Source organism: Paenibacillus taichungensis (assembly GCF_013359905.1).
GTDB lineage: Bacteria > Bacillota > Bacilli > Paenibacillales > Paenibacillaceae > Paenibacillus > Paenibacillus taichungensis.
This window is the reverse complement of sequence record NZ_JABMCC010000101.1, coordinates 230686-288356: the sequence shown is the minus strand read 5'-3', so window position 1 is coordinate 288356 and position 57671 is coordinate 230686. Positions and strand designations below refer to the sequence as shown.

General features: G+C 45.7%; 59 protein-coding genes (2 of these 59 only partly in view). All 59 read left to right on the top strand.

The genetic code is table 11. The features are described 5' to 3' along the window. On the top strand, positions 1 to 828 hold the 3' portion of the coding sequence (fliI, locus tag HP548_RS08060; protein WP_076289505.1) for a flagellar protein export ATPase FliI. 492 nt of this gene lie to the left of the window's left edge; the window shows 828 of its 1320 coding nt (coding positions 493–1320); the start codon falls outside the window, past its left edge; its stop codon occupies positions 826 to 828. A gap of 11 nt (positions 829 to 839) precedes the next feature. Continuing rightward, positions 840 to 1292 (top strand): flagellar export protein FliJ, encoded by a 453-nt coding sequence (gene fliJ / locus HP548_RS08055; protein WP_072732398.1) that lies wholly within the window; start codon positions 840 to 842, stop codon positions 1290 to 1292. 42 nt (positions 1293 to 1334) lie between these two features. Next, positions 1335 to 2270, top strand: coding sequence for a MotE family protein (locus tag HP548_RS08050; RefSeq protein ID WP_175381354.1), 936 nt, complete (start codon positions 1335 to 1337; stop codon positions 2268 to 2270). A gap of 41 nt (positions 2271 to 2311) precedes the next feature. After that, entirely contained in the window at positions 2312 to 3688 is a 1377-nt protein-coding gene (locus tag HP548_RS08045) for a flagellar hook-length control protein FliK (RefSeq protein ID WP_175381353.1), read from the top strand. Between the two features lie 19 nt (positions 3689 to 3707). Next, positions 3708 to 4253: a flagellar hook capping FlgD N-terminal domain-containing protein gene (locus HP548_RS08040; RefSeq protein WP_175381352.1), complete on the top strand. Its 546-nt coding sequence runs from the start codon at positions 3708 to 3710 to the stop codon at positions 4251 to 4253. Next, on the top strand, positions 4250 to 4633 hold the full coding sequence (locus HP548_RS08035; RefSeq protein WP_099853303.1) for a TIGR02530 family flagellar biosynthesis protein: 384 nt from the start codon (positions 4250 to 4252) through the stop codon (positions 4631 to 4633). Before HP548_RS08040 ends, HP548_RS08035 begins: the two co-directional genes overlap by 4 nt. 82 nt (positions 4634 to 4715) lie before the next feature. After that, positions 4716 to 5531, top strand: a complete 816-nt coding sequence (gene flgG, locus HP548_RS08030) for a flagellar basal body rod protein FlgG (protein WP_072732401.1) — start codon at positions 4716 to 4718, stop codon at positions 5529 to 5531. A gap of 66 nt (positions 5532 to 5597) precedes the next feature. Next, a complete protein-coding gene (locus tag HP548_RS08025) occupies positions 5598 to 5819 on the top strand; it encodes a flagellar FlbD family protein (RefSeq protein ID WP_024630220.1) in 222 nt (73 codons plus the stop codon). Further along, on the top strand, positions 5819 to 6277 hold the full coding sequence (locus HP548_RS08020) for a flagellar basal body-associated FliL family protein (protein WP_175381351.1): 459 nt from the start codon (positions 5819 to 5821) through the stop codon (positions 6275 to 6277). Before HP548_RS08025 ends, HP548_RS08020 begins: the two co-directional genes overlap by 1 nt. Before the next feature lie 39 nt (positions 6278 to 6316). After that, a complete protein-coding gene (fliM, locus tag HP548_RS08015) occupies positions 6317 to 7315 on the top strand; it encodes a flagellar motor switch protein FliM (RefSeq protein WP_099853295.1) in 999 nt (332 codons plus the stop codon). After that, positions 7305 to 8573, top strand: a complete 1269-nt coding sequence (fliY, locus tag HP548_RS08010) for a flagellar motor switch phosphatase FliY (protein WP_175381350.1) — start codon at positions 7305 to 7307, stop codon at positions 8571 to 8573. Before fliM ends, fliY begins: the two co-directional genes overlap by 11 nt. 28 nt (positions 8574 to 8601) lie before the next feature. After that, positions 8602 to 8967, top strand: coding sequence for a response regulator (locus HP548_RS08005; protein WP_017689175.1), 366 nt, complete (start codon positions 8602 to 8604; stop codon positions 8965 to 8967). An 8-nt stretch (positions 8968 to 8975) separates the two neighbouring features. Then, complete coding sequence (locus tag HP548_RS08000) at positions 8976 to 9515, top strand: flagellar biosynthetic protein FliO (RefSeq protein WP_371121409.1); 540 nt, start codon at positions 8976 to 8978, stop codon at positions 9513 to 9515. Beyond that, positions 9512 to 10267, top strand: coding sequence for a flagellar type III secretion system pore protein FliP (gene fliP / locus HP548_RS07995; protein WP_063566400.1), 756 nt, complete (start codon positions 9512 to 9514; stop codon positions 10265 to 10267). The genes HP548_RS08000 and fliP overlap by 4 nt, the downstream gene beginning before the upstream one ends. A gap of 25 nt (positions 10268 to 10292) precedes the next feature. Further along, the gene (gene fliQ, locus HP548_RS07990) at positions 10293 to 10562 is read left to right on the top strand and encodes a flagellar biosynthesis protein FliQ (protein WP_024630226.1); all 270 of its coding nucleotides are present in this window, start codon (positions 10293 to 10295) and stop codon (positions 10560 to 10562) included. A gap of 10 nt (positions 10563 to 10572) precedes the next feature. Further along, positions 10573 to 11361 carry a flagellar biosynthetic protein FliR gene (gene fliR, locus HP548_RS07985; RefSeq protein WP_099853289.1) on the top strand — a complete coding sequence of 263 codons (789 nt, stop codon included), beginning with the start codon at positions 10573 to 10575 and terminating at the stop codon, positions 11359 to 11361. A 23-nt stretch (positions 11362 to 11384) separates the two neighbouring features. Further along, positions 11385 to 12467 (top strand): flagellar biosynthesis protein FlhB, encoded by a 1083-nt coding sequence (gene flhB / locus HP548_RS07980; RefSeq protein ID WP_099853286.1) that lies wholly within the window; start codon positions 11385 to 11387, stop codon positions 12465 to 12467. Positions 12468 to 12492: 25 nt separating this feature from the next. Further along, positions 12493 to 14526, top strand: a complete 2034-nt coding sequence (flhA, locus tag HP548_RS07975; RefSeq protein ID WP_099853283.1) for a flagellar biosynthesis protein FlhA — start codon at positions 12493 to 12495, stop codon at positions 14524 to 14526. Next, positions 14523 to 15878: a flagellar biosynthesis protein FlhF gene (gene flhF, locus HP548_RS07970; protein ID WP_099853281.1), complete on the top strand. Its 1356-nt coding sequence runs from the start codon at positions 14523 to 14525 to the stop codon at positions 15876 to 15878. The genes flhA and flhF overlap by 4 nt, the downstream gene beginning before the upstream one ends. Beyond that, entirely contained in the window at positions 15875 to 16762 is an 888-nt protein-coding gene (locus HP548_RS07965) for a MinD/ParA family protein (RefSeq protein ID WP_099853278.1), read from the top strand. The genes flhF and HP548_RS07965 overlap by 4 nt, the downstream gene beginning before the upstream one ends. A gap of 33 nt (positions 16763 to 16795) precedes the next feature. Beyond that, positions 16796 to 18232 (top strand): protein-glutamate methylesterase/protein-glutamine glutaminase, encoded by a 1437-nt coding sequence (locus HP548_RS07960; protein WP_099853276.1) that lies wholly within the window; start codon positions 16796 to 16798, stop codon positions 18230 to 18232. A 32-nt stretch (positions 18233 to 18264) separates the two neighbouring features. Further along, the gene (locus HP548_RS07955) at positions 18265 to 20337 is read left to right on the top strand and encodes a chemotaxis protein CheA (protein WP_175381349.1); all 2073 of its coding nucleotides are present in this window, start codon (positions 18265 to 18267) and stop codon (positions 20335 to 20337) included. Between the two features lie 42 nt (positions 20338 to 20379). Next, positions 20380 to 20841, top strand: coding sequence for a chemotaxis protein CheW (locus HP548_RS07950; RefSeq protein WP_063566392.1), 462 nt, complete (start codon positions 20380 to 20382; stop codon positions 20839 to 20841). A 37-nt stretch (positions 20842 to 20878) separates the two neighbouring features. Beyond that, positions 20879 to 21472, top strand: coding sequence for a chemotaxis protein CheC (locus HP548_RS07945; protein ID WP_090807429.1), 594 nt, complete (start codon positions 20879 to 20881; stop codon positions 21470 to 21472). Then, positions 21465 to 21962: a chemotaxis protein CheD gene (locus HP548_RS07940; RefSeq protein ID WP_063566391.1), complete on the top strand. Its 498-nt coding sequence runs from the start codon at positions 21465 to 21467 to the stop codon at positions 21960 to 21962. The genes HP548_RS07945 and HP548_RS07940 overlap by 8 nt, the downstream gene beginning before the upstream one ends. A 3-nt stretch (positions 21963 to 21965) precedes the next feature. Continuing rightward, a complete protein-coding gene (locus tag HP548_RS07935; RefSeq protein WP_076289519.1) occupies positions 21966 to 22409 on the top strand; it encodes a hypothetical protein in 444 nt (147 codons plus the stop codon). A gap of 15 nt (positions 22410 to 22424) precedes the next feature. Then, a complete protein-coding gene (locus HP548_RS07930; protein WP_072732409.1) occupies positions 22425 to 23213 on the top strand; it encodes a FliA/WhiG family RNA polymerase sigma factor in 789 nt (262 codons plus the stop codon). 74 nt (positions 23214 to 23287) lie between these two features. After that, positions 23288 to 24697 carry a DUF342 domain-containing protein gene (locus tag HP548_RS07925; RefSeq protein ID WP_099853270.1) on the top strand — a complete coding sequence of 470 codons (1410 nt, stop codon included), beginning with the start codon at positions 23288 to 23290 and terminating at the stop codon, positions 24695 to 24697. A 52-nt stretch (positions 24698 to 24749) separates the two neighbouring features. Then, on the top strand, positions 24750 to 25064 hold the full coding sequence (locus HP548_RS07920; RefSeq protein ID WP_076289521.1) for a hypothetical protein: 315 nt from the start codon (positions 24750 to 24752) through the stop codon (positions 25062 to 25064). A gap of 66 nt (positions 25065 to 25130) precedes the next feature. Then, on the top strand, positions 25131 to 25703 hold the full coding sequence (locus HP548_RS07915; RefSeq protein WP_175381348.1) for a hypothetical protein: 573 nt from the start codon (positions 25131 to 25133) through the stop codon (positions 25701 to 25703). Between the two features lie 3 nt (positions 25704 to 25706). Then, entirely contained in the window at positions 25707 to 26339 is a 633-nt protein-coding gene (locus HP548_RS07910) for an endolytic transglycosylase MltG (protein WP_175381347.1), read from the top strand. Between the two features lie 240 nt (positions 26340 to 26579). Next, positions 26580 to 27278 carry a 30S ribosomal protein S2 gene (rpsB, locus tag HP548_RS07905; RefSeq protein WP_024630243.1) on the top strand — a complete coding sequence of 233 codons (699 nt, stop codon included), beginning with the start codon at positions 26580 to 26582 and terminating at the stop codon, positions 27276 to 27278. A gap of 116 nt (positions 27279 to 27394) precedes the next feature. After that, positions 27395 to 28045 (top strand): translation elongation factor Ts, encoded by a 651-nt coding sequence (tsf, locus tag HP548_RS07900; RefSeq protein WP_062326078.1) that lies wholly within the window; start codon positions 27395 to 27397, stop codon positions 28043 to 28045. Between the two features lie 229 nt (positions 28046 to 28274). Beyond that, positions 28275 to 29003: a UMP kinase gene (gene pyrH / locus HP548_RS07895; RefSeq protein ID WP_024630245.1), complete on the top strand. Its 729-nt coding sequence runs from the start codon at positions 28275 to 28277 to the stop codon at positions 29001 to 29003. Then, on the top strand, positions 29003 to 29557 hold the full coding sequence (frr, locus tag HP548_RS07890; protein ID WP_024630246.1) for a ribosome recycling factor: 555 nt from the start codon (positions 29003 to 29005) through the stop codon (positions 29555 to 29557). Before pyrH ends, frr begins: the two co-directional genes overlap by 1 nt. An 89-nt stretch (positions 29558 to 29646) precedes the next feature. After that, the gene (locus tag HP548_RS07885; protein WP_063566384.1) at positions 29647 to 30414 is read left to right on the top strand and encodes an isoprenyl transferase; all 768 of its coding nucleotides are present in this window, start codon (positions 29647 to 29649) and stop codon (positions 30412 to 30414) included. A 16-nt stretch (positions 30415 to 30430) separates the two neighbouring features. After that, positions 30431 to 31225, top strand: a complete 795-nt coding sequence (locus tag HP548_RS07880) for a phosphatidate cytidylyltransferase (protein ID WP_175381346.1) — start codon at positions 30431 to 30433, stop codon at positions 31223 to 31225. A 67-nt stretch (positions 31226 to 31292) separates the two neighbouring features. After that, positions 31293 to 32432, top strand: coding sequence for a 1-deoxy-D-xylulose-5-phosphate reductoisomerase (locus HP548_RS07875; protein ID WP_175381345.1), 1140 nt, complete (start codon positions 31293 to 31295; stop codon positions 32430 to 32432). 113 nt (positions 32433 to 32545) lie between these two features. Further along, the gene (gene rseP, locus HP548_RS07870; RefSeq protein ID WP_076289526.1) at positions 32546 to 33817 is read left to right on the top strand and encodes an RIP metalloprotease RseP; all 1272 of its coding nucleotides are present in this window, start codon (positions 32546 to 32548) and stop codon (positions 33815 to 33817) included. A 62-nt stretch (positions 33818 to 33879) separates the two neighbouring features. Further along, positions 33880 to 35334 (top strand): proline--tRNA ligase, encoded by a 1455-nt coding sequence (gene proS, locus HP548_RS07865; protein WP_076289527.1) that lies wholly within the window; start codon positions 33880 to 33882, stop codon positions 35332 to 35334. Between the two features lie 152 nt (positions 35335 to 35486). Beyond that, positions 35487 to 39806 carry a PolC-type DNA polymerase III gene (locus HP548_RS07860; RefSeq protein WP_175381344.1) on the top strand — a complete coding sequence of 1440 codons (4320 nt, stop codon included), beginning with the start codon at positions 35487 to 35489 and terminating at the stop codon, positions 39804 to 39806. Positions 39807 to 40065: 259 nt separating this feature from the next. Beyond that, positions 40066 to 40527: a ribosome maturation factor RimP gene (rimP, locus tag HP548_RS07855; protein ID WP_062326086.1), complete on the top strand. Its 462-nt coding sequence runs from the start codon at positions 40066 to 40068 to the stop codon at positions 40525 to 40527. A gap of 123 nt (positions 40528 to 40650) precedes the next feature. Continuing rightward, positions 40651 to 41748 carry a transcription termination factor NusA gene (gene nusA / locus HP548_RS07850; protein ID WP_062326087.1) on the top strand — a complete coding sequence of 366 codons (1098 nt, stop codon included), beginning with the start codon at positions 40651 to 40653 and terminating at the stop codon, positions 41746 to 41748. Positions 41749 to 41774: 26 nt separating this feature from the next. Then, positions 41775 to 42083: an RNase P modulator RnpM gene (rnpM, locus tag HP548_RS07845; RefSeq protein WP_053783828.1), complete on the top strand. Its 309-nt coding sequence runs from the start codon at positions 41775 to 41777 to the stop codon at positions 42081 to 42083. Next, positions 42073 to 42402, top strand: coding sequence for a YlxQ family RNA-binding protein (locus tag HP548_RS07840; protein WP_029880929.1), 330 nt, complete (start codon positions 42073 to 42075; stop codon positions 42400 to 42402). Before rnpM ends, HP548_RS07840 begins: the two co-directional genes overlap by 11 nt. Then, positions 42395 to 44977, top strand: coding sequence for a translation initiation factor IF-2 (gene infB, locus HP548_RS07835; RefSeq protein WP_076289529.1), 2583 nt, complete (start codon positions 42395 to 42397; stop codon positions 44975 to 44977). Before HP548_RS07840 ends, infB begins: the two co-directional genes overlap by 8 nt. A gap of 25 nt (positions 44978 to 45002) precedes the next feature. Then, the gene (gene rbfA, locus HP548_RS07830) at positions 45003 to 45362 is read left to right on the top strand and encodes a 30S ribosome-binding factor RbfA (protein ID WP_175381343.1); all 360 of its coding nucleotides are present in this window, start codon (positions 45003 to 45005) and stop codon (positions 45360 to 45362) included. Between the two features lie 19 nt (positions 45363 to 45381). Then, complete coding sequence (locus tag HP548_RS07825; protein ID WP_175381342.1) at positions 45382 to 46359, top strand: DHH family phosphoesterase; 978 nt, start codon at positions 45382 to 45384, stop codon at positions 46357 to 46359. Beyond that, on the top strand, positions 46353 to 47276 hold the full coding sequence (truB, locus tag HP548_RS07820) for a tRNA pseudouridine(55) synthase TruB (RefSeq protein ID WP_076289531.1): 924 nt from the start codon (positions 46353 to 46355) through the stop codon (positions 47274 to 47276). The genes HP548_RS07825 and truB overlap by 7 nt, the downstream gene beginning before the upstream one ends. Before the next feature lie 66 nt (positions 47277 to 47342). Beyond that, a complete protein-coding gene (locus tag HP548_RS07815; protein ID WP_063566432.1) occupies positions 47343 to 48281 on the top strand; it encodes a bifunctional riboflavin kinase/FAD synthetase in 939 nt (312 codons plus the stop codon). A 159-nt stretch (positions 48282 to 48440) separates the two neighbouring features. After that, positions 48441 to 48710 carry a 30S ribosomal protein S15 gene (rpsO, locus tag HP548_RS07810; RefSeq protein WP_056700672.1) on the top strand — a complete coding sequence of 90 codons (270 nt, stop codon included), beginning with the start codon at positions 48441 to 48443 and terminating at the stop codon, positions 48708 to 48710. Positions 48711 to 48962: 252 nt separating this feature from the next. After that, positions 48963 to 51065 (top strand): polyribonucleotide nucleotidyltransferase, encoded by a 2103-nt coding sequence (gene pnp, locus HP548_RS07805; protein ID WP_063566373.1) that lies wholly within the window; start codon positions 48963 to 48965, stop codon positions 51063 to 51065. 222 nt (positions 51066 to 51287) lie between these two features. Further along, positions 51288 to 52283, top strand: a complete 996-nt coding sequence (locus HP548_RS07800; protein ID WP_076289532.1) for a polysaccharide deacetylase family protein — start codon at positions 51288 to 51290, stop codon at positions 52281 to 52283. A 98-nt stretch (positions 52284 to 52381) separates the two neighbouring features. Further along, positions 52382 to 53665, top strand: coding sequence for a M16 family metallopeptidase (locus tag HP548_RS07795; RefSeq protein WP_076289533.1), 1284 nt, complete (start codon positions 52382 to 52384; stop codon positions 53663 to 53665). Continuing rightward, positions 53625 to 54071 carry a dUTP diphosphatase gene (gene dut / locus HP548_RS07790; RefSeq protein WP_170867769.1) on the top strand — a complete coding sequence of 149 codons (447 nt, stop codon included), beginning with the start codon at positions 53625 to 53627 and terminating at the stop codon, positions 54069 to 54071. The genes HP548_RS07795 and dut overlap by 41 nt, the downstream gene beginning before the upstream one ends. A gap of 227 nt (positions 54072 to 54298) precedes the next feature. Beyond that, positions 54299 to 55198, top strand: a complete 900-nt coding sequence (gene dpsA, locus HP548_RS07785; RefSeq protein WP_063566370.1) for a dipicolinate synthase subunit DpsA — start codon at positions 54299 to 54301, stop codon at positions 55196 to 55198. After that, complete coding sequence (locus HP548_RS07780; RefSeq protein ID WP_024630269.1) at positions 55195 to 55791, top strand: dipicolinate synthase subunit B; 597 nt, start codon at positions 55195 to 55197, stop codon at positions 55789 to 55791. Before dpsA ends, HP548_RS07780 begins: the two co-directional genes overlap by 4 nt. Before the next feature lie 423 nt (positions 55792 to 56214). Further along, positions 56215 to 57432 carry an aspartate kinase gene (gene dapG, locus HP548_RS07775; RefSeq protein WP_076289534.1) on the top strand — a complete coding sequence of 406 codons (1218 nt, stop codon included), beginning with the start codon at positions 56215 to 56217 and terminating at the stop codon, positions 57430 to 57432. 47 nt (positions 57433 to 57479) lie between these two features. After that, positions 57480 to 57671, top strand: partial view of a 4-hydroxy-tetrahydrodipicolinate synthase gene (dapA, locus tag HP548_RS07770; RefSeq protein ID WP_099853255.1) — the beginning only. It continues 684 nt past the right edge of the window; only the first 192 of its 876 coding nucleotides appear in the window; the start codon lies at positions 57480 to 57482; its stop codon lies off the right edge, out of view.

Genomic DNA, 57671 nt, shown 5'->3' with positions numbered 1-57671 from the left:
ATATTTGCCGGATCGGGTGTTGGTAAAAGTACGCTGATGGGCATGATCGCCCGCAATACAGCAGCAGACGTCAATGTAATTGCTTTGGTAGGCGAGCGGGGCCGCGAGGTTCGTGACTTTATTGAACGGGATCTGGGTCCGGAAGGACTGGAACGATCTGTCGTTATTGTCGCTACCTCTGATCAACCTGCTCTGATTCGAATCAAGGGCGCGGTCATCGCAACTACGATTGCGGAGTATTTCAGAGACAGAGGCATGAATGTCATGTTGATGATGGACTCCGTTACACGTTATGCCATGGCACAGAGGGAAGTAGGACTTGCCGTGGGGGAACCTCCTGCAATGAGAGGATACACTCCTTCTGTTTTTGCGAGTTTGCCCAAGCTGCTTGAGCGAGCGGGGACTGGACCCACAGGCTCGATTACTGCTTTTTACACCGTCCTTGTCGACGGGGATGATATGAACGAACCGATTGCAGATGCGGTGAGAGGTATATTGGATGGTCATATTGTATTAAATCGGTCCATCGCAAATAAAGGTCATTTCCCTGCCATTGATGTGCTTGCGAGCATTAGTCGGGTTATGAAGGATATTGCTCCTGAAGAGCAGCTGGAAGCCGTTAATAATATGAAGAGACTGATGGCTGTGTACAAGGAATCAGAGGACTTAATCAACATTGGGGCTTATCAAAGAGGTTCAAATGCTGCCATTGATGAATCTATTGACCAGATTGATAGCATCTGGGACTTTACCAGACAGAAAGTCGATGAAAAAGTAACGTTGAGTGAAGTGCAGGAACGTTTGATTCTTGAATTTGCAAGGAGATGAATGGGTAAACGATGAAATTTCGATATCATTTCCAGAAGGTTGTCGACCTGAAAAGCAATGAAAAAACGCAAGCGGAGTGGATGTTATCCACAGCCATCGGGAAACTTCAGACTGAGGAAGAGCATCTTTTACAACTATTGAATGATAAAAAGGAACTGATAGATGTCATTCAATCCGCTACGGAAAGTACGGCTTCCGTATCCAGCTTGCAAGAGATGCAGCGGTATGTCCATCACCTTGACGAGTGCATTTCACGCAAAAGTAGTGATGTCAGACATGCTGAGGTCAATGTGCAACGGAATCAGACGTTTCTGAACGGCAAAATGATGGACGAAAAAGTATGGCTTGGGGCGAGAGACAAGGCCAAAATCAAATTTCAGCAGGAGATGCTCCTCCGGGAACAGAACGATCTGGACGAGATGGCTACTGTACGCTTCGCTGCCAAAGCCGGACGCGCAAATTGATGTGGCCGGACGCGAAGTTGTCTCGTGAAGGAGGAAAGAACAATGGCTGTTAAAGACACAGATATGGAAAAAGAGTCGAGCGGCGGTTGGGAAAAGTTCTTGATGATTTCAATCCCAATTGTGTTCACTGTGGTTTTGTTAGGTGTATTGCTTACTCTATTTAATGTAGATATTCGCAACAACCTGCTTGATGTAGCTAACAAAATACCTGTCGTGAAGGACTGGGTACCTGATCCTGTGCTAGATCCAGAGAAAAAGAAACTGGAGAAGAGTGAGCAGCAGGTCGAGAGTGCAGAAGCGACAATAGATAAGCTGAAGGCACAAGTAAGCGAAAAAGAAGCAGAACTCAAAGCAGCGAAAGATGCCACGACCACAGAGGCGAAGAAAGCAAGCGATTTAAAAAAGAAATTAGATGATGCGGAAAAAGCGGCTGAAACCGCTGCGCAGAATCCAGAGACCGAGTCTGATTATCAAAAACAAATTAAAGATTTGGCGAAGATGTATGCGGACATGAGTCCCAGTAAGGCCGCACCGATTTTGCAAAATATGACGAATGAAGAGATGGTACTGCTTCTGAGTGCGATGCAATCGGCTGCACGAACCAAGGTGCTGGAAAAGATGGACCCAAAAACAGCGGCTGATGTCACGATGATGATGAAGGATGCAAAACCATCCGGTGATTTGGCCCTGGATGCACTGCAATCCCGCTTAAAGAAAGAAACTGCATCGACATCCACGGCGACTACAACTAACTCCAAAAACTTGGATAAAAATCAGCTTAGTCAAACGTTTGCTTCCATGTCGGCCTCTAGTGGAGCTAAACTATTGCTCGAAACATACAAGCTGAGTCCGGATAAAACCTTGACCATTTTAAATTCTGTCGACGATGCTACACGGTCTCAATTGCTTGAAAATATGTCGACTGAAAATTCAGTTGAAACTGCAAAAATATTAAATAAACTAATGGGTAACAAGTAGAATAGTAGCGTCTGTTTACTACGGAGAGGAGGTGAAAATAAATGTCGATTGTATATCAAATGACAACCACATCATCCGCTAAGACAACAGCAGCGCAGACAACTGGAACAGGATCCAAAGGTGCAACTGCTGGAAGCGGTGATTTTCTGCAAACTCTTGCCCAATCATTGAATGGTGGTGCAACGGCGGAGAATGACTCGGCTACAGCAACGAGCTTAACAGCGAATCCGCTGATGTTTACCTTTGCAGCTAGTGAAGATGGGGAACAAACATCGATCACCGATGTCTTAAGTTCCTTATTCGAAGATTTGGATTCGCTAGATGAAGCTTTGGAAAATGATCCGTCACTACTTGCTGATTTACAAACTCTGATTCAGCAGATGTACGCTCAATTAGATGCTAATCCTGGTATTCAAGCCGAAGGTTCTGATGAGCCTACAAGTGAAGCGGGAAATGCAGCATCAGCAATTGATCTGGCGGAACATCCAGCAGCAGTACGCTTTGTATTACAGGATGTGCTTACACAGTTAATTGCGGGTATGAATGAGCCTGATAGTAGTGTTGTAAAGAACGCTCCAGAATTCAAGCACCTGCTTCAGTCTCTTCAAAGTCAGTTGCAAGATGCTGGCGTTGATACCAGTCTTAACAAAGGGTGGCCTGAACTTAAATCCATTCTGGATACATTAGCGGTGGCTAAGGATCAGGCTGTGCAAGTAGCTCCAACAAATCCCGTTCAAACGTCCAAGCAAGACTCAGTGACATCACAAGTTTTTGTTGCGGTTGCTTCAAATAATGGACCTAAAGTTTCAGTTGAAACGGATTCATCACCTACAGCAAATGAAGTAGGAGAAGTGGACCATTCAAGTATCATTACGGCAGGGGAGTTGTCCTTACGTTCATCAGGTACATCAGCAGGTAAACCGGCTGAACCTGTCTTGCAAGCCTCCCAGTTTGCAAAAGAGATGACACAATTTGTTGTGAACAAGCTGGATATCGTGCAGCAAAAGGGATTTTCGGAGGCAACTATCTCACTACGTCCGGAGCATCTAGGTAAGCTGGATGTACAAATTACTTTGCAAAACGGACAATTGGTTGCACGGTTTATGACTGAGCATACGATGGCGAAAGACATGTTGGAACAGCAAATGATACAACTGCGTAGCTCGCTTCAAGCTCAAGGCATTCAAGTGGAACGACTTGAAGTTACTCAGAACAGCTCACTTGGTTCACAAATGTACCAGGATGGAGGACGCCAGCCGGGAAGCAATTCTCAGCAGCAACGTCGCTCACGTGAACGTGAAGAACAATCGGATGATGCTGTAACTACAGCAACTCTCCAGGAAGAATTGCGCAACTGGCGCAGTGAGCATGAGGAAGGCAACGACCTGCGGAGAGACACGTTTACAGCAGAAGCTTAAACAGAAATGAGGTGAAAATATGGCTAATGAAGCGATCTCTACCAATAATACCTGGCCAAACTATTCAGCAGCGAATAAAGCTACAACAAGCGCTGCAACAAAAGAGCTGGGCAAGGATCAGTTTCTTAAAATATTGATTACTCAGCTACAAAATCAGGATCCAATGCAGCCAATGGAAGATAAGGAATTTATCGCTCAGATGGCTCAGTTCAGTTCGGTAGAACAACTGGTGAATATCTCTTCTCAGCTCAAGACTTTGAATCAGTCTCTTGGGACAGTGTCTGGCATGATTGGCCGCGAGATCAGTTGGCTTTCTTCTAATAAAGAGGATAACGGAACCCTCCGTAAAGGAATTGTGGACTCCATCATCGTACGAGATGGTGTTCAATACGCAAAAGTGGGCAATGACGAAATCAAGCTGGATGAAATTATTCAGGTAACTAATCCAACACAGGCTGAGGAAAATGAAACTCCAGTTCAGGACGCTGCAGATTCAGCTGTAACGAATGAAAGCCAGCAACCAGAAGCATCAGCGCAGCCTGAAGAGAATGGAAGCACGTTATGAGTGACCGCATAACAGTAGGCCAACTGTACTCAGGTCCAATTACACCTAATTTACTTAACCGCTCCAAAGCGGGAGAAGCATCCAATGTACCTGAACGCCCTTTTGCAAAGGTATTGGAAGACAACCTCCTGAAATTGAGTAATCATGCTGCCAAAAGGTTGGAACAGCGCGGTATTGAACTCAAGACTGAGCAGATGCAGCAGATTGGAACTGCACTGGATAAGGCAGCTGCCAAAGGAGCCAAGGAATCCTTGATTTTGATGAAAGATATGGCTTTTATCGTTAATGTCAAAAATCGTACTGTTGTTACAGCCATGGATAGTGAAAGCATGAAGGATAATGTATTCACTCAGATTGATAGTGCTGTAATCATTTCTTGACCGGCTGGCCCTTCTCGGGAGCCGGAATGCCGCTGACCGACTGACGCGGTAACCAAATTAAGGCTGGGAGGATTTTTAAAAAATGTTGAAATCAATGTACTCAGGCGTTTCCGGGATGCGGGGTTTTCAAACGAAACTTGATGTTATCGGTAATAATATTGCGAACGTGAACACGGTTGGTTTTAAAGGTAGCCGTGTTATGTTCAAAGATATTATGAGCCAAACAACGGCGGGGGTAACAGCGCCTGGAGATGATAACGGTGGTGTAAATGCAAAGCAGATTGGTTTGGGTGTATCGGTAGGATCGATTGATACGCTGCATCTTGCGGGCAGCCCAATGACAACTAATAATCCAACCGACCTGCGTCTCAATGGTGATGGTTTCTTCCTGGTGACCCTAGGCGGAGAACAAGAAGTTCCTTTTTTGACCCGTGCAGGAGATTTCCATGTGGATGCTAACCGTAACCTCGTGACATCCGATGGTCTGTTCGTTGTTGATAGTGGTGGAGAACCTATCACATTGGACGAAGCAGTCGTTTCTTTCACGATTGGTCAAGATGGAATTATCAACCAGACGATGGATGATGGAACAACTGAAGCTGGAGCACAACTCGGCATAGGGAAAGTAACAAATCCGGAAGGTCTGGAAAAAATCGGTGGCAACTTGTATCGCATTACTGCAAATGCCAATGCTGATGGGGAATTTGAAATTGTTACTGCCAATAGTACTGAATTTGGTACAGGATCCGTTATTGCAGGACAACTTGAAATGTCCAACGTGGATCTGACTGGAGAATTCACAGAGATGATTGTGGCTCAGCGTGGATTCCAAGCAAACTCACGAATTATCACAACGTCCGATGAAGTGCTTCAGGAAGTTGTTAACCTGAAACGTTAATAACTAATTAGTAATTTTTAATGCGTGGGGGAGCTTGCTCCTCCACTCTGATCGAGGGGGCTTAGCATGATTTCGGTTACGCGGTTAAATGGTTCTCCCATGTGGTTAAATGCGCTGATGGTTGAAATTGTGGAAGAGACACCAGACACGTATATTACTCTGGTAACCGGAAAGAGACTTATTGTGCTTGAGAAAGCCGATGAGGTTATTTCCAAAATTAAAGATTACAACCGTGAAATCGGGGTTCAGGCAGCCACTATCAAAGTGCAGCAAACGGAGGAGTCCTGATGAAAAAGATGTTGCCTTGGCTTGCAACAAGCTTGCTAGCTATAACACTTATTGTGGTGGTTGTGTTTGTATTTAAGCAAGGACTGAACGGGAATAAGATTGATACACATACGGCAGCCGCGGCAGAGAAGAAGATGACTGCGGATGAGATTGTTGCAGTTTCCTCAGAGCTTGGAGAAATTAAAACCAATTTGGCTGATATAGACCATATTGTAGTTGTAAGTTTTTCTTTCAAATTGTCCGACAAAAAGGCTAAAGAAGATTTTGAGAAAATCAAGGAAATCACGGTGAAGCCTATTATCATCCAGACTTTTGCGGATACCAAATCTGATGAGCTGGCTACAGCAAAAGGTCGCATTCAATTTAATAAAAAATTGACCGAACTTATTAATGAAGCCTTGCCGGAAGGTAAGCTGACTAGCACTAGTTTTTCTTCTTTTTTGACAGCACCAATATAATGAACAGGACACGCTGTAAATCTGTAAGGGGGTGAGAACATGGTGGATGTATTATCACAAAATGAGATTGACGCCCTATTAGCTGCTCTTTCCTCTGGTGAGATGGATGCTGAGGAATTGAAAAAGGAAGAAACTCAAAAGAAAATTAGATCGTACGATTTTAAGCGGGCGGTTCGTTTTTCCAAAGATCATATTCGAAGCTTGACTCGTATTCACGAAAACTTTGCACGCTTTCTCACCACTTATTTTTCAGCCCAACTGCGGACGTTCGTTCAGATCAATGTCGTTCAGGTTGAACAGTTGCCTTATGACGAGTTTATCCGTTCTATTCCGAAGATGACGATATTGAACATATTTGAGGCGGAGCCATTACAGGGACGGATGGTGATGGAGGTTCACCCCAACGTGGGTTATGCAATGCTGGATCGCCTGCTTGGCGGAACAGGAAATGCACCGACAAAGATCGCATCAATGACGGAAATTGAGACGACGATTATGGAGCGGATTTTCAGCCGTGCGTTTGAAAGTTTGCAGGAAGCATGGAAGACTGTGTTGGATATTTCTCCAAGGATGGAAGCGCTGGAGACCAATCCGCAATTTATGCAGATTGTTTCCCCCAATGAGACCATTGCTTTGATCTCACTGAGTACCAAAATCGGTGACACCACAGGCATGATCAATTTGTGTATCCCGCATGTCGTTCTTGAACCTATTATGTCCCGGTTGTCGACTCATCAGTGGTTTGTTTCGGAGAAAAAGACAAGAGCTCCGGAAGAATATGATGCTCTCAAAGAGCGTGTGAACAAAGCCAAATTGCCCGTCGTTGCGGAGTTGGGAGAATCCAGGATTTCGATTGCTGAATTTTTGGGTCTGTCTGTTGGCGATGTCATTACGTTGAACAAACCCGTTGATGAGGGACTATCTATTAAAGTTGGAGATAGGCTGAAGTATATAGGTAGCCCGGGAACGATCAAGGATCGTGTGGCTGTGCAAATAGACAAGATTGTCACCGAAGGAGTTGAAGAATTTGACGAGTAAGGATTATTTATCCCAAGAAGAAATCGATGCTTTGCTCAGACAATCGGAATCGATGAACAGTTCGGAACCGGCTGTAAAAACAGTTGATGATTTTTTGACCGAGCTGGAACAGGATGCCTTGGGGGAGATTGGTAACATTACATTTGGTAGTGCGGCGACAGCTTTGTCCACACTATTGGGCCTAAAAGTAGATATTACAACACCTAAGGTGTCCATCATCAGTCGGACACAGTTTGATGAAGCATTTCCTAAGCCCCACGTTGCAGTCCATGTGAATTATGTGGATGGATTTGAAGGGATTAACTCGCTAGTCATCAAAAAACGGGATGCTCAAGTCATAGCCGATTTGATGCTTGGTGGCGAAGGGAATCCGATTGATGAAGAACTGAATGAAATCCATATCAGTGCAGTACAGGAAGCGATGAATCAGATGATGGGTTCGTCTGCTACTTCAATGTCCACAATCTTTAACCGTTTCGTGAATATTTCTCCTCCGGGAATTGATATTCTTAATATGGAAAGTGGCGAGGGAGTCAGCAATCTTCCAGAAGATGAGACGTTGATCCAAGTATCGTTCCGTCTGTTGATTGGCGATCTGATTGATTCCAATCTCATGCAGCTGCTTCCAGTCCATTTTGCCAAAGAAATGGTAGAGATGTTGATTGGAGGAGCTCAAGAGTCTACTGCTAGTGCACCAGTTGCGTCAACACCTGAACCAGCACCAACACCGGCAGCAGCACCTGTTGCCGCTGAGCAACCTCCGGTTCAGCAACAGATGCCGCCACAAGCGCAACAACCGCCTGTTCAAGATTATAATGGCTATGGACAGGCCCCAATGGGAATGCCTCAAGGAATGCCGCCACAGCAGCCGTATGGCATGCCTCCGCAGCAACCTTATGGTGTACCGCAGCATTACGGCGGTGTGCCGAATAGGAATGTAAACGTACAACCGGTTCAATTCGCCAATTTGCAAAATGGGGCGTTCGGCCAGGTAGACGAAAACAATTTGAATTTATTGATGGACATTCCCCTTAAAGTCACCGTAGAATTAGGAAGGACCCAGAAGCAAATTAAGGATATTTTAGAACTGTCACAAGGTTCAATTGTCGAGCTGGACAAACTGGCCGGTGAACCTGTCGATATTTTGGTAAATAACAAGTTGATTGCCAAAGGTGAGGTTGTCGTAATCGACGAAAACTTTGGTGTTCGTGTTATAGATATCGTAAGCCAATGGGACCGAATTCAGAAATTACAATAAGCACAATTTAGGGAGGACTTGAATCAAGATGGCAAACCGAATTTTAGTCGTGGACGACGCTGCATTTATGAGAATGATGATCCGGGACATTTTGTCCAAAAACGGATACGAGGTCGTTGGCGAAGCACAGGATGGATCACAAGCAATTGAGAAGTTTAAGGAGCTTCGTCCTGATCTGATCACAATGGATATTACCATGCCTGAGATGGATGGTATTGCAGCTTTGAAAGAAATCAAAAAAATTGATGCTAACGCAAAAGTGATTATGTGCTCTGCAATGGGTCAACAAGCGATGGTTATTGATGCAATCCAAGCTGGAGCTAAAGATTTCATTGTGAAGCCGTTCCAATCTGACCGGGTTATCGAAGCAATCAGCAAAACGCTGGGCGTTTAAGAGACATGATGATGGCTCAGGATAAGATTCCAGATGATGTTGGCACGGGAGTCAATTATTATTTTCAGCTTGTATGGGTGATTGTTGTCCTGGCCGTCATTCTGGTTCTTATAGTCTATCTGATTCGTTTTCTAAACAAACGGAATCAGCGATGGTTCCGGAACGGCACAATTCGTATTTTGGGTGGAGTCGGACTGGGACCAAACAAGTCGCTGCAAATTATAGAAATTGGCGGTAGCGTTTATCTACTCGGTGTGGGTGATGACATACAGCTGGTGGATAAGGTTTCAGATCTTGAAGAGGCACAGCGAATCATTGATTCATTTGAACGGGATGCATCAGCACAACAGGGAAGCCTTTCGCCTCTCATTGCAAAGCTGGCAGCCCGATTGCGCAAAGATGAACCGCCGCGGGAAATGGAACTCGAGGATACAACCTCTTTTCACGAACTGTTTGAATCTAAACTTCGGCAGATGCCTAACCGTAAAGAGAAGATGGAGAAGGTTCTGGAAGAAGACAATACTACAGATCGGTCGAGGGATTCATGAAGAAAAAGATTTGGTTAGCGTGTTTTTTCATAGGACTCATCAGTCTGGCATCCGTCACTGTTGCCTTTGCCGAACCGATTCCGAATATTGATATTCAAATTGGAAACGGGGATGGGGGCACTCCAAGCACGAGTTCACTGTCCATTATCCTGCTGATCACGGTACTTAGTATCGCACCAGCTTTGCTAGTACTAATGACTAGCTTTACCCGGATTGTTATCGTTCTCGGTTTTGTGCGGACATCCTTGGGTACGCAGCAAATGCCACCCAATCAGGTGCTGGTCGGATTGGCACTTTTTCTAACACTGTTCATCATGTCGCCCACGTTGTCATCCATCAATCAGGTAGCACTTCAGCCATATCTCAAGGGTGACATCACACAAACCGAAGCGTTGGAAAAAGCTGCGGATCCTATGAAGAAGTTTATGTTCTCCCACACTAGGGAGAAAGACCTGCTGCTGTTTATGAAGTACAATCAAACCGAAAAGCCAAGCACATACCAGGATATCCCGATTACTGTGATGGTACCGGCATATGCAATCAGTGAGTTGAAGACAGCATTCCAGATGGGATTCATGATCTTTATTCCATTCTTGGTTATAGACATTGTAGTTGCGAGTACACTCATGGCTATGGGCATGATGATGCTTCCACCTGTCATGATCTCATTACCTTTCAAAATACTGCTATTTGTACTTGTCGATGGCTGGTATCTGGTCGTGAAGTCACTGTTGCTGAGTTTTAACACTTGAGCCGGCATATTAAAGGAGGACGGTCATGACTTCGGAGTTTATTATCGGTCTGGCCGGGAAAGCGGTTTATACTTCACTGCTGGCCAGCGCACCTATGCTTATTCTAGCTCTGGTTGTAGGACTCATTATCAGTGTGTTTCAGGCAACCACTCAAATTCAGGAGCAAACTCTGGCCTTTGTGCCTAAAATCATTGCCGTACTTCTGGCAGTACTTTTGTTTGGTCCTTGGATATTGAATATACTGGTCGATTTCACGTATAACATTCTCGATAATTTATACAGATACATAGGGTAGGCTGTTGCAGATGGAGACATTGTTGCAAAGTTTTCCTGTCGCTCTGCTTATGTTTTGTCGAATAGCATCATTTTTTGTAACAGCGCCAGTCTTCTCAGCTCGAAATGTGCCGAATTCTATTAAAATTGGTTTATCGGCATTTGTAACCTTTACTGTGTATATGGTATACGGCATAGACCAGGTTGTACCTACAGATCTGAGTTATATCTTGCTGGTCATCCGAGAGATATTGATTGGTTTGCTCCTAGGCTTTGTTGCTTATCTGTTAATGACAGCTATACAGACCGCGGGTACTTTTATTGATCTTCAGATTGGTTTTGGTATGGCCAACGTATATGATCCAATGACAGGTGCTTCTGCACCACTTACAGGTAACTTCAAATATGCTTTTGCTGTATTGCTCTTTCTGACAATGAATGGACATCATTATCTACTCGATGCCATCGTATACAGTTATCGTTGGATTCCGTTGTCGAATGTATTCTTTCTACGATTGGCAGACGGAAGTATTGCTGAATTTTTGGTACATACCTTAGGTCAATCATTTATGTTGGCTTTCCAGATGTCTGCGCCGATTGTAGTTGCTCTGTTTTTGACAGATGTAGGATTGGGATTCTTGGCAAAGACGGCTCCTCAATTTAACGTGTTTGCCGTCGGAATGCCGCTAAAGGTACTCGTTGGGCTTGCTATTTTGCTTTTGCTGGTTCCCAGTTTCGCCTTTGTGTTTAGTCAATTGTTCGAAGTGATGTTCAGATCCATGGAAAAATTGCTAGGGACCATTGGACAAAGGCCGGGCTGAGTGAAACGGAGGACAAGATTCGAATGAAATATCAACTCGACCTCCAGATGTTCGCAGGGGAAAAAACAGAGAAGGCTACCCCGAAAAAGAGGCAGGATACGCGAAAAAAGGGGCAGGTTGTAAAAAGTATGGAGCTGTCCGGCGCATCCATTCTCCTATTCACCTTTTTAATTATGATGATGTTCAGTAACTTTTACAAAGAACGTATGGTTCGACTGTTTACAGACATCTTCATTAATCGGCTGAGTATGGAGGTCACTGGGGAGAACGTCGTAGCCTTATTGATGCGTTATGGCATCGAGGTTATGCTATTGCTTGCTCCTGTTTTGCTCGGTGCATTCCTTGTTGCTTTAATCGTTAATTACATGCAGGTAGGTTTCCTGCTTGTAGGAGAGGGATTAAAGCCCAAACTGGAAAAGCTGAATCCGATTAAAGGATTCAAAAACATTTTTTCTCTTCGTTCTTTGGTGGAGTTTGCTAAATCTATTATGAAAATGTCGATTATCGGCTTTCTGGTTTATAGTACCATCACAGGTTATCAGTCAGATATTGCTTCACTGTCTCATTTTTCATTAGATGCGATTCTGCATTTTGCTGCTTCCATCACCTTAAACTTGGGGATCAAGATAGCAGTAGCCCTGTTAGTACTTGCTGTACTCGACTATATGTACCAGAAGTATGATTACGAGAAAAACATTCGGATGTCTAAGCAAGACATCAAGGACGAATATAAAAAAATGGAAGGTGACCCACTGATCAAGGGGAAAATCAGGGAGCGTCAGCGTCGTATGGCTGTTCAGCGCATGATGCAGGAAGTTCCCAAAGCGGACGTAATTATCACCAACCCGACTCACTTTGCCGTTGCGCTTAAGTATGAAGGGTCGGAGATGGAAGCGCCGCAGATTATAGCTAAAGGTCAGGATTACGTCGCCTTGCGTATTAAAGAAATTGCCAAAGAGCACGGTGTCATAACTATGGAAAACAAGCCGCTGGCACGGGCATTGTTCCAGAGAGCCGAGATTGGTGACGCCATACCGGCTGATTTGTTTCAAGCGGTAGCTGAAGTGCTGGCTTATGTATATAAATTAAAGGGCAGAACGAAATAACAGGGGATCGGAGGCCGTACATTCATTGAAAACAAAAGATATAGCTGTCCTTGCGGGTATCATCGGCATCGTGTTGATGATGATTCTCCCGATCCCAACCTGGTTGTTGGACATGTTGCTTGTCATCAATATCTCACTTGCACTGATGATACTGCTTGTTGCAATGAACAGCAAAGAAGCGCTACAATTTTCCATCTTTCCTGCATTATTGCTGATCACGACGTTGTTTCGATTAGCACTCAACATATCGACAACGAAGCTGATTCTGGGAGAAGGAGACGCTGGTTCGGTAGTTGCTACCTTTGGTAGCTGGATAGCTGGTGGACAGATTGCAATTGGATTCATTGTGTTTCTGATTCTCGTCGTTGTTCAATTTATCGTTATTACGAAGGGATCGGAGCGTGTAGCTGAAGTAGCAGCACGATTTACCCTCGATGCGATGCCTGGTAAACAGATGAGTATCGACGCAGATTTGAATGCCGGTTTGATCAACGAGCAGCAAGCACGTGAACGTCGTTCCAAAATTGAACGTGAAGCTGATTTCTACGGGGCCATGGATGGAGCAAGTAAATTTGTAAAAGGGGACGCCATTGCAAGTATTATTATTCTCCTAATCAATCTCATTGGTGGATTTATCATCGGGATGACAGTACATGGTCTTGCTTTTGCCGATGCGTTGTCCACCTATTCCGTATTAACTATTGGGGATGGCCTTGTGAGCCAGATTCCAGCACTTCTGATATCTACAGCAGCAGGTCTTATTGTAACAAGAGCATCATCGGAGGGGAATTTGGCCGATGACATTACGGGGCAATTGTTTACATACCCGACGCTCCTTTATATTGTAGCTTTTGTAATAGCAATGCTCGGTTTTTTCACACCGATTCATATTATTACAACGTTGCCGCTCGCAGGTTTGCTGGCTTTTGCCGGATGGAGGATGCAGAATAATCTCAATCAGAAGCAAGAGGCAGAGGAGCAAATGGAAGAGGAGCAGCAGATTGAAGAAGTTAGAAGTCCGGAGAGTGTAATCAACCTTCTTCAGGTTGACCCAATTGAGTTTGAGTTTGGTTACGGTTTGATTCCTCTGGCTGACAATCAGCAGGGTGGAGACTTATTGGATCGGATCATTATGATTCGTAGACAGTGTGCTCTTGAACTGGGGTTAGTCGTTCCGGTTATCCGGATTCGGGATAATATCCAATTAAGACCGAATGAATATGTCATCAAAATTAAGGGTAATGTTGTTGGCGGCGGAGAACTGTTGTTGAATCATTATCTGGCCATGAGTCCGGGTTATGAAGAAGAATCTGTTACAGGGATCGAAACGACAGAGCCAGCTTTTGGTCTTCCAGCATTATGGATTGACGAAGTAACCAAAGACAGAGCTGAACTTGCAGGATATACGGTTGTAGATCCTCCTTCAGTTGTAGCTACACATCTGACTGAATTGATTAAGAAGCATGCGCATGAGTTACTTGGCAGACAAGAAACGAAAGCACTCGTGGATAATCTCAGAGAGAATTATGCTGCGCTGGTGGATGAACTCATCCCATCCGTCCTGTCCATCGGAGATGTACAGAAAGTGCTCGCCAAGTTGTTGCGAGAGAAAGTTTCCATTCGTGATATGGTTACAATCTTCGAGACACTGGCGGACTACGGAACGTACACCAAAGACCCGGATGTACTGACAGAATATGTGAGACAATCCCTTTCTCGTCAGATTACCCAGCAATTCTCCCAAAAAGGAGAGACGCTTAGAGTTATCACTGTTGGACCTGGTCTGGAGAAGAAAATTGCCGAGAGTGTACAGCAATCCGATCAAGGCAGTTATCTTGCACTGGATCCGGCTTCAACACAAAGTGTATATCAAAAGTTGACTGAACAAGTCAATCGATTGATCCAGTCGGGCCAGCAGCCTGTTGTATTAACTTCTCCAACCATTCGTATGTATCTGCGTCAGGTGATTGAGCGTACCATGCAGGATATACCAGTGCTTTCCTATAGTGAGTTGGAGCCGAATGTTGAAATTCAAAGTGTCGGGGTGGTGAACTTATGAGAGTAAAACAATACGTCGTTGAAACCATGCCCGAAGCTATGCTTCAAATTCGCAAAGACCTGGGAAGTGATGCCGTCATCCTGTCCACCAAGGAAATTAAGGTGGGGGGGGTGCTGGGGATGTTCCGTAAGAAAAGGATCGAAGTTGTAGCTGCTGTAGATAAGGAAGAAAAAAAACAGACTACAAATCAAGTTCAAAATCAATTTTCACCCGTACCTCGCTCATTTGTACCTGAAGCATATCGACAAACGGCTCGTTCGTTTGTCGTTGCTTCTGACGAATCAGCTGCGAGTATCGCTGAAAAAAATGTGCAAGAGAAAACTTCGGATGCCACAGCTGTGTCTGAATCGAGTAAACTCGGTTCAGACATGAGCAATGGCAGATCTTCTTTGAGTATCGAGCATAAACCGCGACCGCAAGGGGCGGATTTTTCGGGTTTAACATCAGCCAGTGGGCAGCAGGAGCAGGCGAACGATCTGCAGCAGGGCCAACTAATGTCTGAATTACAGGAGCTCAAACTGATGATGACCAAGTTGTCTAAGCAAGGAGCAACGGCAGATCCGTTATCTGAGGAGTTTCATGCCCTTCGAGAAAGGTTGATGGAGCAAGACATTTGGCCAGAAGTATGGGAATCTTGGTTTGAGGTTGTTCAGACAAATCTCTCTGAAAAAGAATTAGATGAAGTAGAAGCTGTTCAAGCAGTGCAATTGGAAATATCACATTTTTTGGAGAAACGTATCGACGTGGGCATTTTGCCAACCACACGCATTGTGTATGTAGCTGGGCCAACTGGCGTTGGTAAAACAACGACCATTGCCAAGCTGGCTGCTGAACAGATGTTTAACAAACAGCGAAAGGTAGGGTTCATCACTTCCGATACCTATCGTATCTCAGCTGTAGAACAACTTAGAACGTACGCATCCATTTTAAATGTCCCGCTTGAGGTCGTACAATCCCCAGGTGATACACAACGTGCGATCTCCCGTCTTGAGGAATGTGATCTGATCTTCATGGATACAGCCGGAAGAAACTACAGAAATGAGCTGCTTGTTTCAGAACTGCAAAGTTTACTCGCACCTGTGGAAAATAGTGAAACTTTTTTGGTTTTGAGCATGACTTCCAAAAGTTCCGATATGGTGCAAATAACCGAGCATTTCAGTAAATATGGGCTGGATAAGGTTATTTTTACGAAGATGGATGAGACCGGAAGCTGCGGCCCTATGTTTAACCTACTGCATCGTTTTCCACTTAAACTTGCTTATGTGGCGAACGGACAAAATGTGCCTGATGATTTACTTAAACCTGATGCGGATTCTCTGACCAAACAATTGTTAGGAGAGCTTGTACGATGAAGGACCAGGCAGCCTCACTCAGAAGTATGGTCTCCATGCCTAACGGAGTGGAGGGAAGAGGTCGTGATTCACGCTCCTCCAAAATCATAACCGTTGCCAGTGGAAAAGGAGGGGTTGGTAAATCCAACTTCACACTTAATTTTGCACTGAGCTTACAGGCAATGGGGCAGAAGGTATTGGTGTTTGATGCAGATATAGGGATGGCTAATATCGATGTCCTAATGGGAACCTCATCTCCCTATAATCTGTACCATCTGTTATACCGACAGAAATCCATACAGGAAATCATACAGCTTGGTGCAAGCGGGTTGCCTTATATCGCCGGAGGTTCGGGGATGAAAGAATTGTTCTCATTGTCAGATCGAGATCTGGAGTTTTTTGCTGGACAAGTTGAAGAAATTGCACAGGAGATGGACTATGTCATTTTTGATACTGGGGCAGGACTTTCCAGAGAAAACATGAAATTTATCGGTGCAGCCGATGAATGCCTGATCATCACCACACCTGAACCAACTTCAATAACCGATGCTTACGCTTTAGTTAAAGTTATGCATGGCCAGGAAAATGCCACACCCTTTCGGATGATCGTTAACCGGGTTGAAGACCAGCAAGAGGCGGAAAGGGTGGCGGATAAAATAGCTGGAGTGGCTAAGAGATTTTTACAGATCGATATCCCCCTGCTTGGATATATTTCCGAAGATGCCCAGGTTGTAAAGGCAGTTAAAAGGCAAGTGCCATACAGTCTGGCATATCCGAATGCAAAAGCTTCCAGGGATATATTGAAACTCGCACATCACTATTTAGCTGCACCTGCTGCTCCGGGATCCGAAACCTTGACAGGAATCAAAGGATTTATGAAAAAGTGGCTAAAGCGGACAACATGATTTCTGAATAAAGGAAACAGGGGTGGAAACAACATGGCGGTGTATCAAGTATTGGTTGTCGATGATTCCGCTTTTATGCGTAAAATTGTTTCAGATTTAATTGAAGCAGATTCGGAGTTTAAGGTTACGGCAACAGCGTCAAATGGTAAGGAAGCTATTCAAAAAGCAAAAGATTTGAAGCCCGATGTCATCACAATGGACGTTGAGATGCCTGAAATGAATGGGTTGGACGCATTAAAATCGATCATGAAGCAATCTTTCGTCCCGGTGATTATGCTTTCAGGTATCAATGAACAAGGTATGAAAGAGACCATCATGGCGCTTGAGGCCGGTGCGTTTGACTTCATTCGTAAGCCATCGATTGTGCATGATCAGGATATTGCCCAAGTCGGTAAAGCACTGGTTGAGCGGATGCGAGCAGCTATGGATGAAATCAAGCGAAAAGCCGATCGTGAAGCATCCATGAAGAAACGGGATGAAGCACAGAGCAAACTGCTGCAACAGTCTCAGCGAGTTCAGGTTGATCCTTCTTTACCAGATCGTAAAGGTCTTTTGAAGAAAACGATAGAACCTGCTCAGCCAGGAACACGTCTAGGTAGCGGACAAACTGAATCCTTACGAGCAAAACCAAAGCATCCCATTATTCCACTGACGAAGCAGAATACGGGACGCCTGGACAAAAAGCAGGAGCCTTTGCGAGATTCAAATCGAGCTTCGGATGCCAGCAATGACAAATTAGCAAAGCTAAACAAGCCAACGCAATCTCCTAAGGAAAAACGTTTGTCCAATATATCTCGATTGGCAGAACAGGAAACTGCTGCAGCTTCAGCTGATCCATCCAAAGATATTTCGAAGGTAATTCCTTCTCATAAGGGAGCAGGGCCGGAAGGATCATTCAACAAACTTGTGGCTATTGGTTGTTCAACTGGTGGACCGAGAGCCCTCAAGACTTTGCTGGAGCAACTGCCAGGTGATTTACCTGCTCCAGTCATTATTGTACAGCATATGCCCCCTAACTTTACTCGATCCCTTGCCCAGCGATTGAATACGTTCAGTGAACTGCATGTGGTCGAAGCTGAGGAAGGCATGGTTTTACGAAAAGGAACGGCCTATATTGCTCCTGGCGGCTTCCATGTCAAAGTCAACAAAACTGCTGATGGAAGGTTCACCATAAAGCTGACAGAGGAAGAACCAGTCAATGGACACCGGCCCTCAGTAGATACGATGTTTGAGTCGCTGCTGCCGTACACGTCATTGCAACGACATTTGGTTTTGCTGACAGGGATGGGCAGTGATGGTGCTCGTATGATGAAAAAATTGTATGAAGCGGGTGTCACATCAACCTTTGCAGAGAATGAAGAAACTTGTGTTGTTTATGGTATGCCGCGTTCTGCTGTAGAGCTGCAATGCGTGCGTCATCTTCTACCCTTGCAGGAGATTGCGCCTAAACTTGTTCAAGCTGTGAAATAAACGGAGTAAACTCATGGAGGAGGTGCCTCACAATGGACATGAATCAATATTTATCTATGTTTATTGATGAGTCTAATGATCATCTGCAGTCCCTTAACGAAAATATGCTTCAACTCGAAGGCAGTCCGGAGGATCTGGGAATTGTTCAGGTCATATTCCGCTCTGCTCATACATTGAAGGGTATGGCTGCTACAATGGGGTTTGAGGATTTGGCATCATTGACGCACAAAATGGAAAATGTGCTGGATCTGGTGCGTAACGAAAAGTTGAAAATGCAGGATTTCATTTTTGATACCCTGTTCAAAAGTTTGGATGCCTTGGAGAATATGGTTCAGGATATTACCGGAGGTGGAGAGGGGAAAGCAGATGTCTCCTCCATCGTAGCTTCTCTCCAAGCCATTGAGAGTGGTGAATGGACGGGAGGTACTGCTCCAGTAGCCGAAGTAAATCAATCATCAAGCACAGTAACACCAAGTGCGGTTGAACTGGACGAATTCCAGTACTCCGTATTGGATCAGTCCATAGCTGAAGGTCACCGTGTGCTCTATATTGAAGTTCTTGTCAGCGAGCAGAGCCAACTGAAGGGCGTACGTGCATATATGGTCTTCGATCTGTTAGAACGCTCGGGTGAAATTGTTAAATCGTTTCCAACCGTTCAGGATATTGAGCAAGAGAAGTTTGAGCGCAGTTTTTCGTTGTATTACATAACAACCAAAGAGGCGCAGGAACTTGAAAAAGGCATTATGAGCATCTCTGAAATTGAAAGTGCCAAGGTCATTCAGCTGGATCAAGAGACTCTTCAGCAAATGACCAATCAGGCAGCGGCAACAGCTGAAGTGGAAGCTGCACCTGTTCCTGCTCCAGTAGATGCATCCCCGGAATCGGATTCTTCATCGAAAGAAGAACCAAAGAAACTGGCGGCCACTAAAACTGCACCTAAACAAGCTGCTGCACCTTCACGTACCATCCGTGTGGATATAGAACGTCTGGATGTACTGATGAATTTGTTCAGCGAGTTATTGATTGACCGTTCACGCCTGGAGCAGTTGGCCAGTGAGACGGGTAATAATGATTTATCGGATACTGTAGCTCATCTGAGCAGAGTCAGTACAGATTTGCAAAATATTGTACTGAAGTTGCGGATGGTCCCTGTAGATACCGTATTTAACCGTTTCCCGCGAATGATTCGTGACCTTGCTAAAACACTGGACAAAAAAATCGATCTGGTCATTACGGGTGCCGAAACGGAACTTGATCGGACGGTAATCGATGAGATCGGCGATCCGTTGGTACATTTGCTGCGTAACGCAGTTGACCATGGTGTTGAATCGATCGCAGAGCGTGTAGCAGCAGGTAAACCTGAATTGGGAACAGTTAACCTTCGGGCCTTCCATAGCGGAAATCATGTATTTATTGAGATCGAAGATGATGGTAAAGGCATTTACCGGGACAACCTTTTGAGAACAGCAGTCAAGCGTGGAGTTGTTACCGAAGAACAAGGTGCCAAGATGAGCGATGATGAAGTGAACCAGTTGCTGTTTGCACCAGGCTTCAGTACCGCTGATAAAATCTCGGATATCTCCGGCCGTGGAGTAGGCTTGGATGTTGTAAAATCCAAAATCACTTCTCTTGGTGGTAATGTAACCATTCATTCGACACCGGGTAAAGGGACGAACTTCTCTGTTCAGTTACCATTGACCCTGTCCATTATCGCTGCGATGCTTGTTCGACTGGGATCCGAGAAATATGCCGTTCCTTTGTCTTCCATTGTGGAGACAGCCATTGTACAGCGTGAACAGGTTCGCAACATTCATGGTAATAAAATGATCACATTCCGTGAGTCTCTAATTCCGTACCTGTCGTTGAGCGAAGTTTTTGGAGTGCCTGATTTCAATGACGCGGATGAACAAGAAACTGAAATCGTGGTCATTCGCAAAGGTGAACGTCTTGCAGCTGTAGCCGTTGAAGAATTTATTGGACAGAGTGAGATTGTTCTTAAATCGATGGGTACTTATCTTCCTGCCATTGAAGGAATCTCTGGTGCAACGATTCTGGGAGACGGACAAGTAGCTCTGATTCTTGATCCTAATGCATTTATTAAATAAGCACACAAGATAAGTCTTACATTTAATAGGGAGGTTTTTTACATGGAAGAAGAGTTGAAAGTCATTGTCTTTAAATTAGGATCCGAAGAGTATGGTATTGAGGTAGACAAGGTTCAGACGATAGAGCGTATGATGCCTATTACCCGTGTTCCTAAGACCTTCTCTTTTGTAAAAGGAGTTATTAACTTACGCGGTGTTGTTATTCCCGTCATTGATCTGCGTGGTCGATTCTCTTTGCCGGAAACAGAATATACCGATCAAACACGTATTGTCATTGTAGGTGTAGACGACATGCAAGTTGGCTTTATCGTTGACTCTGCCAATGATGTTATTGACATCAAACGTGATGCAATTGATAGTCCGCCTGAAGTGGTTGGTGGAGTTAAAGCAAGATACCTGCGTGGTGTAGCCAAGCTGGAGGATGCTCGCTTGTTGATTATGCTTAACCTGAACGAAGTATTAAATAAAAGCGAGGTTGTACAGCTGGAAAGTATTGAGGGCTAACACCGTGGAACTGTTCAACCGATTTGAGGGATTCCAAATGGATGTGCTCAAAGAGGTCGGTAACATTGGAGCAGGCAACGCCGCAACGGCGTTGTCTCAGCTTCTTAATAGACCGATTGACATGGGTGTACCTACAGTGCAGATGCTTCCTTTTGAAGAAGTTGCTGAAAAAGTGGGCGGGGATGAACGTATTGTTGTTACTGTATTTCTTCGTGTTGAAGGCGAAGCGCCAGGCAATCTGTTCTTTATGATGGCACCTGAGGCTGCCAAAATGCTGTTGAACCGTCTTGCTGGTTTTGATCTGAAGGAAGGTCTTGCATTCACGGAAATGGAACAATCGGCTCTATCCGAAATCGGAAATATTTTGGCGGGTTCATACCTTTCTTCATTGGCAGATTTCACGAAACTATCTATGTATCCGACTGTTCCTGGACTTGCTATTGACATGGCAGGAGCCATTTTGAGTTATGGTTTGTTGCAGTTTGGTGAAATGGGCGACGATGCATTATTGATTGACACTTCTTTCTTTGAAGGCGAAGATCAGGTAGAGGGTCAATTTTTCCTGATTCCGGATCCGCCATCTTTTGCTAAGATATTTGAATCTCTAGGGGTGCCACTGGATCATGATTGAGGACAAAAGCGTCGTTAAAGTCGGTATGGCGGATTTGAACATTGCTCATCTTCCCGGCGTAATCCGTACGACTGGCTTGGGCTCTTGTGTAGGATTAACAATGTATGATCCGCATTTGAAGCTTGCCGGAATGGCGCATGTCATGCTCCCCACTTCAGAGATTGCTCGTGAAGGAACTTTGAACAAAGCCAAATATGCGGATACGGCATTGCCGGAATTGTTACAAAGAATGATACAACTCGGTGCATCTCGTTCACGTATTGTGTCCAAAATGGCTGGAGGGTCTCAGATGTTTGCCTTCGCGGGAGCAGGGGATACGATGCGTATCGGACCGAGGAATGCGGATTCTTGTCGTGAATGGTTAGAAAAGCTTGGGATTCCACTTCTTGCCGAAGACACCGGTGGGAATTACGGACGAACGATTGAAATGGACTGTGAAACTGGACTTTTGACTATTCGAAGTGTCCAAATGGGTGTAAAGGAACTATAAGACATGATAGGAAACTACCGTATTAATCTTGGAGCAGGCATAGTCGGATTTATTCTGACTTTTTTTGTAGCATACAGCAGCAATGTGTTGATGACCAGCTTAATACGCGGGTTGATCGGCTTTGTAGCCTGGTTTGTCCTTGCTTATGGTTTACGCTGGGGACTGGGATTGCTGCTGAACCCTTCAGTAGAGGGGAATGGGTATGGTTATGATTCACCGGGCGCTCAAGAACTAAGAGGTTCACAGGTGGACATTAAACTCGAAGACGATGGACAAGAACTGAATGACTTGCTCAAACATGGACAGAACGCCTCCTCTGGGGAGAACCTTCCACCATCTGAGACGAAAGCTCCAACGGGATTTGCCCCTTTGGATCCGCCTAAACTTGTCCGGACCAAAGAGCCGGAGGAGTTGGCGCAGGCCGTTCGTCACCTGACAGACAAATAAGGAGGGTGAAAGCAATTGAACGAGCGTAAAGCTTCACATTTGAACCACGCTGACTTGTGGGAAAAGTGGAAAGAACAAGGCGATCTTGAAGCCAAGAAAAGTTTGATCGAAAAGTATCTTCATATTGTAAACTATGTATCCGGGCGTTTGGCTGTTGGTCTGCCCAAAAATGTCCCGAAAGATGATCTGGAGAGCAATGGAGTTATGGGATTGATTGATGCGTTGGAGAAATTTGACTATGAACGTGGTCTGCAATTTGAGACGTACGCATCATGGCGTGTGCGCGGTGCAATTCTTGATGGTTTGCGTCAAGGAGATTGGGTTCCTCGTTCCGTGCGGGAGAAAGCAAAACGGATTGAAGATGCTTACCAGCAGCTAGAGCAAACATACTTGCGTTCTGTTAGTGATGAAGAAATGAGCCAGTATCTCGACGTGTCTACGAAAGACTTTCAACATATGCTTCAAGAAGTGGCAGTTATGTCGCTTTGCTCTCTGGAAGACCCAATCCGGGAAGAAGAGTCCGAGACTCGACTTTCATTAATGGTCGATGAAAAAGCCAAAAACCCGGATTACAAAGTAAATGAATTCTATTTAAAAGAAGCTTTAGTGCAGGGGCTTGAAAAATTGACGGTCAAAGAGAGAACGGTTGTTTCACTTTTATATTATGAAGATCTCTCTCTTAGTGAAATTGCTGAAGTAATGTCTCTTTCTCCGTCACGTATCTCGCAATTGCACTCAAAGGCCATTTTACGATTACGTGGAACACTGGATAAACAGAAAGACTTGCTTATGCGTAAAGATTAATATAGTAATATATGAATAGAGAGTTTTAACATAGGATTTGGGGAGTGGAAAGTCTAAAAGGGGGAAGAAATGCATTGACACAGCGGACTGTTTTGGAACAGTGTTTGAGCATTGTTTTATCAGATGATAAAAGTACGGCCTACCTTGAATTTTCCAAACAGGAAGATGATTTTGCCTGCACACCGGAACAGCTCGAAAAATATTTAGCGAGTCAGGGGATTAAGTATGGTGTGCTGCGCGAAGCGTTGCTTGTTTTTGTGAGTCATCCTGAGACGTATATAAAGGAACAATACAAGATTGCCGAAGGTATAAAACCAGTACAGGGAACGGATGGATTCATCAAGGTATTGGTGGGCATGGACGATTCCAATGAACGGCGACCTTTGGAAGCAGAGAACGGAACAGTCGATTACAAAGAAGTGACTCGCTTAAACAATGTTCGAACAGGTCAAATCATTGCCGAACGAATTCCTCCTGTGGATGGCACGATGGGAAGGGCTGTAACAGGTGAAGAAATACCGTTTCGTCCAGGGAAAGAAGCACGCTTCAAAGTGGGGAAAAATGTTGTCGTTAATCCTGATGGATCCGCGATGTATGCCGCTCTGGATGGATTGGTTACCAAAACAGAAGGCAACAAATTGAATGTGTTTCCGGTGTACGAAATCAATGGAGATGTGGATTATAACACTGGTAACATCGATTTTGTGGGTACAGTTGTCATCCGCGGCAATGTGCTTACCGGATTTAAAGTAAAAGCTGCGGGGGATATACGTGTCGTCGGAGGTGTCGAGGGGGCGGAGTTGGAAGCTGGTGGCTCTGTCGAAATTACCGGCGGTATTATTGGTTATAACAAAGGGCTTATACAAGCAGGGCATAACGTGAAATGTACCTTTATTCAAGAAGGCAACGTCGATGCGGCTGAAAATGTACTGGTATCCCAAAGTATTATGCATTCCACGATTCGTGCAGGTCATGCGGTAATCTGTGAAGGTACCAAAGGACTTATCGTCGGCGGGTCGATCCAAGCTGGAGAAAAGGTCTCAGCACGCGTCGTCGGCAACAGTATGTCTACTGTGACTTCCATTGAAGTAGGGGTACTGCCTAAGCTCCGTAATGAGTTGAGTGACTTACGTAAGGAAGTCAAAGAGCAGATGGATGCTTTGGATAAAACGAAAAAAGCTTTGACATTATTGGATCAGTTAGCTGCTGCAGGCCAACTGACCCCGGATAGAATGTCCATGCGAATCAAACTGAGTGCGACTCAAAAATCTGCTCTTCGTCTTAGCGAGGAAACGAAAACACGTATCTTTGAAATTGAGAAGGTTCTTGAAGATACAAGTAGGGCTCGCGTCGATATTCATAAGATGATTTATGGAGGCTCTAGAATAGTTATCGGCAGATACACCAAATTTATTAAAGATCCGGTAAGTCGAATATCTTTTTATTATCATGATGGGGATATAACGATGGTTCCATTCGTTTAAGTACAGCATTCAAGCACATAAAGAAATCCATTCGATACCGTGAGGTGAGCGTATGAGTTTCAAAGCAGTTGAGTTGCAGATTGCCGTACCTAGAACAAGTGAGGCGGGGCGTTATCAGAATGAAGCCCAGCAGAGACCGGTCATTGACCAGAACCTGCTAGCGGAACAAACGGCCAAAGAAGCAAATGAAGCAAGGCAACGAAGCGAGGCGCTGGATGAAACAGCGCACACAGATGTACGCGATGGTCAATCTAGAAACAAAGAGCAGCAGAGCGGCTCCAACGAACCTGAAGTTACTTCAGCGCTGGAAACTGTCAAACCTGCTGAGCATCCCTACAAAGGAAAACATATTGACCTGTCGTTGTAATGGATGACATGTGACTCACATGTAGTCTTAAACACCGATGGCTGCATTAAAAGGAGAGAACCCAATTTGTCACCATGGATCATTATTGTCATATTAGGAGCCTGCGCAATAGCATATGCGCTTATCATGCCCAAGAAAAATAAAGTGCAGGAGCCTGGGCATCACCTGGTGCAAGAGATGGAATCTACGCTTGAACATTATATGGCTGAGATAGAGAACGATAATGATGCTCTCATTCAGCGTGTTGCTGAAATGAAGGGTGAGGCGACGGCGGCAGATCAGCGTATGCAGTCACAGCTTCAGGAATTACAGCGGAGGCTGGATCAACTGGAAGAAAGTAAAACGATAAAAACAGACATACCCTCCAATATAATTCCGGTACATAGCACAAGCGGATTGCAAGCACAGGCGCTTGTAGACAGTGTGCGAGCAGATTCGGCCCAACAGGTGTCAGAAGTAGAACAGCAGGCCGCTGTACAAGAACCTAAACCTGTACGTGAATCCATTAAGGACCGATATGCAGAGCTGTTTAATCTACATGCTGAAGGAAAGTCAGTGGATGCCATTGCCAAGCAGACGGGCATACAACGTGGAGAAGTTCAGCTGATTTTACAGCTGGCAGAACGGGAGGAGAGCTAACAGATGGACAAGCGCTCCTTATGGATTGGACTTGGAAGTGGCATGATTGTTGGTGCAGTATTGCTGCAGCTTGCAACGGTTGGACAAAACGCACTGTCTGAGAGTAATCTCGACCCTGAGTTGGCTACGGCCAATCTGACAATGGAACAGCTTGAAGCAGCTGCAAAGAGCATGGACATGAAGCTTGTAGCTTCTGATGATGAGTTGTTTACAGAAGCTGAGTGGGTAGCGAAGAAGAAACAAGAAGGCAGTGAACTACAGGGGGAAACGGCAACGGCACCTGAAGCGGCAGAATCAGCTGTGAAACCGGAGCAACCTGACGATCCAAAGCAACCTGTCACTAATGAAAGCGACAAACAGGACGAAGTCGATCAGCCAAAAACGACCGAACCGTCAAGTCCTAACAGTCCCGAAGCTGCGGCTACTGTATCGTTCAAAGTACGTTCAGGCAATAGTCTGGCCATCGTGGCCGGGAATCTGGAGAAAGCCGGGATTGTCGATAGTGCACAAGCTTTCATAAAGGCAGGCAGAGCAGAGCGAATTAACACTAAAATACAAGTTGGTACCTATGACTTGGAAAAAGGCGAAAGTTTCAAATCCATTATTGCCAAGATTACAAAAGAACCGTCAAACTGAGTGCGCTCAGGCAGGGCGGTTTTTTTGTATAAATAATGACAAGTTCTGTATCGCTATGAAGGAACGGAAATTTGCTTTGAAAGACTGTTGCATCAGGCAATCAGTTATGCTATATTAGATAACGGTGTTAAAACACACGCATGTGCTAATTTTGTTGAGGGTGCTTTCCTGATGGAGAGTCTTGGCGAAAAATGATGCCGGCGGAGGACACAATAAAACCATATTAGGAGGTGTGTGAAGATGGCAGTAATCTCCATGAAGCAGCTTCTCGAAGCTGGGGTACACTTCGGTCACCAAACTCGTCGTTGGAACCCAAAAATGGATCGTTATATCTTCACTGAAAGAAACGGAATTTATATCATTGACTTGCAAAAGACAGTGAAAAAAGTCGAAGAGGCTTACAACTTCGTTAAAGGAATCGCAGGAGAGAATGGTACAATTCTTTTCGTGGGTACTAAGAAACAAGCTCAAGATTCAGTTAAAGAAGAAGCTGAACGCGCTGGTCAATTCTACATTAACCAACGTTGGCTCGGCGGTACCCTGACTAACTTCTCAACTATTCAAAAACGTATTGATCGTTTGAAACAGTTGGAAGCTTGGGAAGAAGACGGTACTTTCGCTGTATTGCCTAAAAAAGAAGTAATCTTGCTTCGCAAAGAGAAAGATCGTCTGGAGAAATTCCTCGGCGGTATTAAAAATATGAAAGGCCTGCCAAGTGCCCTGTTCATCATCGATCCACGCAAAGAGCGTATCGCTGTTGCGGAAGCTCGCAAATTGGGTATTCCAATTGTTGGTATCGTTGATACTAACTGCGATCCGGACGAGATCGATTATGTTATCCCGGGTAATGACGACGCAATCCGCGCCGTTAAGCTGTTGACAGGTAAAATGGCTGATGCCGTTATCGAAGCTAACCAAGGCGAAGAAACTTCCGCTTAATAGATTCGAACATATCTAATGAATTAAATGAAAAGGGTGGTTGGTAGGTGGATAACCTCTCACTGCCCTTTTTTTAGAGTGTACTTACAATTACTTATTTTTGGAGGGAATTAATAATGGCAGTTAATGCGAGTGCAGTAAAAGAACTCCGTGAAAAAACGGGCGCAGGTATGCTCGATTGCAAAAAAGCACTGGAAGAAGCAAACGGTGACATCACGAAAGCAGCTGAATTGCTGCGTGAAAAAGGGCTTTCAGCAGCAGCAAGCAAAGCTGGCCGTGCAGCAACTGAAGGCGTTGTAGAATCTTATATCCACGCTGGTGGCCGTATTGGTGTACTGGTAGAAGTGAACTGTGAAACTGACTTCGTTGGTAAAACAGATCAATTCAAAGATTTCGTTAAGGACATCGCTATGCAAATCGCAGCAGCGAGCCCTAAATTTGTTACTCGTGAAGAAGTTCCTACAGAAGAGCTGGAAAAAGAGAAAGAAATTCTGAAAGCTCAAGCTCTGAACGAAGGCAAACCAGAAAAAATCGTTGAGAAAATGGTTGAAGGCCGTATCGGTAAATACTACGAAGAATTCTGCCTGTTGGAGCAAACCTTTGTTAAAGATCCTGACAAAACGATCTCCCAACTGTTGAACGAAAAAATCAGCCAAATCGGTGAAAATATCTCCATCCGTCGTTTCGTTCGTTATGAACTGGGTGAAGGTCTTGAGAAAAAAGTAGACAACTTCGTAGAAGAAGTTATGTCCCAAGTGAACAAATAAGACGGTTTTTAAACCGGCAAGCAGGAATGATTTTCGAAGATATAAGAATGATGAAACTTCGAAGCGCTACTCCCTTATATCCCAGGAAAACTATGCCTTACCGGTTGAACGTTTTTCCTAAAAGAGCGGAACACAACTGTGTTCCTTTCTTTTTAAGCAGGAGGCCATGCGCGAGAAGTTTTGTTGGTTGAACGCCGAGGGTGTTCAATTCAAAGTGGAGGGTGAATAATTGGAACAGCCAGTATTTAAACGTGTTGTCTTAAAGGTCAGCGGAGAGTCTCTTTCCGGTCAAAATGGCTACGGTATTGATGCAGAGACGATCTCGTCGATTGCCCAGCAAGTAAAAGAAGTAGTTGAACTAGGTGTACAGGTTGCTATCGTGTGCGGCGGCGGAAACATCTGGCGCGGAATTGCCGGTAGCGAAAACGGCATCGACAGAGCAACTGCCGATTATATGGGGATGCTTGCGACGGTTATGAACTCGCTCGCCCTGCAAGATGCATTGGAACAGATTGAAGTGCCTACTCGCGTACAGACATCGATTGCCATGCAACAAATTGCGGAGCCTTATATTCGTCGTAGAGCTATTCGTCATCTGGAGAAAGGCCGGGTCGTTATTTTTGCAGCAGGTACAGGTAACCCGTTCTTCTCCACCGATACAACAGCAGCACTGCGCGCAGCAGAGATCGAAGCAGAAGTCATCTTAATGGCCAAAAATAAAGTTGATGGTGTATACTCAGCAGATCCGTTTAAAGACAGCACAGCTGTCAAGTTTGATCAGTTGACTTACATGGATATACTTAACAAAGATCTTGGTGTAATGGACTCAACGGCGTCCTCGCTGTGTAAGGACAACAACATTCCGTTGATCGTATTTGCCATTACGGAACAAGGTAACATCAAACGTGTTGTTCTTGGTGAACGCATCGGGACAATCGTTAAAGGGAGTGTAGATTAATGCCACAAGCGGTTAAAAAACATGCCGAAGAACGTATGGATAAAGCGATTCAAGCGTTACGACGTGATCTTGCCACTTTGCGTGCAGGTCGTGCAACTCCGGCTCTTCTCGACCGGATTCAAGTAGAGTATTACGGTGCAATGACTCCGCTCAACCAATTGGCTAATATCAGTACACCGGATTCCCGGACACTGATGATCCAGCCGTGGGATAAATCCTCCATGGGGGATATTGAGCGTGCAATTATGAAATCGGATCTTGGCCTTACGCCAGCGAACGACGGAACTATGATTCGTCTGTCCATTCCGGCACTTACGGAAGAACGCAGACAAGAACTTGTGAAGTTGACGAAAAAGTTCGGTGAAGAAGGCAAAGTAGCCATTCGTAATATTCGCCGTGATGCGAATGATGATATTAAAAAAATGGAGAAGTCAGACATTTCCGAGGACGAGTCCCGGAGACATCAAGACGACATCCAAAAATCGACCGATAAGTTTATTGCTGAAGTCGATAAGGTACTCGCTGCCAAAGAAAAAGAAATCATGGAAGTGTAAGACAAGCGCAGCCCCTCCAATACGGTGGGGTTTTGTCTCTTTTTCCAAGCTTCGGGTGAAGAAACTTCAGGGATTTTGGAGGAACAGGAATGATCAAACGGGTTCGGTCGTGGTGGAATGGGGCTGACAAGCAGGAAACGCTGACTATATCCGAGGATAATATCCCGCAGCACGTCGCCATCATTATGGACGGCAATGGACGATGGGCGAAACGTTTGGGTCTCCCACGAATAGCTGGCCACCAGAATGGGATGAAGGCGGTCAAACGTGCGACCATCGCGGCGGATGAACTGGGCATCAAATATCTGACGATGTACGCTTTTTCGACAGAAAACTGGACGCGTCCAAAAGAAGAAGTGGATTTTCTGATGCGGCTTCCGCAAGAATTTTTGGCGATAGAGCTGGATGAGCTTATAGAAAAAAATGTACGCATCCGTATGATGGGCCAGGAAGAACATTTGCCTTCCCATACCATTAATGCTTTGCGTGAAGCTATTCGTCTTACGGAACATAACACAGGGCTTGTTTTGAATTTTGCAATGAACTACGGAAGTCGTCGCGAAATGACGGACTGTGTCAAACAGATCGCTCTGCAGGTAAAGTCGGGGGAACTATCGGCAGACGACATTACGCCTGAACTCATTGACAGACATATGCTCACTGGGGATATGCCTGATCCGGATTTGCTGATCCGGACGAGCGGAGAGTTGAGATTAAGCAATTTCATGCTTTGGCAGCTCGCATATAGCGAACTATGGTTTACGGATATATACTGGCCCGAATTTGGCAAAAAGCATTTGCTTGAAGCAGTAGCCGAATATCAGCGCAGAACAAGGCGTTACGGCGGTTTGAAATAGATGGAGGATGAAGCCGTTGAAACAGCGATTAACGACAGGAATCATAGCAGGTGTGTTGTTTTTGGGTTTTTGCATGCTGGGCGGACCCTGGTACCATGGCTTGGTATTGCTCATGGCTCTCATCGGTTATTATGAATTTGTTAAAATGACCGGGGTACAGCCTTTTTCGGGTGTAGCCCTAATTGGTTATGCAGGTATCTTTGCGATTGTGTTTCCTTGGGAAATGATTTGGGAAGTTAGACCACTAACGTTATTCCAGATCGGATGGCTTGTGATGCTTGTATTCATGACTGCCTCTGTGGTAACTAAAAACAAGATTCCTGTAAACACTGTTGCCATGCTCTTTCTGGGAGTAATGTATATTGGAATCGGTTTTTATTACATCGCGGAATCCAGACATTTGCATCATGGGTTGTTCTGGACGTTTCTGCTTCTGGGCTCCATATGGGCAAGTGATGCAGGTGCCTATTTTGTAGGGAAACTTATCGGGAAGAACAAACTTTGGCCGTCGATCAGTCCTAATAAAACGGTGGAAGGTGCACTGGGTGGTATTGTGATCGCTGTAATCACTTCTGTTGTTTTTGCATTGGTGTCAGACGGCTTGTTGTCTTGGCAAAGAGCGGTATGGATTGGGATTGCATGTGCGATTGTAGGACAAATGGGAGATCTGATTCAATCTGCTTACAAACGTGTGTATAACATCAAAGATTCCGGCACTTTGCTCCCGGGGCATGGCGGTATTCTGGATCGATGCGACAGCTGGATTGTCGTTTTTCCATTCGTACATATACTAATGCTTCTGCCCTATTAAAAATGAGCACAAGCCATATGACGAACTATTCGTCATAGGCTTTGGATAAATAAAGATGAGGTGCAGCATGAAAAAAATTGCGATTCTTGGGTCAACCGGTTCCATTGGAACTCAGACACTGGATGTAGTCGATATGCATCCCGAACGCTTTCAAGTTGAGGGACTGGCTGCTGGGAGCAATATAGAGTTGCTGATTGAGCAAGCGAAGCGTTATCGACCCAAAAAGGTATCAGTTGGCTCAAAGGAGCTAGCAGAGACAGTGGCACCGCACTTACCTATCGAAACACAGCTTTTTTATGGCAAAGAAGGACTGGTGGAAGTCGCTGCCGGAACGGAAGCAGATACGGTTGTCACTGCTGTAATGGGGAGTGTTGGGCTTGAGTCGACCCTGGCTGCTATTGATGCAGGCAAACAGATTGGGCTGGCTAACAAAGAGACGCTAATTACAGCGGGACATATTGTTACTGCCAGAGCGGCTGCGAAAGGGGTACCGATTCTGCCTGTGGATAGTGAGCACTCGGCTATCTTCCAATGCTTGAATGGAGAACCTCGTGAACGCGTGATGGGAATTACACTTACGGCTTCTGGAGGATCATTCCGTGATTTGACTCGTGAACAGCTGAAGGAAGTTACCGTAGAAGATGCACTCAAACATCCCAACTGGTCGATGGGGTCGAAGATTACGATAGACTCGGCGACGATGGTGAATAAAGGGCTGGAAGTTATTGAAGCGCATTGGCTGTTTGGACTAAGTTATGATCAGATTGATGTGTTGCTTCACCCGGAGAGCATCATTCATTCCTACGTGGAGTTTAATGATACAAGCATTATTGCCCAGCTTGGCAATCCGGACATGCGTGTTCCCATTCAGTATGCACTGACCTATCCTGACCGCTTACCATCGCCTTCACAACGTCTATCCCTAACACAAGTGGGCAAGCTGCATTTCCGTGAGATGGATATGGAACGGTTCCCTTGTTTAAGAATGGCATACGAGTGTGGTAAAATGGGAGGAACCGCAGCAACGGCGTTTAATGCAGCCAACGAGGTTGCTGTAGCACGTTTCTTGCGTAAAGAGATTTCGTTCCTTAAAATAGAGGATATTATTGCTTCTGTGCTGGAGGCACACCGCAATGTGGACGAGCCTGATCTGGAGGAAATCGCAAAATGTGATCAGGAGAGCCGTCAACTTGCGTTCAGTCTGTAATCTCTTTTTTCAAGATAAAATGGAAGAAGTGATTCTCTTGTGCGGCATCAGAGAATAATGATAATCTAAAGGGACAGACTGCGGTTCGTGCCGTGAAGGAGGATGGATAGGGATTGGAAACCATACAAGTGGTATTTCTAACGGTGCTCATGTTCTTTGTCATCGTGACGGTTCATGAATGGGGACATTATTATTTTGCCAAACGCGCCGGTATTCTTGTACGGGAATTTGCGATCGGTTTTGGTCCCAAATTGTTCTCATATAAAAGAAACGAGACCCAGTTCACACTGCGTCTGCTGCCTTTTGGCGGGTATGCACGTATGGCTGGGGAAGATCCGGAACTGGTAGAAATTCAAGAAGGTCAGACCATTGCGGTAAGATCAGCTGATGACCAAGTCAAAATGATCTACCTCGATCAATTGGATAATCGCAAAAATGTAATTCGAGGTGAAGTCATCTCCATTGATATGGAGAATGCACTGAAATTGCAACTCGATGTGGATGGCGAAATTCAGCAGTACCGGATTCATCCGCAAGCGATGTTGGTGAGTCGGGGCAAACAAACCCAAATTGCACCTAAAGATCGTCAATTCGGCAGTAAAACGGTTGGTCAGCGGGCAATGGCGATTTTTGCCGGACCACTCATGAATTTCATCCTGGCATTTGTTTTATTTGCAGTCTATGCACAAATGGCTGGGGTTCCAGTTGAGAATCCGAAAAATCTGGAAATTGGCGAAGTGCTTGAAGGTGGAGCTGCCTACCAAGCGAACCTGCAAAAGGGAGATATCATTGAGACAATCAATGGTACGGCCATCGGCACGGATTCGCAAAAAATGGTGAGCATGATAGCTGATTCCAAAGACAAGCCGATGGAATGGACACTGCGTCGGGGGAATGAAACGTTTAATATTACGATCACACCTCGCGCGGTAGAAGGCCAGGAAGGCGGTAAAGTTGGTATTGTACCTACCCTGCCAACTCGTTCTGTTGGATTCGTGGAAACATTTAAAGTGTCCGGAGTAGCTATGGTAGATACGACCAGAGTAATCTTTGAAGGATTCAGACATCTCATTAATCAATTTAACATGGACGATATCGGTGGTCCGGTGCGTACGTTTGAGGTTACGGGCCAGATTGCAAAACAGGGTATTGAGCAATTAACCAGATGGGCTGCCATTTTGAGCCTTTATCTCGGTATCTTCAACCTGTTGCCTATCCCTGCGCTTGACGGTAGCCGTTTGGTTTTCCTGGGGATTGAGGCGCTTCGTGGCAGACCTGTTGACCCGAACCGGGAAGGTATGGTTCATTTTGTCGGCTTCGCCATGTTGTTTGTACTGATGCTGGCAGTAACATATAATGATATATTACGATTAATTAACGGATAATTATGGTTTGACTACGCTCTGTTTATTCAGAGATAGTCGTAATGGGAGGACGCTGGAGTCTTATGTCAAAGGAAAATGATAAACAGTTCGTGACTGAAATTACACCTCAGGGCGAGGATTTCTCACGCTGGTACATTGATGTTATTAAAAAAGCTGATCTCATGGACTATGCACCCGTACGCGGTTGTATTGTTTTCAAACCAGACGGATTTGAGATCTGGGAACATATTAAGGATGAGTTGGATCGTCGTTTCCGTGAAACGGGCCATCGCAATGCTTACTTCCCGATGTTCATTCCTGAGAGCTTTTTCCAAAAAGAAAAAGAACATGTTGAAGGCTTCAATCCCGAATTGCCTTGGGTTACGGAAGCTGGGGGAGAGAAGCTGGAAGAACGTCTGGCAATCCGTCCTACATCCGAAACGATTATTGGTCACATGTATTCCAAGTGGATTCAGTCTTATCGGGATCTTCCGGTATTGATCAACCAGTGGGCTAACGTAGTCCGTTGGGAAAAAAGAACGTTGCCTTTCCTTCGCACAAGTGAGTTCCTGTGGCAGGAAGGTCACACTGCGCATGAGACCGAAGAAGAAGCACGTGAAGAAACAATGAAGATGCTTCAGATTTATCGTGAAGTGGTTGAAGAGTATTTGGCTATTCCGGTAATTGTAGGTCAGAAAACCAAATCCGAGAAGTTTGCGGGTGCGGTGGATACGTACTCGATCGAAGCCATGATGAAGGATGGACGTGCTGTACAAGCAGGTACATCACACTACATGGGAACTAACTTTGCAAAAGCATTTGAAATTCAGTATCTTAGCCGTAATAATGTGCTGGAGCTGGCTTACACCACTTCATGGGGGGTAAGCACACGTTTAATCGGTGCGTTAATTATGGTTCACGGAGATGACCGTGGTCTGGTTCTTCCTCCTAAAGTTGCACCAACGCAAGTGGTTATGATTCCAATTGGACCGCCAAAAACACGTGATGCCGTTGTAGGCCGTGCGGACGAGTTGTTCGCTGAACTGAAACAAGCGGGAATTCGTGTGAAAATGGATGATCGCAGTGATGTTCGTCCAGGCTGGAAATTCAACGAATATGAGATGCGTGGTGTTCCGATTCGTCTCGAAATTGGTCCGCGTGATATGGAGAACGGTGTATGTGTTCTCGTTTCCCGGATTACTGGAGAGAAGAAAGTCGTTGAACAAGCAAATCTGGTGGAAGAAATCCAGACTATGCTGACTCAAGTGCAAGCCGATATGCTGCAACGTGCTCGCACGTTTATGTCGGACAACTTCTACTCTGTAGATACGCTTGATGAGATGAAGGAATTGATGGAAAACAAACGCGGGTTCACACTGGCTGGATGGTGCGGTTCTGAAGCTTGCGAAGATAAAGTAAGAGAAGTAACAGGTGCAACAAGCCGGAACATTCCGTTCCAGCCTGCGGAAGAAAAGCATACGTGCCTGGCTTGTGGTGAAGAGGCGAAACACACGGTAGTGTTTGCAAGAGCGTACTAAGTCAGGATAACCTGACTAACGGCACTTATTCAACGTAAGAGTAAGGAATGGAGAGCTTCTGTCGGATAAAATGAGTCGGTGCGGGTTCGGATCGGGGACATTTTTGAATGCAGAGGCTTTTCCTGTTTTAAGGGGGTACAAGGAGGAACACGATGAGTGGATTCGAGGAGAAGAGAAAACGGTTTGAGTTGTTGATGAAACAGACGGAACTTCCGGCTGGCCTAATAGAGCCCTACTTTTTGGATGGATGGATTGAACGGGTGGAGACAAGCCGTAGCAACCGCGACTGGACTATTGTGATTGCAAAAGATACCTTGGTTCCTGCTCCAATCTATCGAACATTTTGCCTGCACATCCAGGAGAAAATGAATCACATTTCCAAGATCACGTTTGGTTTCAAATATAGTGATCAGGTCGAGATTGGTGATATTGTCAGTGAGTATTGGAACTTGTTCCTTGAATGGGTTACAAGGGAAATTCCATCTGTTAATGGTTGGATGAACCGCACCAAGTTCGAATGTGAAGCAGATCTGCTGCAATTGACCATGAGTGATGCCATGTCGATGGAGCTTGCGAAGAAGAAACAGATCGATCAAGCTATAACTACTTTTTATGATAAGTATTTTCAACTGCCCTTGCGGGTCAAATTGCTGGTTGGTGAGGTTGAAAGCAACAAAGAGGCGATGGAACAATTCCAGCTCAAGAAGCGGGAAGAAGAGCTTCAAGTTATTGAGCAGATGATGAGTGAAGTGGACTCGGAAATGCCTGAAGAGGAAGAACAGGGCGATGTTCGTTTACAGATGGGATATGATATCAAGGAACCACCTATACCTATGCAGGAAATTCAGGATGAAGAGAAAAAGGTTACGTTGCAAGGAACGGTCTTCGGTCTGGATCGCAAGGAGTTGCGGAACGGGAATACGTTGTTTACTTTTTATCTCACGGATTTCACGGATTCCATGCAAATGAAGATGTTTGCCAAAACAAAAGAGGATGTCAAAATCCTGAGCTTGCTGGCCAATGGGAAATGGGTGAAAGTGCGTGGCCGTGTAGAATACGACCGGTTTATGCAAATTCCGGAACTTGCCATGATTCCTTCAGATTTGGTTGAAGTAAAGGCACCGCCATCCCGTAAGGATAATGCAGCTGAGAAACGGGTTGAGTTCCATCTGCACTCCACAATGAGTACAATGGATGCCGTAACTTCGATCGACAAATACGTAAAGACTGCAGCGGAATGGGGACACAAGGCAATCGCCGTAAGTGATCATGGCGGTGTGCAGGTGTATCCGGAGGCGTCCAAAGCGGCCAAGAAAAACGGAATTAAAATGATCTACGGCCTTGAGGCCAATGTGGTGAATGATTCGGTTGCTGTTGTTATGGCACCACAGCCGTTGGAACTCAAATCAGCGACATATATCGTGTTTGATATTGAGACCACAGGTCTGTCTGTAACCCAGAACAAGATCATCGAAATTGCGGCAGTGAAGGTAGAGGACGGTAAAGAAATTGACCGCTTTGCTACGTTTGTAAATCCGCATGAGCGCATCCCATATAACATTCAGCAGTTGACTAATATTAACGATGAAATGGTGAAGGATGCACCTGAGCTAGAACCGGTTATTCATGATTTTGTGAAGTTTGCCGGAGATGGCGTACTGGTTGCACATAATGCGCGATTCGATATGGGCTTTATTCAGGCTTCGCTGAAACAGCTTGGCATGCCTGAGCTTCAGAACCCTGTACTCGATACTTTGGAACTGGCACGGTTGTTATATCCAAAAATGAAGAACCACCGTCTGAATACGCTGGCGGATAAATATAAAGTAGCACTGGAAAGTCATCACCGGGCGATTGATGATACGATTGCGCTCGCTGGTATACTGAATGGATTGGTTAATGATGCCGCTCAGATGAAAGGCCTGACCATGCTTGATCGGCTTAATGATTATGTCGGAGTTGATCTTTCAAATACGCGTCCATTCCATTGCGGCATCTATGCTTTGAATGATGTCGGCAAAAAGAATCTCTATAAACTGGTATCACTTTCTCATACAGAGCATTTCAAACGGGTGCCTTGTATTCCAAAATCGAAGCTGATCAATTTGCGTGAAGGTCTCATTATTTTATCGGGTTGTGAAAAAGGTGAGTTTTTCGAGGCTGTGTTGAACAAATCGCTTGAAGAGGCGGAAGAGATAGCGCATTTCTATGACATTCTGGAGATCCAGCCTTTGACAATGTATATGCATTTGGTGGACAAAGGGCTCGTGGCTACGCCAGAGGAATTGAAGCTCGCTGTTCGTAAAGTTGTTGACATTGGTCAAAAATTGGGGAAACCGGTAATAGCCACAGGTAACGTGCATTATCTCGAGCCGCGCGACAAGCTATATCGGGATATCACGATTCACGGAATTACGGGGTTCAGCCCGCTCAAAGATCAACGTAAACCGGATGCTCATCTAAGAACGACGGATGAAATGCTGGAAGAGTTCCAGTACCTGGGCCAAGATAAAGCCTACGAAGTCGTTGTTACGAATACGGTTGAATTGGCAGATCGGTTCGAGGAAATCAAGCTGTTCCCGGACAAGCTGTTCACTCCGATTTTGGAAGGCGCAGACGATGAGATCCGTAATACCTGCTATAATACCGCCAAGTCGATTTATGGTGAGGAACTGCCGGAAGTCATTGTGGCACGACTGGAGAAAGAATTGAATCCAATTATCAAATACGGTTTTTCTGCCAACTATCTGATCTCGGAACGTTTGGTTAAAAAATCGAATCAGGACGGGTACCTTGTCGGATCACGGGGATCAGTTGGTTCTTCTGTAGTTGCTACTTTCCTGGGGATTTCCGAGGTTAATCCGTTGCCAGCGCACTATATTTGTGTAAATCCGGAGTGTAAGCACAGTGAGTGGTTCCTCGACGGAAGTGTGCCGAGTGGATTTGACCTTCCTGAGAAAGAATGCCCTGATTGTGGAGGCCGGTTAAAAGGCGAAGGGCAAGATATTCCGTTTGAGACGTTCCTTGGTTTTAAAGGGGACAAGGTTCCCGATATTGACTTGAACTTCTCGGGTGATTATCAGCCGCATGCCCATAACTATACGAAGGTGCTTTTCAGCGAAAAGAGTGTGTTCCGTGCGGGCACAATTGGTACGGTAGCTGAAAAAACAGCATTTGGTTTTGCCAAGAAATATGAGGAGGAACATCATAAGAAATGGCGAGGAGCAGAACTGAACCGTTTGGCCTCAGGTTGTACCGGGGTTAAACGTAGTACAGGACAGCATCCCGGTGGTATTGTTGTTGTACCGGATTATATTGAAGTGGAAGATGTAACGCCTGTGCAATTCCCGGCGGATGACGTTAATGCGGAGTGGAAAACAACACACTTTGACTATCACGCCTTCGAAGAGAACTTGCTAAAACTCGATATTCTGGGGCACGATGATCCAACTATGATGCGGATGCTGCAGGATTTGACAGGTATCGATCCAACGACCATTCCGATGAATGATCCTAAGGTCATGAGCATGTTCAACTCTACCGAAGCACTCGGCGTTACGCCAGAGCAGATTCGTTCACCAGTTGCCACTTTTGGTGTGCCAGAGATGGGGACTAAGTTTGTACGTCAGATGCTTATTGAATCCCAGCCTTCGTCTTTTGCCGATCTACTCCAAATCTCCGGATTGTCTCATGGTACGGGGGTATGGCTTGGTAATGCACAAGATCTAATCAAAAATGGAACTTGTAACATCAAAACGGTGATTGGTTGCCGGGATGATATCATGTTGTTCCTGATCTATAAGGCGGGCATGGACGCCAGTCTTGCCTTTAAAATTACGGAGAGTGTGCGTAAGGGACGTGGTTTGCCGCAAGAATGGATTGATGAGATGAAAAATTGCAAGGTGCCGCAATGGTACATTGATTCCTGTCTTAAAATCCAGTACATGTTTCCAAAGGCCCACGCGGCCGCTTATGTTATCTCAGCAGTGCGTACAGCTTTCTTTAAGCTGTATCACCCAATTGAATACTACGCGACATACTTCACAGTTCGTGCCGATGAGTTTGACATTGAACTGGTATGTCAGGGCTATGAGCCTATCTATCGGAAGATCGTAGAAATTGAACAATTAGGTTTCCAGGCACCGCCAAAAGAAAAAAACATGCTGCCTGTCCTTGAGATGGCATTGGAAATGGCAGCACGCGGATTCTCACTCAAGCCAATTGATCTGTATCGCTCGGAAGCAACGAAGTTTATTGTTGACGGAAATTCTCTTATTCCTCCGTTTTCGGCACTGGGAGGAATCGGGGATAATGCTGCACGCAATATCGCTGCAGCAAGAGAGCATGGAGAATTCCTGTCGATTGAAGATTTCCAGCAAAAGTCCAAAGCAAGTAAAACAATTGTTGAGTTGCTGACGGGCATGGGATGCTTCCGCGGTTTGCCGGAAAGCAATCAATTATCCTTGTTCTAAAATGGCATTTTGAGTATCTATTTATGGTCTGTAATGTGATTACGTAAATTTTTCTTCATTAGTGGTTAAAATGGCTGAGTGATCGCTTACTTGTCACTATTACCAGACTATGTTATAATTTTTGAAGTGAACGAGATAGTACGAATTTCTAAAGAGTGGGGAAACCCACTCTTTAGTCTTTGGTATACAAGAATCTTGGGTAATGAAGAAATTGCCAGCCATTATTTGCTGGTGTAACCTAAGTTGGAGGTTATCGGTTTTGAGCACAACGAACATTAAATCTACCGTGGAAGAAATGATCCAACCCTACTTGAACGAACAAGGCTTCGAGCTGGTTGACATCGAATACGTCAAAGAAGGCAGCAACTGGTTTTTACGGGTGTATGTCGACAAAGAGGGTGGCATCGACATCGATGATTGTGTCTTGATCAGCGAAAAGCTAAGCGCCAAGCTGGATGAGAACGATCCGATTCCGACCATCTATTTCCTTGAAGTGTCTTCTCCCGGTGCGGAGCGTCCACTGAAAAAACCGGAGGACGTTGCCAAATCCGTAGGTAAAAACGTATTTGTTACAACCTACGAGCCGGTAAATGGTATAAAGGAATTTGAAGGCAAGCTGCTTTCCTTTGATGACGGGGAACTTGTGATCGAAGCAGGCAAGAAACAGCATGCCATTCTTTATGACAAGGTTGCGAGTGCGCGCCTGGCCATTCTGTTTTAAGTGCCTTGTTCACTTATTAATGAAAAAAGACACATCTCACGATAACGGCAAGGTGCTCATGAGTTTAGAGCCTTTCGCCGTTTTACGTATGAGATGCCATGTTTGAAAGGGGGATCAACATTCATGAGTATGGATTTTATTGAAGCAATGAATGAATTGGAGCGGGAAAAAGGGATCAGTAAGGATGTGCTGTTTGAAGCGATCGAGGCAGCACTCATCTCCAGCTACAAGCGTAATTTCAACACCGCCCAGAATGTGCGTGTTGACATGAACCGTAATACGGGTGTTATCCGGGTGTATGCCCGCAAATTGATCGTGGAAGAAGTCCTGGATTCACGTACCGAAATTTCATTGCCTGCTGCACGAGAGATCAACCCACACTTCCAGCTGGAAGATATTGCGGAGATTGAAGTTACGCCGCGTGATTTCGGACGTATCGCCGCACAAACTGCCAAACAGGTAGTGACCCAGCGGATTCGTGAAGCCGAACGCGGCCTGATCTACAACGCTTTCGTTGATAAGGAAGAAGATATCGTTACGGGAGTGGTGCAGCGTCAGGATTTGCGCAATATCTACATCGATCTGGGCAAAATCGAAGCGGCATTGCCGCTGACCGAATTGATGCCGAACGAGAAGTTTGTTCATGGTGACCGTATTAAAGCGTACATCACCAAGGTCGAGAATACGACCAAAGGGCCGCAAATCATTTTGTCCCGTACACATCCGGGCTTGTTGAAACGTCTCTTTGAACTGGAAGTACCTGAAATTTTTGACGGCGTAGTCGAGATCCGCTCCGTCGCACGTGAAGCGGGCTTCCGCTCCAAAATTGCTGTTCATTCCCGCAATGAGGAAGTTGATCCAGTTGGATCATGTGTAGGTCCTAAGGGAATGCGCGTGCAGACCATTGTGGGTGAGCTGCGCGGTGAAAAAATTGACATCGTTCGTTTCTCCGACCAGGTAGACGAATATGTGGCAAATGCACTTAGTCCTTCCAAAGTATTGGAAGTTCAAGTATTCGAGGAAGAAAAGATGGCTCGGGTTATTGTTCCTGACTATCAGCTGTCCCTCGCCATTGGGATCAAAGGCCAAAATGCCCGATTGGCAGCCAAACTGACCGGCTGGAAAATCGACATTAAGAGCGAGAGCCAGGCGGAACAGGAATTCGGCAGAGAGAAAGATTCTTCTTCGGAAATGCACCAAGATTCCGTCTCCGTCGACTAAAGTAAAGCACGGGGGGGCGCTAACGTATGAAAACTAAAAAAGTACCGCTGCGCAAATGTGTGGCGTGTCAGGAAATGATGCCCAAAAAGCAGCTGATCCGTATCGTTAAAACGCCAGAGGATGAAGTGCTGATCGATTTGACTGGCAAAAAGTCCGGACGTGGTGCTTATTTATGCGGCAAAGAGTCCTGTTTTAAGCTTGCACTCAAAAACCGGTCTTTGGATCGGGCGCTCAAGGGCAAAGTCTCACCGGAAATTTATGAGCAATTGGCAGCTGATTTCGTTGCGGTAGAGGACGAATTCATAGCAGCACAGGAGCGTGAACATGATGAATAATAAAACATTGTCTTATCTGGGACTCTCCATGCGTGCAGGCAAACTTGTAACAGGTGAAGAAATTGTACTTAAAGCGATCCGTTCTTCCGAAGCTAAAATGGTTATTGTTGCGGGTGACGCCTCGGCCAATACACAAAAGAAATTTCGCGACAAATGCGGGACATATAAAGTTCCACTGGTGATCGGATTTGACCGGGATAGTCTGGGTTCAAGTATCGGTAAAGAAACGCGGGTTGTTCTTGCAGTAACGGATCGAGGGTTTGCAAAAATGATCTCCAAGCAAGTCGGTATAATGTCGGAGGTGGAGTATATTGAGTAAACAGGAAAACAAGGATAAATTGCGAGTTTATGAATATGCGAAGTCCCTTAATATGAGTAGTAAAGAAATTATAACCATTCTTAAAAAGCTGGATATTCCCGTAAACAATCATATGAGTGTCATGGAGAATGGTTCAGTCGGTAAGGTGGAACAATTTTTTAAAGATATAAAATCCACTGCCGCTTCCAAACAAAGTAACGAAGCAAAATCCGTTGCTACTTCGTCAGTGCGCAGTGACAAAACAGTGGACAGCAACAAGCCGGCCGGCGGAGTGAACACGCCGAATAGCAGCAACCCATCCGGTAGTCCCGTACAAACAAAAATACAACAGGAAAAGCAGGTAGGTATGAACAATAGACCAAATTCCAACAATAACAATGGCTCCCAAAGACCTAGCGGCCAAGACAGCCGCAACAGAACAAACTCTTCCCAAGGCTCAAGCCAAGGAGGACAATCAAGTAATCGTCCAAGACCAGCTCAAGGTGGACAAAGCAGTACAGCATCCCGTCCGCAAAGTACGGGTCAACGTCCAGCGAATAGCGGTGGCGGTCAAACAAGAAGCGCAGGACCGAACAGCGGTGGCAACACTGGCACTGGCGGCAACCGTACTGGTGGCCAAGGACAGAGCTCAGGACAAGGCCAACGCAGAGGCGGCCAAGGTAATTCCGGCAATAACAACAACAGCGGCAACCGTTCAAACAGCGGTGGCGGTGGACGTCGTTATGACGACAACCGTGGCGGCAACTTCCGCGGTAATCGTGGTGGCAAGAACAATCGCAACAGAAATCAACAACAGTACCAACAACGTGAGAAAATTGATAACACACCTAAGAAAATCATCGTACGTGGTGACATGACTGTTGGTGAAACAGCGAAGTTGCTCCATAAAGATGCTTCTGAAGTTATCAAAAAACTCATTGCAATGGGTGTAATGGCAACGATTAACCAAGAGCTTGATATCGAAACAATCCTGCTGCTTGCTGGAGAATTCGGTGTTGAGGTTGAAGTGAAAATTGTCCTTGAAGATGACCGCTTCGAAACACTTGAAGAGAATGATGATCCTGCTGACTTGCAGTCCCGTCCTCCGGTAGTTACGATCATGGGTCACGTTGACCATGGTAAAACAACATTACTTGATGCGATTCGTTCAACGAATGTAACGGGTGGAGAAGCAGGCGGTATCACGCAGCATATCGGTGCTTATCAAGTTGAAATTAACAACAAAAAAATCACGTTCTTGGATACACCAGGTCACGAAGCGTTTACTGCTATGCGTGCACGTGGAGCACAGGTTACGGATATTACAATTATTGTTGTAGCTGCAGATGACGGTGTTATGCCACAAACGGTTGAGGCGATTAACCATGCCAAAGCTGCTGGACTGCCAATTATCGTAGCTGTCAACAAAATTGATAAGCCGGGTGCAGATGCGGATAAAGTAAAACAAGAATTGACCAACTATGAACTCGTTCCGGAAGAGTGGGGCGGTGACACCATCTTTGTTAACGTTTCGGCGAAACAAAGAATTGGTCTAGAAGGTCTGCTTGAAATGATCCTGCTCGTTGCAGAAGTGAACGAGTACAAAGCGAACCCGGACAAACGTGCCCGTGGTACAGTGATCGAAGCCGAGCTGGATAAAGGACGTGGCCCAGTTGCCCGTATTCTCGTACAACACGGTACATTGAAAGTCGGAGATGCTTTTGTTGCAGGTAACTGCTTCGGTCGTGTACGTGCGATGGTGAATGACAAAGGTCGCCGTTTAAAAGAAGCTGGACCTTCAACACCTGTAGAAATTACGGGTCTGACTGAAGTTCCAGGTGCGGGAGATCCGTTCATGGTGTTTGAAGATGAGCGTAAAGCGCGTTCTATCGCCGACAAACGTGCCATTACACAACGTGAATCCGATCTGGGTACAAACACACGTGTGACATTGGATGATTTGTTCCAACACATCAAAGACGGTGAAATCAAAGACTTGAACGTAATTATCAAAGGTGACGTACAAGGTTCGGTTGAAGCATTGAAAGGTTCCCTTGCGAAGATCGAAGTTGAAGGTGTACGCGTGAAGATTATTCATAGCGGCGCTGGTGCAATCACAGAGTCTGACATCATTTTGGCTGCAGCATCCAATGCCATCGTGATTGGTTTCAACGTTCGTCCTGATAATCAGGCGAAAGCGACTGCAGATCAAGAGCAAGTAGACATTCGTCTGCATCGCGTTATCTACAGCGTTATCGAAGAAATTGAACAAGCAATGAAAGGCATGCTTGATCCGATTTACAAAGAAAAAGTAATCGGTCATGCTGAAGTTCGGAGCACGTTCTCCATCAGTAAAGTCGGCACCATTGCTGGATGTATGGTTACCTCGGGTAAAATTACGCGTTCCGCGGAAGCACGCCTGATTCGTGATGGCATCGTCCTTTACGAAGGCAAGCTGGATTCCCTGAAACGTTACAAAGATGATGCCAAAGAAGTAGCCCAAGGTTACGAGTGCGGTATCACGCTGGATAAATACAATGATCTCAAAGAAGGCGACGTTATCGAAGCCTTCATTATGGAGACAGTACAACGATAAGCAAGGAAGCATGAGGTGAACAACGATGGCTAAGATTCGTACAGGTAGAGTGGGCGAGCAGATCAAGAAAGAATTAAGTGTGCTCATCCAGTCTGAACTGAAAGATCCTCGTATCGGCTTTATTACCGTAACGGGAGTCGAAGTGACAGGCGACTTGTCGCAAGCCAAAGTTTATCTGAGTGTCTTTGGTGAACAGGAACAAAAGGATAACTCGCTTAAAGCGCTGGCAAAAGCAAATGGATTTTTGCGTTCAGAACTGGGCAAGCGTATCCGTTTTAGACACGTTCCCGAGTTGATATTCAAGATTGACGAATCTATTGCATATGGCAGCCGAATTGAGAAGCTGCTTGGTGATATCGGTACCGACAAGAACGAATCCGAGTAACAGAATAAAGGAGACGGCAATGCACACTTATGAACAGGCGCTTCAGGACGGAAAGCAATTTCTGCTGGAGCATGATGATTACCTGGTCGTGTCGCATGTACAGCCGGACGGTGACGCAGTCAGCTCGACGGTAACGGTGGGCTGGCTGCTGTCATGTCTGGGCAAGACATTCACGATGATTAATGAAGGTGAAATTCCACAACGCATGAACTTTCTGTGGGAAGCTGGCAAGATCGTGAACATGACCGAACAACCACCTGCGCGGAAATACAAAGCGATTATCTGTGTGGATTGTGCAGACTTTTCCAGAGTAGGCCTGACTCGTCATTATTTTGAAGATGATGCTGTTATTTTAAATATTGATCATCATCCAACCAATGACGCGTATGGAACAGTAAACATCATTAAGCCAGACGCAGCAGCAACGGCTGAAATTCTGTTTGATTTCCTCAATCTTTTCCCAGTGAAGTGGAATAAAGATGTGGCTACAGCAGTCTACACAGGATTGCTAACAGATACAGGTGGATTCCGCTATGCGAATACGAGTCCTAATGTGATGACCACTGCATCCAAATTGCTTGAACATGGTGTGAATGGACCTTATCTTGCACAGATTTTGCTTGAGCAGGTTACGCTCCCACAAGTCCGTATATTGAATCAGGCACTCTCAAGCCTGCAAATGACTGACGATGGCAAGATTGCCTGGGTGGTCATTACGCCTGAAGACATGATTTCTTGTGGAGCGGCTAATGAAGATCTTGAAGGGGTAGTCAATTACCCGCGTAACATTCAAGGTGTGGAAGTGGGCATCTTTTTTAAAGTAATCAATGACAATGCGGTGAAAGTATCTCTTCGGTCAGCTGGTAAGGTTGATGTCGCCTCGCTTGCACAGAACTTTGGTGGAGGCGGACATGTACTTGCAGCTGGATGTCGCGTAGAGGGCAAGTTGGAAGATATCGTCGAACTAGTGCTGAAGCAGGTGAATGCTCAATGGTAAAACCATTTGAAGGTGTACTTCCAGTGTATAAACCAGCGGGATTTACTTCTCATGATGTTGTGGCTAAAATGCGTCGCATTCTCAAAATGAAACGTATTGGTCATACAGGCACATTGGACCCGCAAGTTACTGGCGTACTACCGCTTTGCCTAGGACGGGCAACACGTGTGGTGGAGTACATGCAGGAGCTTCCCAAGGAATACCTGGCAACGCTACGACTGGGTCTGTCGACTGACACGGAGGATATGACAGGTGAAGTTATTGAGCGGTCGGAGACAGCTGTTGAGGTGACACAGGAGCAGGTTCAGCAGGTGCTGGAGCAATTCCTGGGCACCATCTCACAGGTTCCACCTATGTATTCCGCGGTCAAAGTGGATGGGAAACGTCTCTACGAGCTTGCTCGTGAAGGAAAAACGGTAGAGCGTAAGAGTCGTGAGGTTACGATCTATGAACTGGAATTGACAGGAATTGAGAATCAAGGCGACACTACGGATATATCGTTCCGTGCTTTATGTTCCAAAGGAACCTATATTCGAACGTTATGCGTGGATATCGGCAAAAAATTGGGCTATCCGTCCACCATGCTACATCTGGAGCGTACGATATCGGCTGGAATCTCTGCTGATCATTGCCTTCATTTTGAAGAAGTGGAACAACGCATGATCGATGGAACGTTAGCCGAGGTGCTGATTCCGGTTGATGAAGCTATCTCTTCCATTCCGGCACATACGGTGGGTGCGGATCAGGCCAAGGGAGCCCTTCAGGGCCAGAAATTATCGGCGCGTTTGCTCGAACCGCCTGCAGAGCAACCTGGTCTACTGCGGTTATATGATCAGGATGGGACGTTTCTGGGGATATTTGAGCGGGATGAATTGAAAGCAACGGTGAGAGCTGTTAAAGTCTTTTTACCGGAATAAAGAGGTTCCTGGTTTGAGTGGTGGTACTCAAGCCTGGCCTATCAAGTGAAATGCAGGTGAATGATTGTGAAAACCGTAATGCTAACCTATCCGCAGACGTTACAATCGGCTGTTCAGGGCACACATCCCCAAGTGCTTGCGATCGGTCAATTTGACGGGCTGCATCTCGGACATGCAAGTGTCATTTTGTCAGCTGTCCGCATTGCACGCGAAACGGGCATGCAGGCAGCGGTGATGACCTTTCATCCTCATCCGAAGGAAGTTATGCGCAAAGGGGATTACGAGGGTTATTTAACTCCCTTGAGAGATAAAGAAGACATCCTGGCAGGGATGGGGGTAGACGTACTCTATGTGGTCGAATTCAATGAGGAGTTCTCAAGATTGACGCCACAGCAATTTGCACATGATCTGCTGCTTCCGCTTCAGACTCGAACAGCGGTAGTTGGTTTTGACTTCCGCTTCGGTCACAAGGGAGCAGGGGATGAGCAGCTTCTTCGCACATTGGGAGAAGGTGAAATGACGGTCGAAACTGTGCCTCCATTCCTGTTAAATGGTGAGAAGGTAAGCAGTTCTCTCATTCGTGGCCTGTTGAAGCGTGGAGAAATGGACGAAGCCAGTCAATGGCTAGGACGACCTTATAGTATCAGGGGAATTGTAATTCATGGAGAGAAACGTGGGCGGACCATTGGTTTTCCTACCGCTAACCTTGAACTTACCGATCATTATGTTACGCCAGCGAAAGGTGTTTACGCTGTTCGTGTGCAGTATGGGGAGCAGGAACTGCGCGGCGTCATGAACCTTGGTGTGAAACCTACCTTTCACGAAAACGGGATGAAACCTACGTTTGAGGTGCACTTGCTTGATTTTGATGGGCAGATATATGACCAGGAATTAAAGGTTGATCTCGTTCATTACATTCGTGCAGAGCGAAAATTTGACTCGATTGATGCCTTGATCAGTCAGATTCGTGAAGATGCATTAACCGCCGCCCGTCTGTTATCCTAAGGTCCAGGACAAAATACATGTTTACATTTACTTTGTCTGGGCAACTATGATATAATGTACTACGTTGTCGTTTGAGACAACACATAACCTTGGCTTGGGTACTTGCTCTCACCGGCGGTGACGAGGCTAATGGCGATTATAATGAAGGAGGTGAATAGGATGGCATTGACTCAAGAACGTAAACAACAACTGATCGACGAGCACAAAACTCATGAGTCCGATACTGGATCACCTGAGGTGCAAGTTGCTATCCTTACGGAAAACATCAGAAGTTTGACAGACCACTTGCGTACGCACAAGAAAGACCACCACTCACGTCGTGGACTTTTGAAAATGGTAGGTCAACGTCGTAAGCTTTTGGCTTACGTGAAAAACAAAGATGTTAAACGTTACAGCGCACTGATCGAAAAACTCGGATTGCGTCGTTAATTATCGTACATGTTTTCAAAATCAACCTGGCTGTTATCCGTCATTCCTTTGTCTAAAAGGACAAGCGGAGCTTACAGCCGGGTTGTTTTGTAGATGAACATGTTGCCATATATTTGTAGCTGATGGCTCCGCAAGGAGCTTTTGTTTTGCAAGTGAGCATGTTGCTGTGGAGTTAATGAATGCAGGACAAGCAGGAAATACTGTGAAAATGCAGAATCCATTGTGTTAGGAACGAATAAAAGGAGGGATTTCATGGAACAGCGTGTTGAAATGCAGCTTGGTGGAAGAACGCTTACGCTTGAAACAGGGCGTTTGGCCAAGCAGGCTAATGCTGCCGTTAAGGTAACATACGGGGATACCGTTGTATTGTGTACCGTGACAGCATCAAGTGAGCCTAAAGATCTGGACTTTTTCCCATTAACGGTAAACTATGAAGAAAGATTGTATGCCGTAGGTAAAATCCCAGGTGGATTTATTAAACGTGAAGGCAGACCAAGTGAGAAAGCGATTCTTTCGAGCCGTTTGACAGACCGTCCAATTCGTCCTTTGTTCCCTGAAGGTTTCCGGAATGATGTACAAGTTCTGAATATCGTTATGAGTGTTGATCAGGACTGCGAACCGCAAATTGCTGCCATGATCGGTACATCGGCTGCACTGAGCATTTCAGATGTTCCATTCAGCGGACCGATTGGTGGCGTAAAAGTTGGACGTATTAATGGTGAGTTCATCATCAACCCAACGATTGCACAGCTTGAGGTAAGTGAGATTGAACTCGTTGTTGCAGGAACCAAAGATGCCATTATGATGGTTGAAGCGGAAGCGAACGAAGTTCCGGAAGAAGTAATGCTGGAAGCAATCATGTTCGGACATGACGAGATCAAGAACATTGTTGCAGTCATTGAACAACTCGTACAAGTGGCCGGTAAAGAAAAAATGGCAGTTAAATTGCATGCCGTTAATGCTGAAGTTAACAGCAGTGTACGTGAGTTCGCCAGTGCTCGTTTGGTTGAAGCTGTTAAAATTGCTGAAAAACATGCACGTCAGGATGCAATCGATCTTGTGAATGACGAAACCGTTGCTCACTTCGAAGAGAAGTATATTGAGACTCCAGAACTGCTCAAAGATGTGAAAGAAGTGCTGCACGATATCGTTAAAGAAGAAGTGCGTCGCCTAATCACTCATGATAAAGTTCGTCCGGATGGACGTGGACTCGCTGAGATCCGTCCAATTGAATGTGATACTTCCCTGCTGCCACGTACTCACGGTTCAGGTTTGTTCACTCGTGGTCAAACACAGGCGCTCAGCATTTGTACACTTGGTGCACTGGGTGATGTTCAAATTTTGGATGGAATCAGTCTTGAAGAAACGAAACGTTTCATGCATCACTATAACTTCCCACCGTTCAGCGTAGGTGAAGCTCGTCCATTGCGTGCTCCAGGCCGTCGTGAAATCGGACATGGTGCACTGGGTGAACGTGCTCTTTCTAAAGTAATTCCTTCCGAAACAGACTTCCCATACACGATTCGTCTGGTATCCGAAGTATTGGAATCTAACGGTTCAACTTCACAGGCAAGTATCTGTGCCAGCACATTGGCTATGATGGATGCAGGTGTACCAATCAAAGCTCCGGTTGCGGGTGTAGCTATGGGTCTGATTAAAGACGGAGATCATGTATCCATCCTGAGTGACATTCAAGGTATGGAAGATCACCTCGGTGACATGGACTTCAAAGTAGCAGGAACACCTGATGGTGTAACAGCAATTCAAATGGACATCAAAATTGATGGAATTGATCGTCAAATTTTGTCTGAAGCATTGGCTCAAGCCAAAGAAGGTCGTATGCACATCTTGAGCAAAATGACCGAAGTGATGAAAACTCCACGTGAGCAGTTGTCACAATATGCCCCTAAAATTACAACCATGCATATCAATCCGGACAAAATCCGTGATGTTATCGGTGCAGGTGGTAAAATTATCAATAAAATCATCGAGGAAACCGGTGTTAAAATTGATATTGAACAGGATGGACGTGTCTTTATCGCCTCTTCTAACCAAGAGATGAATGATAAAGCCAAATCGATCATCGAAGGCATTGTACGTGAAGTACTGGTCGGCGAGATTTATGTAGGTAAAGTAAAACGTGTTGAGAAGTTTGGTGCATTCGTTGAAGTGCTGCCGAACAAAGAAGGTCTGGTACACATCTCACAATTGTCCACAGAGCGTGTTGCTAAAGTGGAAGATGTTGTTGCTATCGGTGATTCCATTACGGTAAAAGTAACGGAAATTGACCCACAAGGCCGTATCAACTTGTCCCGCAAAGCCGTATTGACTGCCGAAGCTCCAGCTCAATCATAGGCTGCGTGCCATCGTTTTTTTGAAAAGATAGATTGAATGAAGAGACAGAATGTGAATTTCTGGCTCTTTTTTTAACGTTTAAATATCTTTATGACATCGATTGTCTACTCATAAGGCCTTTAAATCCAGCTTTGAAGATACTTTACATGAACAGCTTGTTTTATTCATATTCTTGCACTTGTCCTCATATGATGGGGACAAAGACGGCGGGAGGATGGAGCTGTGGGAAACCAATCCAAAAAGCTGGCGGCTGTTCTGGTAGGTATGGCAGCTGTCATACTGGTCGGACAAGTGGGCAGTGTACGTACATACATTACGGAAATTCGTGATGGACCAGGCACGCAAAATGCATTTGATATGTTCAAAGAGGCAACCGGAGAAGATCAGCTGTTGTCGGCGATCCGGGATAAAGCGGCCGAAACGAAAATCGCTCCGGTAAATGCCAGAGTGGATCGGGTCTGGAAAGCGATACCCGGGTATAACGGAATAGAAATTGATGTGGAAGCCACGTATCGCAAAGCACTTGGTGGGACGCTGAATACCAAGATAGCGTATGTCTATCGGCAGACTGTACCTGAAATCCAACTTAAAGATTTGGGTGCACACCCGATTTACCGGGGGAATGCCGAGAAACCAATGGTATCTTTCATGATTAATGTAGCGTGGGGCAATGAATTCATTATCCCAATGCTAGATACGCTTGACGCCGAAAAAGTCAAAGCTACTTTTTTTCTGGATGGAAGCTGGTTGAGCAAAAACGAGGAACTGGCCAAGGAAATCCAAAAGCGTGGACATGAGTTATCGAATCATGCATACTCACATCCGAATATGAGTCGGTTGAGTACGGAGCGAGCCAAGCTGGAAATCAGTAAAACCCAGGACCTGCTCAAAGAAAAATTGGGTGTGGAGAACCACTGGTTTGCTCCACCTTCCGGTGATTTTAATCAACAAACGGTCGACATTGCTTCCGGCATGGGACTTCAAACGGTACTTTGGACACTGGATACGGTGGATTGGCGCAAACCAAGTTCTGCTTCTGTTGTAGCCAAGATCGCCAAAAACGTAGAAGCCGGTACATTAATTCTGATGCACCCCACGGCTGCTTCTTCAGGAGCTTTAAAAGGTATGATTGATTCCATACGGGCCAAGGGTTTGACGCTTGGAACCGTTAGCGAAACACTGTCATCCGAGCGCGTGAAGGGATCAGCGGTTGAGTGAATGATGTTTTTTTGTTACTATCAAACAGTTGGAACCAAATGTCGATTTCAATTTTGCGTTGAAATCCAGGCAATTATAGAGATGTAGGAGGGCCAACCGTGAAAAAAATTCAGCTGGGCAATGGCCTCAGAGTTGTCATGGAACAGATTCCGACCTGTCGTTCCGTGTCATTTGGAATATGGGTCAAGACAGGTTCTCGCAATGAGCAGCCTGCAAGCAACGGAGTGTCCCATTTTATTGAGCACATGCTGTTCAAAGGAACGGATCGTTATGATGCCAAAGCGATTGCGGAGCAATTTGATGCCATTGGTGGTAACGTGAATGCGTTCACTTCAAAAGAATACACTTGTTATTACGCCAAAGTATTGGATGAACATCTGCCAATAGCTGTAGATGTGTTGTCCGATATGTTCTTCCGCTCTAAAATGGATGATGGTGAACTGCTCAAGGAGAAAAACGTCATTCTGGAAGAAATATCGATGTATGAGGATACGCCGGATGACATGGTCCATGATCTTATGGCTTTGGCCGCCTATGGTGAGCATCCGCTCGCTTATCCGATTCTGGGTACAGAAGAGCGTCTCAAGGCGATGGACTCCAGCCATTTGCGTGCATATATGAAGGAGCACTACACGATTGAGAATACCGTTATTAGTATCGCAGGTAACATTGATGACAGTGTGATCGATTTGATGGAAAAGCATTTTGGTGCTTTTGATGTCAACGGTGTAGCTGAACAAGTCACACTGCCTGCATTCCAGAGCGGACAACTCTTTCACAAAAAGAAAACGGAACAGAATCATATCTGCATCTCGTTCCCGGGATGTAAGATCGGAGATCCGCTCCAATTCGCTATGGTCGTGTTGAATAATGCGATTGGCGGAGGCATGAGCTCCAGACTCTTCCAGGAAATTCGGGAGAAACGCGGCCTTGCTTATTCCGTTTACTCGTATCATAGTTCCCATGCCGATAGTGGACTCTTCACCATCTATGCAGGTACAGCGCCGAAACAGACGAAAGAAGTTCTGGATCTGACCAAAGAGGTTCTACACGATCTGGCTGTAAATGGATTGTCTGAAGATGAACTTCGTAAAGGAAAAGAACAGCTGAAAGGAAGTCTGATCCTCAGTTTGGAAAGCACGGGCAGCCGGATGAACCGTCTGGGTAAAAACGAGCTGATGCTGGGCAGACATCACACGCTGGACGAAATGATTGCCAAAATTGAAGAAGTAACGATGGACGATGTTGATGCTGTGCTGGACCTGATGTTTGCAGAGCCATTTGCGCTTGCTATGGTCGGTGCTTCGGATCGTACGATCGCTGGATTAAGAAGGGATGATTTTGTTGCATTACGTTCAAATTCAAAAGTTACCGGGCAATGAAGATATTAAGTTGCCTCAAAAAATGTCAGAGCTGGCCTCCGGCTTTGATGTAGTTGCGGCATTACAAGAAGAGGTTGTATTGCAGCCGGGACAGCGTACGCTGATTCCTACGGGACTCGCGATGGCAATGCCTGCTGGATTGGAGGCACAGGTTCGCCCTCGCAGCGGTCTGGCTTTCAAACATGGCATTACGTGTTTGAACACACCTGGCACCATTGATGCTGATTATCGTGGTGAAGTTAAGGTACTTCTGATTAATCTGGGTCAGGAGCCATTCACCATTGTACGTGGGGAGCGAATTGCCCAAATCGTCTTTCAAACCGTTCCTGCAGTTGAATTAACCGAAGTCGCTGAACTGTCGGAAACTGTGCGTGGAGAAGGCGGATTCGGTCATACCGGAAAATAAATGCTCTGAAACTAAGTTGTAAATAGGAGCATCTTCTGTAATTAGAGCTTCACAGTTTAATTTACTGAGCATGTTCTCGAAGAGTCGTCCCCGAGGGGCGGCTCTTTTTTCTTTTTCTGAACGATAGAGACAATGTTTTCTTTGCATGCTTCAATTTTAATGTTTCACCCCCCTGTGGGCCACTGCATACGATAAGGCATACATGTGGTGAAAGGAGTGACGTCCCGATGCTGACCGGTGTCCGGATTATAGTCCTGGGCGGAGATGCGCGGCAGCTTGAAGTCATTCAAAAATGCGCAGAGCTGGATGCTACGGTAAGTGTGGTGGGCTTCGACAAGCTGGAGCGTTCCATACCGGGTATCGAACACCAGGAATTGGAGGACGATGTATTTGCTTCGGCAGATGTGCTGGTGCTTCCTGTGGTCGGGTGTGATGATCAGGGTAAAGTGAGCACTTCGTTCAGTGATACACCGATTTTTCTGAAAAAGGAACATGTTGCGGCATTGCCGGAGCATTGTATTGTGTTCACAGGTATGGCGAAGCCTTTTTTACGTGATTTGTGCCGGGAAAATGGTCTACGGCTTGTTGAAGTACTCGATCGTGATGACATCGCGCTCTACAACTCCATTCCGACTGCTGAAGGCGCAATTGCTATGGCGATTCGGGAGACGGACTTCACGATCCACGGCTCGGAATGCATTGTGCTTGGCTTGGGTCGAACAGGTTTCACAATGGCCAAAACGCTTCAGGGACTTGGGGCAAATGTACGGGTGGGAATCAGGCGCGAAGAGGATGCTGCTCGAGCAGCCATAATGGGCTGGAAGCCTTTCATGACAACGGATTTGGCTGCTCAAACCGGGGAAGTTGACTTGCTTTTTAATACGATACCGACTATGATAATCACAGCACAAATCCTGTCCAAAATGCCGCAAAAAGCAGTCATTATCGACCTCGCATCCGCTCCTGGCGGCTGTGATTTCCGATATGCCGAAAAACGCGGTATCAAAGCGCTACTTGCGCCTGGCCTCCCCGGCATTGTTGCTCCCAAAACGGCTGGCGGCATTATTGCCGACGTGTTAATCCGTTTGCTTTTGGAAGAACAAAACGCACGGGAGGTTGAACAATGAACTGGCAGGGAAAAACGGTAGGTTACGCAATTACAGGTTCTCATTGTACGTTTGAAGAGGTTATGCCGGTGATTAGCCGCTTCGTGGCCGAAGGTGCCAATGTTGTCCCGATTATTTCCAATTCGGTTCTGACTACGGATACACGCTTTGGGACCGCGCAAAATTGGCAAAAACAGTTGAAAGATATAACGGGGAATGATATCATTTCTACAATTGTTGAGGCAGAGCCGTTAGGGCCTTCCAAGTTGCTCGATGTGCTCGTAATTGCTCCATGCACAGGCAACACGACGAGTAAACTGGCTAACGCCATGACGGACAGTCCGGTTTTAATGGCAGCCAAAGCCCAGATGCGAAATCAGCGTCCGCTGGTACTCGCCATTTCCACCAATGATGGCCTTGGGTTGAATGCTGCGAACATCGCCAAACTGCTGGTGGCCAAATATCTGTATTTTGTGCCATTTGGGCAGGATGATCCGGTGAAAAAACCGAACTCGTTAGTGGCCAAAATGGAGCTCATTCCGGAGGCATGCTGGAGTGCGCTTGAAGGCAAACAGTTACAGCCAATGATTGTGCAGCGTTCTGCACAGGCTTGATAGTTCTTGGGTCCGCCGTAACATTAGTTTGTTTATAGACATGGTTCTGTACAGACTTAGTTAAGGGGATAACGGTTATTCGCTTGAAGAAATGAAGATGGTTCGAGAGACAAAGAAAATCATGAGGGACGTTATGCTGGCATAAACAGCTACCTGTGTCCACGTTCCTTTCATTAAAAGGGAATTCCTGCTTGCAACGATTAGGTTAGGCAAGCGGGATCAGTGCACGGGGAACGTGTGCGACATGATCTCGATAACAACCGCGGCCTTCATATGGGATTGTTTCACTAATCTTTGATGAGGAGCGGCATGAAATGCCGTATAAAATGCTGAAATTATCGCATCGGAACGCTCCCTAGGGTGATCCATTTGTTGATTTGACCCGTGTCCAGTCTTCTTGCGTACACAAATGGAGGAATAAAGATGCGCATCATGGTACAGAAATTCGGAGGTACATCTCTCTCTACCGTTCAGGCGAGAGAGCATGTGCTCCGTCATGTTAAACGTGAACTTGAAGCAGGATTTAGTCTGGTCATTGTTGTGTCAGCGATGGGTCGCCGTGGTGAGCCTTATGCGACTGATACGTTACTGGACTGGGCTGCACAGAACGGAAATGCACTCTCCGCACGCGAAAAGGATTTACTGCTGTGCTGTGGTGAAATTATTTCTGCGACGACTTTAAGCAGTCTGCTCGAACATGAAGGCATTCCAACTACAGTGCTGACCGGTGCACAAGCAGGTTTTGTGACGGACGACAATTTCGGGAATGCCCGAATTTTGGATGTCCGTCCTGTTCGTGTGCTGGAGCAGCTACAGAGTGGGCGTGTTGTCATTGTTACAGGGTTCCAGGGGCAGACCGAAAATGGTGACTTTACGACCCTTGGTCGTGGAGGAAGTGATACGTCAGCCACAGCTCTTGGTGCAGCATTACACGCTGAGATGGTGGACATATACACGGATGTAAATGGAATACTGACAGCAGATCCACGTATCGTGGAGGACGCTCGTCCGTTGACTGTTGTGAGTTATGCCGAGATATGTAATATGGCCCATCAAGGAGCCAAAGTAATTCACCCACGTGCAGTCGAGATTGCGATGCAATCCCAGATTCCAGTGCGTGTGAGATCTACCTTTGCAGATAGTGAAGGGACGCTGGTAACGCATCCAGAAGGATTCCAGGATGTGCAGACAGGCATTGTCGACCGATATGTAACAGGGATTGCCTATGTAAGTAATGTTACGCAAATAACGGTGGAAGTGCCGGGTGGTGCAGATCGTTTGCAGCTGAAAGTGTTTAAAACGATGGCTGAAAATTCGATCAGCGTAGATTTTATTAATGTTACCCCTCTAGGGGTTGTCTATACCGTTTTCGATAGTGATTCCGAGAAAGCTATACAGGTACTGCAGGAAATTGGTCTTAAACCGCAAAGTCTCTCCGGTTGTGCCAAAGTTTCCGTCATCGGCGGAGGTATCAACGGAGTGCCAGGCATTATGGCACGGATCGTGGAATCCTTGACTCTTGCGGACATCCAGATCCTGCAATCTGCAGATTCCAATACAACGATTTGGGTACTTGTGAAAAAAGAAGATATGGTTCAAGCTCTGAGGGCACTTCACGCCTCATTCGAACTTCACTTGTAGTACTTTGAAGTCAGCGGAGCCGGACCTGTTTTGAAGGAGGAATCGAATTGGACTTTGGAAGATTGATTACAGCAATGGTCACTCCGTTCAACGAACAAGGGGAGATCCATTGGGAGGAAACTGCACGTCTGATTGATTATTTGATTGATGATCAAAAGTCAGAGACGCTCGTTATTTCAGGAACAACTGGAGAATCTCCCACGCTTAGCGACAAAGAAAAAGTAGAACTATTCGAATTC

What these genes read in the sequence shown, in the direction of transcription:
- fliJ (WP_072732398.1), top strand. Translation starts at nt 840, where the DNA reads ATGAAATTTCGATATCATTTCCAGAAGGTTGTCGACCTGAAAAGCAAT.
- flhB (WP_099853286.1), top strand. Translation starts at nt 11,385, where the DNA reads ATGAAATATCAACTCGACCTCCAGATGTTCGCAGGGGAAAAAACAGAG.
- HP548_RS08045 (WP_175381353.1), top strand. Translation starts at nt 2,312, where the DNA reads ATGTCGATTGTATATCAAATGACAACCACATCATCCGCTAAGACAACA.
- fliQ (WP_024630226.1), top strand. Translation starts at nt 10,293, where the DNA reads ATGACTTCGGAGTTTATTATCGGTCTGGCCGGGAAAGCGGTTTATACT.
- fliP (WP_063566400.1), top strand. Translation starts at nt 9,512, where the DNA reads ATGAAGAAAAAGATTTGGTTAGCGTGTTTTTTCATAGGACTCATCAGT.
- HP548_RS07825 (WP_175381342.1), top strand. Translation starts at nt 45,382, where the DNA reads ATGCACACTTATGAACAGGCGCTTCAGGACGGAAAGCAATTTCTGCTG.
- HP548_RS07960 (WP_099853276.1), top strand. Translation starts at nt 16,796, where the DNA reads ATGGCGGTGTATCAAGTATTGGTTGTCGATGATTCCGCTTTTATGCGT.
- HP548_RS07945 (WP_090807429.1), top strand. Translation starts at nt 20,879, where the DNA reads ATGGATGTGCTCAAAGAGGTCGGTAACATTGGAGCAGGCAACGCCGCA.
- proS (WP_076289527.1), top strand. Translation starts at nt 33,880, where the DNA reads ATGTCAAAGGAAAATGATAAACAGTTCGTGACTGAAATTACACCTCAG.
- HP548_RS07840 (WP_029880929.1), top strand. Translation starts at nt 42,073, where the DNA reads ATGATGAATAATAAAACATTGTCTTATCTGGGACTCTCCATGCGTGCA.
- HP548_RS07940 (WP_063566391.1), top strand. Translation starts at nt 21,465, where the DNA reads ATGATTGAGGACAAAAGCGTCGTTAAAGTCGGTATGGCGGATTTGAAC.
- rbfA (WP_175381343.1), top strand. Translation starts at nt 45,003, where the DNA reads ATGGCTAAGATTCGTACAGGTAGAGTGGGCGAGCAGATCAAGAAAGAA.
- truB (WP_076289531.1), top strand. Translation starts at nt 46,353, where the DNA reads ATGGTAAAACCATTTGAAGGTGTACTTCCAGTGTATAAACCAGCGGGA.
- flhF (WP_099853281.1), top strand. Translation starts at nt 14,523, where the DNA reads ATGAGAGTAAAACAATACGTCGTTGAAACCATGCCCGAAGCTATGCTT.
- HP548_RS08050 (WP_175381354.1), top strand. Translation starts at nt 1,335, where the DNA reads ATGGCTGTTAAAGACACAGATATGGAAAAAGAGTCGAGCGGCGGTTGG.
- HP548_RS07910 (WP_175381347.1), top strand. Translation starts at nt 25,707, where the DNA reads ATGGACAAGCGCTCCTTATGGATTGGACTTGGAAGTGGCATGATTGTT.
- pnp (WP_063566373.1), top strand. Translation starts at nt 48,963, where the DNA reads ATGGAACAGCGTGTTGAAATGCAGCTTGGTGGAAGAACGCTTACGCTT.
- HP548_RS08040 (WP_175381352.1), top strand. Translation starts at nt 3,708, where the DNA reads ATGGCTAATGAAGCGATCTCTACCAATAATACCTGGCCAAACTATTCA.
- HP548_RS07875 (WP_175381345.1), top strand. Translation starts at nt 31,293, where the DNA reads ATGAAAAAAATTGCGATTCTTGGGTCAACCGGTTCCATTGGAACTCAG.
- dpsA (WP_063566370.1), top strand. Translation starts at nt 54,299, where the DNA reads ATGCTGACCGGTGTCCGGATTATAGTCCTGGGCGGAGATGCGCGGCAG.
- HP548_RS07965 (WP_099853278.1), top strand. Translation starts at nt 15,875, where the DNA reads ATGAAGGACCAGGCAGCCTCACTCAGAAGTATGGTCTCCATGCCTAAC.
- flgG (WP_072732401.1), top strand. Translation starts at nt 4,716, where the DNA reads ATGTTGAAATCAATGTACTCAGGCGTTTCCGGGATGCGGGGTTTTCAA.
- HP548_RS07860 (WP_175381344.1), top strand. Translation starts at nt 35,487, where the DNA reads ATGAGTGGATTCGAGGAGAAGAGAAAACGGTTTGAGTTGTTGATGAAA.
- fliR (WP_099853289.1), top strand. Translation starts at nt 10,573, where the DNA reads ATGGAGACATTGTTGCAAAGTTTTCCTGTCGCTCTGCTTATGTTTTGT.
- HP548_RS07955 (WP_175381349.1), top strand. Translation starts at nt 18,265, where the DNA reads ATGGACATGAATCAATATTTATCTATGTTTATTGATGAGTCTAATGAT.
- HP548_RS08035 (WP_099853303.1), top strand. Translation starts at nt 4,250, where the DNA reads ATGAGTGACCGCATAACAGTAGGCCAACTGTACTCAGGTCCAATTACA.
- HP548_RS08000 (WP_371121409.1), top strand. Translation starts at nt 8,976, where the DNA reads ATGATGGCTCAGGATAAGATTCCAGATGATGTTGGCACGGGAGTCAAT.
- fliM (WP_099853295.1), top strand. Translation starts at nt 6,317, where the DNA reads ATGGTGGATGTATTATCACAAAATGAGATTGACGCCCTATTAGCTGCT.
- frr (WP_024630246.1), top strand. Translation starts at nt 29,003, where the DNA reads ATGCCACAAGCGGTTAAAAAACATGCCGAAGAACGTATGGATAAAGCG.
- rpsO (WP_056700672.1), top strand. Translation starts at nt 48,441, where the DNA reads ATGGCATTGACTCAAGAACGTAAACAACAACTGATCGACGAGCACAAA.
- rnpM (WP_053783828.1), top strand. Translation starts at nt 41,775, where the DNA reads ATGAAAACTAAAAAAGTACCGCTGCGCAAATGTGTGGCGTGTCAGGAA.
- HP548_RS07780 (WP_024630269.1), top strand. Translation starts at nt 55,195, where the DNA reads ATGAACTGGCAGGGAAAAACGGTAGGTTACGCAATTACAGGTTCTCAT.
- HP548_RS08025 (WP_024630220.1), top strand. Translation starts at nt 5,598, where the DNA reads ATGATTTCGGTTACGCGGTTAAATGGTTCTCCCATGTGGTTAAATGCG.
- HP548_RS07950 (WP_063566392.1), top strand. Translation starts at nt 20,380, where the DNA reads ATGGAAGAAGAGTTGAAAGTCATTGTCTTTAAATTAGGATCCGAAGAG.
- HP548_RS07885 (WP_063566384.1), top strand. Translation starts at nt 29,647, where the DNA reads ATGATCAAACGGGTTCGGTCGTGGTGGAATGGGGCTGACAAGCAGGAA.
- nusA (WP_062326087.1), top strand. Translation starts at nt 40,651, where the DNA reads ATGAGTATGGATTTTATTGAAGCAATGAATGAATTGGAGCGGGAAAAA.
- HP548_RS08020 (WP_175381351.1), top strand. Translation starts at nt 5,819, where the DNA reads ATGAAAAAGATGTTGCCTTGGCTTGCAACAAGCTTGCTAGCTATAACA.
- rpsB (WP_024630243.1), top strand. Translation starts at nt 26,580, where the DNA reads ATGGCAGTAATCTCCATGAAGCAGCTTCTCGAAGCTGGGGTACACTTC.
- tsf (WP_062326078.1), top strand. Translation starts at nt 27,395, where the DNA reads ATGGCAGTTAATGCGAGTGCAGTAAAAGAACTCCGTGAAAAAACGGGC.
- dapG (WP_076289534.1), top strand. Translation starts at nt 56,215, where the DNA reads ATGCGCATCATGGTACAGAAATTCGGAGGTACATCTCTCTCTACCGTT.
- HP548_RS08005 (WP_017689175.1), top strand. Translation starts at nt 8,602, where the DNA reads ATGGCAAACCGAATTTTAGTCGTGGACGACGCTGCATTTATGAGAATG.
- HP548_RS07935 (WP_076289519.1), top strand. Translation starts at nt 21,966, where the DNA reads ATGATAGGAAACTACCGTATTAATCTTGGAGCAGGCATAGTCGGATTT.
- HP548_RS07920 (WP_076289521.1), top strand. Translation starts at nt 24,750, where the DNA reads ATGAGTTTCAAAGCAGTTGAGTTGCAGATTGCCGTACCTAGAACAAGT.